This is a genomic window from Paenibacillus alvei DSM 29 (assembly GCF_000293805.1).
In the GTDB taxonomy this organism is placed as follows: domain Bacteria; phylum Bacillota; class Bacilli; order Paenibacillales; family Paenibacillaceae; genus Paenibacillus_B; species Paenibacillus_B alvei.
Window position 1 is genome coordinate 52,540 of record NZ_AMBZ01000013.1, and the last position, 56,245, is coordinate 108,784.

Sequence of the window (56,245 nt, forward strand, 5' to 3'; positions counted from 1 at the left end):
ACGGCGTCAAATGGCGTCGTGCTCCACTCGTTGAAGTGTAGTCCCAACGATGTGCAGTTACGGCCATGCCGGACAAGTATATGCAACCAGAAAATGACCGCCGTAAATGGCGGTTTTTTCGATTTTGCAAGCGGAGCATTGTTGTCGATAGCAGTCCAAAACGACAAGCCAGTAAAAGGGAATCGTGGGGCATACGGCTCCGGTTGGTTCAATGCAAAGTATGCCCGAGGCACATTGGTGTGGGACGCTGCTGCACGCCGTTATAGCATCCAGGTTGTTCGTTCTGCTGGCGAACTGCAGGTGTCCGATCGCAATCGGTATTGGGCACAGGGCGGGATCTCGATGTCGCTACAGGACGATAGGGGCTGGAAGCAGAGATCTAGCGAACAGAACATGCCGAATATGAGCGGGAAAGCGTTCCGGACTGCACTCGTATATGGATCCAGCTTGAGCCTTTGGATGGTCGTCACGAATTCACCCTGTACGGTAGATTCTTTTAGGACGGCCATCAAGCAGAAGATCGGCAGTGGCGCGCTCACAGATGGCATCTTCCTGGATGGAAGTGGGTCATCACAACTCCGCTACGACTCAGTTAGTCTCCGAGGTGATGGTCGAACGGTTCATTCCATTATCTCAATTATGTGATATACTGGAAATGTGTTGGGCTTGCCCACACAAAAACACGAGCTGTATGGGAGGGCATCCCTGCGGCTCGTGTTTGTATATCAATCCTCTATTCTTATCAAACGTCCTTGATCCGCCATATCCTTCAATTCACCAAGCGACCGACTCATTCGATTCGCTTGACGATTCAAGATCGTAAAATGATTAAGAATCTGCCTAGCTTCATCAAGCGGAATTTCTACAGTTTCAGACCCTTTGCTTTTGGAGACTTCAATTAATGCTTTTAATTTCTCGATAGATCCATCAGGATTAAACATTATGTTCCCCTCCTTTTTATAAATTAAGATTAGTATACAATGTTGTTCGTATATAAACCAATAGATGGGCAAAAGCCCCTCATGTCACTTGCTGAGAAGTACCAGGAGAATGACCACACTAAGCAGTGTATCTACGAACTGATAAATAACTTTGATATCACTTACTTCCTTCTTGTCCACGGTAAAACCTCCTTCAGGATATTTACCTACGGTTACGTTGGGCCCTAATCAGCCCGGCGATACTAAGAACCAATGCCCCAATGATGAGTACCCAGACGATGAAATTCATAGCTTGTCCATCCTCCTGCACATATTGATCTGGGGCGAGGACGATGTTAAGATTGGGAGGAAGGAGGCCGTTCGCTACAACGACCTCCCAAGGTACTAACGTTTGCGCTGGCCGCGCCGTTTAGTGCCTTTTTTCTTTTTACGGCTTTGCTTCAAAATTAGATACGCAGTAATGCTCTGGATGATTGCCGTAATAAGCTGCACCCAATCTTTCACCTATCCTCACCCCTCCACGATAAACATATTTCGTTAAACGTTTATCGTTAATACTAGTATATAACGAATTTCGTTAATAGTCAATGGGTTTATCTTGATTCGTTAAACTTTATTTGTTAATGTTGTTATAGAGGTGGCGAACATGATAAGACTAATAATTGATAAAAAGTTAAAAGAATTAGGGTGGTCTAATTATAAACTTCATCAGCTTACAGGTATTAGACCCAATACAATAAACGATCTTGTGGATAATAAAGCGAAAGCTTGGTCACCCGAAAACCTTACAAAGATATACAAGGCATTAAACTTGGAATCTATAGATGATTTATTGGAATACGTTGAAGAAGAGCCAAAGGAATAGTTCCTTGGCTCTTTATTGTTTTGATATTTACAAACGCTCCCGTTGTTCGTCAATGTAGTTGGCTATGCTTTTGCAACCGTTCTACAATAATGCATTGTTTTTTGCAACCGCGCTATCTTGTCAAAATCGATGTAAATTATTCTAAAATTATTCCTGTGTTGAACAAAAGATGATTATTAATTTATAATAAGAACAAATGTTCTGCGTGGGGTGATGTTATGAAGGATTGGCGGGAAGAAATGCAATGGACTCTGCCAACTCAAAAGACAATTGAACCAGTGCAGCCCTATTTGTGCAACTGCAAAGCTGCTATGAAGGGTAAATGGGTGGATGGAGTGTACATGTGTATACGCTGCCAAAAACCAGTCTATGACACAATGCGATCGTCATCGAAGAAGTAAAGCCCCGGATTTTAGTCCGAGGCTTTTTTTCATTCAACCTAATAGTATAATGGGATAGTATGAATGTCACATTTTAATGAACGAGGTGTAGTAATTTGGACTCAACATCAACATCAATTTATATATTCCTAGGAGGGATGGACGCGTTTGCAGCTTTCGTATTAATTTTAAAGCTCTACAGGCTTCCACTAAGGGAATATATAAAAGAACTAGGCATCATGTCCGTCTTTATTGCTATAGTTTCATATTTTATGAGAATTGTTTTAGACGTGCCGGTCATGGATTTACCGCTGCAACTATTACTTTTTACGTTATTTATTCGGTACGTGATGATGGTAAAACTTTTTTATAGTGGAATAATTACAGCATTAGGTCTAGGCGGTTATCTGTTAATCCAACTTCTTATTTACATAGCATTTACTTCTATTGGTGTAAATCAACAATTTGCATTGCAAAGTACAGGGATGACCGTCAATATTTTTCAGATTACGGCAATCGTATCAGCCTACTTGATAGGATATATCTTAAAGAAATTTAATCTCGGATTTTCTTTTATAATTCGCCCTCCACATGATTTTAGTGTGAAGGAAGACTATTCGACGTCCAGAAATAAAGCACTATTGTTCTGGTCGTTAGCCACTATGGTTGTGCTGTCGATCTCATTAACTGCACTATTTCACATGAAGATTGAATATGTTATTCCGCTGTTATTGATCACATTCGGTGCGCTCTATATGCAGTCACGCAGAAGGGATATTGAAGATTAATGATAGAAAGATGGGCGAATTATATGGCTCTCAGGATCAAGGCAGCAGATCCAGAAGGTCAAACGAGTGTAGAAGTAATGGAATATGGATTAGGTGTATATCTGAATTTTTTCGTTACTGTAATACTTAGTTGTTTGGGTGGATGGGTAACAGGAGAAATAATTAATACGCTGATCGCTGCTGCAGCATTCGGAATTCTTAGGTATTTTTCTGGCGGAGTACACATGAAATCACTAACGGCCTGTGCTATTGTATCAGCATTAATTTTTACATTGATACCGCACATTGAACTATCTGCGTCAATAGTGCTAATATTAAACACTGTGGCAGTCGGTATTTTTCTGATATGTGCCCCGAATACGTACGAAGAATTAGCAAGGCCATTATTGTCAAATACGGTTTCGAAGATACTAGCCGTAATAATTGTCTTGTTTAATTTCATTATCGTATCCCCTGTACTTGCATTAGTGTTCATGGTCCAGGGAATACTTATACTACCTTGGAAAGGGGGACGCAAACTATGAAACAACAGACAGCTCGACGTATAGCCGACTTTTTACTCGCGAGTGCTAAGTTGTCCGCGCGTAATAAGAAGACATTTATCGGTGCAAAAGAATTGCCTGCCGAACTAAAAGACAGCAAGAAGTAGGTAACGCAGGTATGGAGGATAATGTAGAAATTTTGGGGATGCGCGTCATTGATGACAAAGTTACTACTGAATATGGCTTCTTTAAACCAAAAGAAATATTCTTCATTGATGTGTTCCAACCGAAATCAAATTATTTTGTTCCCCGATTTCATACAAAAAAAGGGGAGTTTACGGTTTTTTTGACACTTGAATCATGTAAAGTGACTTTTAAACATTTAACAAAACTTGATAGCGGCAACTTAGTGGATATTGATCAAATTACATATGTGACTGAATCTCCATTTGCGATCACAGCTTACTTTCCAACAGGTACTAAAACCGCTAACGTTTCAAGGGTAAAGAGAAAATATATAGAGCACTTAATTAAGAAGACCTGAGGGTCTTCTTTTTTTGTGTAAATAAACATCATACACCGGGTGTTGAAGTAATGTAAAGATAAATTGATACTAGTATCAATTTATGAATGAGGTTCGACTAGATTCGACAGTGAGAAAAATAACCATGTGCTATCATTTTTTTCACAAGGTGTACACCCTGTAACAAAATAAGATGATACAGAAGATGAGGGAGGACACAGAAATGTCGAAACGCTCCGAAACTAAAAACAATGAACGAACCTCAAATATTCAATACAGAGATGAAGTCAAACAACAAGAAAGAGAAAGAGAAAAGTTTTATGCGTTGTTCAATATTTTTGTCCACGAAATTAAACATGTAAATCCAGAACTTTTTCCATCATGTCTTGAAATTGAAGCAATGATGAATGAAGCATTCGAAGACATCGAAAAACATAACTGCATTTGAAAGTTAGTCCCCATTTAGTCCCCAATCATTGCTTTTAGAGGAAATCACCATTCTGAGAATAATGGATTAATTCTTTATATATAAGGTATTAAGGCAAATTAAAACGGGCGCCCTATTGCTAGGACGCCCTCATGGGAGAGGAGAAACCGGACGAAGAGCTTATGGGGAAACGTAAGTCTTCTCCGCGGTTGTCTACGACATTCGATGATGTCGATACTTTAATGATTGCCCGATTGGTCAGAAATATACATGCCATAAAAATATTTGTGGAGCTCGATAAATGATGCCGCTTTCTCACATCCTATATTAAAACAGATTTGTCCAGTTGTGTTAGCGCAACTTTGGTGAACAAGTAGGAGGAGATCTAAATGAGGCATCTGATTATATACGCGCATCCCAATCCGAACAGCTTCAATCATGCGATTATGGAAATCGTCCAAGCTGAGCTTGAAGATCAAGGGCATGCGGCATTAGTTCGCAATTTGTATGAAATGGAGTTCAATCCAGTGCTGTCTGCCAAGGATTTCGAACTGTTCGGGCAGCATAAGCTGCCTTCAGATATTGAGGAGGAGCAGGGACATGTTGCGTGGGCGGATCATATGATCATGGTTTACCCAATCTGGTGGGCAAGCATGCCTGCCATTATGAAGGGGTACATTGACCGTGTATTTTCTTATGGATTCGCTTATCGATATGGCGCGGACGGCATCGAGAAGCTGTTGAAAGGAAAGTCTGCACTGCTGCTGTCCACGCATGGAAATTCGCATGAGCAGTATGAGCAGAGCGGGATGTATGAGTCGATGCAGCAAACGACGGATAATGGAATATTTGAATTTGTGGGAATGAAGGTGCTCGCTCATCGTTTTTTTGCCTCAGTAACGACTATTGATGAAGAAGCTCGCAGGCAAATGCTAATAAGCGTGAGGGAGCTGCTGCAAAAGCTGCACAAATAAGGGAAGCTGCAAATAAGGACGGAGAGTTCTGCTCATTTGAGTGAAAGAATTTAGAAAGAAAAGAAACAGAAAGACATAATTAGGAAGAAGACACTCCTTATCGGACGCGGCCCCCCTGGTAAGGAGTTTTTACATTCGATGCTTTTTCTTAGAAAAGTGAGACCGGATGACTGATGTTAGGACACGTTTTCCTTTTTCAAATTATATAGAAATGTGGTACGATAAACGTCGAAATACAATAAGTTATTTGTTACATACCATCATGATCATACGTGATAAGCTGCGCTGCGGCGCAAAAGAATGGGTGGAGTGCATTGAGAGTTATATCAGGAACAGCAAGAGGCCGCTCACTAAAGCCGGTTCCCGGCATGGGGACGCGACCGACCACAGATAAAGTCAAGGAAGCATTGTTCAGCATGATCGGGCCGTATTTTGACGGCGGCTATGTGCTGGATTTATTCGCTGGCACAGGCGGCCTAGGGATTGAGGCGTTAAGCCGTGGCGCGGGACAAGGAATATTCGTAGACAAGGATCCCAAGGCTGTTGAAGTCGTCAAGCATAATGTTCAAACGGCTGGGGTTGCGAATCGAAGTGAAGTATATCGCAATGATGCGAAACGGGCGTTAAAGGCGCTGGCGAAGCGTGACATTGCGTTTGAGCTTATTTTTCTTGATCCGCCATATCGGCTGAAGGATGCGGACGAACTGCTGGAAGGCATGTGGAATGATGGGTTAATCTCAGAGAGCGCAATCATTGTTGTAGAACATGATTCGAAACATGTTTACCCGAATGAGATTGGCCCCCTTTATGTGTGGAAGAAGGCGGAGTATGGAGAGATCGGTGTAACCGTATACCGAGTCTACGGACAGACAGAGAAGGAAGCGGCGCAAGAACAAGACGCATAAGCTTCAAACCATATGAGGAAATGAAACGGCAGATCTATCTGCTGCAGGGAATAAGGAGGATTTATTTCATGACGGAACATACAGAACGAGTGCATGAGCCGCGCATTGCGGTGTATCCGGGAAGCTTCGATCCGGTTACGCTTGGACATCTTGATATCATACAGCGGGCTGCCAAACAGTTCGACAAGCTTATCGTTGCAGTGCTGAACAATTTGTCCAAGCAGCCTACGTTCAGTGTAGAAGAGCGAAAGGAGCTTCTGCGGCAAATTACTAGACATATCCCGAATGTGGAAATCGACAGCTTTCGCGATTTGCTGGTCAATTATATGGAGCAGAAGCAGGGCCATGTGATCGTACGCGGCATTCGCTCTGTAACAGACTTTGAATATGAGCTGCAAATGGCGTCAACGAACCAAAAGCTCAATCCAAGGGTAGAGACCATCTTTATGATGACGAATCCGAAATATTCCTATTTAAGCTCCAGTATGGTGAAGGAAATTGCGAAATTTAATGGTGACGTTAGTGAATTAGTTGCACCAGAAGTTGAATTGGCACTGCGTGATAAATTCAAAGATACGAACTAAGCAGCAGGTCCATGTCGCCAGTAGGATGATCCGGTCGATATGGACTTTTTTGTTTAGCGATGGGTAAAAAGTCTGCCTATCGTTTGTGCCAGAACGAATAATGCGAACAGAAATAGACAGGCTACGGGAATGAGTATAGATGCTTGGGCCCAAATCGGCAGCTGACTCATATAGGTTATAAAGGGCAGTGACCCGCTGGAGTCAAGAATGGAAGATACATGTTCGACATCGGTATGGCTGGCTGCAAACGGACTTAATGTTGACATTGCCGAATTCGGAGTGGAAAGCCAAGCGTGTAATGGCGACCACAGCACATAGGTAAGCAGAAATGCACATAATGCATGAAGCAGGCGCGAAATCAGAAAATGGCTGAAACGCAGATCGGTTTCCTTAATGATGCTATGAACCTGAAGAAGGGCACTAATCCCGCTCCAGGCAATAACAGCACTGAGCAAAGCTGCCTGAAAAACGGGGGAGAAAAGCTGTAGAACCAAGTGTGTAGGCTGCCAGGTTTACTTCGAATAATCCGTTCAGGATATGCTTGCCGAACTCCTGTGGGATTGCGATGCGCAGAACTTGAATGATGACGGAAAAAATCATCATATATCCGCCGACCATCATTAAGGTTTGAACAGCAGAGCTGACCGACTCGCCGAGCATTCTCCCGAAGGGACGGCCATCTTGTCGATGGGCGTCCTCCATTTCGCTAATCAATCGGCGATAGAAATTGCGGTGCGCTTTAGTGATGTTATGGTTGGGACGTACAGCTTGCAGCTCAGGATGCATACGATGTAACGTTCGCCAAATCAGTGTCGTAAGGATAGCGGACAGCCAGTGGACGATCGCGATGACAAGCCCAAGATGGGGCTGCTGCATGAACCCTACTCCAACAACAGCAATCATGAATATGGGACTGTTCGCATGGGAAAGACAGAGAAGACGCTCGGCTTCCTGACGTGATAAAGTCTGCTGCTTGCGCAGTTGAGCAACAGCCTTTGCACCTGCTGGATAGCCGGCTGTCCAGCCAACTGACCATGCCCAGCCGCCAACCCCGGGAAGGCGGAACAGCAAACGCATAATTGGATCCAGCATGACGCCTAGGCCATGTACGAATCCGTAAGCATACAGCATTTCGGACAATACTAAGAACGGAAGCAACGCCGGGAATATAATGGTCCACCATATTTTCAGGCCTTGAAGCGAGGCTTGGAAAGCTTGATCGGGATAGGATACAATGCAAATAACGAAAAGAACCGCCGTGCTTCCCATTAGCAATGTCATGAACGGATGCTGGGATAGTGGCGTTCGAAAAGAAAACATAGATGTTCACCTCTTGCATTAAAATGGAAGTTCGTACTTCCACATATGTACGTCCCAAAGACAGGCTTTAGACCAGTTTGTACATGGATGCAAAGGCGAGTGAATGTAGCAGGAGGGATGCAGCAATGAAAGAAGACGAATTACTAGGCACCCAGAAGACGAAGCGTTGGCGATTAGGCAACTGGAAGTGGTTCTTTGCAGCACTTCTGTTTTTGTACATCATGGTATATATGCCAACGCCCTATGTAATATATACACCGGGAAGTGCTGAGCAGGTCAAGCCGATGGTAAGCGTGCAAGCAGGTGATGAGACGGAAGACGGAACTTTTATGCTCACCACGGTACGTCGTACTTATGCCAATCTGGCCTTACTTATATGGAAATCATTCGATCCGCATGCCGAGTTCGGGAAAAAGGCGGATTCATTGCAAGGTAGAAGCGAACAGGAGTATGTTACGGAGCAATTGTTCAATATGAGCGACTCCCAGCTTGGAGCTGTACTCGCTGCCTATAATCAATTACATATTCCATACCAATTAAAATCTGAAGGCGTGTTTGTAATTTATAATTATCCGAACCTTGCGCATAATGAATTTGAGACAAATGATCGAATTGTGGAAGTGGACGGACAGCCCGTTGTCGATTTCGATTCCTTGCAGGCTGTTATGAAGGGGCGCAAGGCAGGGGAGACGGTTCAAGTTAAAGTTGAGCGGAATAAGCAACAGAAGGTCGTTAAGGCAACGCTAGTTGAGCTTAGTGATCCGAACAAGAAAGAAGAGAAGCGCGTTGGCTTCGGCCTTCGATACGGTCAACGCAAGGAAGCGGCACCTGATGATAAAGGCAAAACTGTAACATTCAAGGACAGTGAAATTGGCGGACCATCTGCAGGTCTGATGTTCACATTGGAGCTTATTAATCGGCTGACACCAGGAGACTTGACGCAAGGGCATCGAATAGCAGGTACGGGAACAATTGATCCTGACGGTAAAGTAGGCATCATTGGCGGAGTACAGTTCAAGGTGGTTGCTGCGGATCGTGAGCAGGCAGAGCTATTCCTTGTCCCCGAAGGCAATTATGCGGAAGCGAAAGCGAAGCTTGAGTCGATGGATACCAAGATGAAGCTGGTTCCAGTTCGAACCGTGGGAGAAGCGCTTCAAGCGATCAAGCAATTCAGTAGTAAGCAGAATGCTGGGAAGTAATCGTTAGGTGCAACGTAATAAAGATCGAGCCTAGACGGAAGACTTCTAAGCTCGATCTTTATTTTCGATCCATGACTTGCTGTATACTAGGAGTTCCGGCGGGGTGGCTCATAGTAATCCCGGAGGGCATCCCGCGCGTTCCATTGTTGAAAGGCATTCGCATATAGCGATGTTGACCGAATATCTGCCTCCAGGCCGCAGACGCCGCCAAGGCCGATATTGTTACGGTTTGCTGTTGATACAATCGGCAGCTCTGCGCTTTTCTTCATGCGTTTGAGCAGTGCTCTCCCTTTATCTGTAAAACCAAGAACTCGTATGTACCAGGGTCCTTTTTCCAGACTGTCAGGTCCGAAATGGAACTTATCATGATGAAGTATAATATGTGTGAGCATACGCTGCAGTTTCGTTCGCGTATAGCGCTTGGTCTTAAGCTGCTCAAGCAGCGATTCTACCCGATAATCCGCCATCCTGCCAAGTGCTTGCTTGACACGATGCTCGAGGCCTTCTGTAACCTCAAGGTGTCGCGCTAGAGATTTAGCAGACAGCTGATGAAGACGGTATATCAACTCGCGAGTGTAGGAATCCCAACTGATTGGCGCCCTGCCAAGACGATGCTCTCGCTCAAGGATTTGGAGCGTACTTGTCGGCAAATATTGTGCGCATGCGCCAAGGCTCCCATTTTTATTTTCCACCCACAGCTTTCTGACGGCAGTTGCACTTGCGATTGAGCCTTCCGGAGCGTTTGTATCATGGTAACCCGCTTGCGTGCGTGCGATTGTGTAGGCCTCGATTGTGCTATTTAAGCGCCGCAGTGCCATCACATAGTGCAAGCCGAGCGAATTGTTCGGCTGAATCATCCAACCATCGGCCTGGCCCGTTGAAGGGAGAGTGGCGCTGTTTTTTATCGCATGTCCCGCCGCCGCCGCATAAGCAGCAGGGTAGGTTAAGCCAGCTTTTAAATGCTCCTGCAGTTGATCTGTGAAACCGGAAGGTTCGTTGACAAGTACATCTGCAGCTTGTATGAACGGTTCTGCATCTCCCAGCTCGCTGCCGAAGCAGAGGGCGTCAATAACTCCTGTGGCCTGTAATGTAGCGACAGCACCGTAGGCAAACCATTCGGCAGGCTGCACAGCGTAGGCGACGGGCAGTTCAAGCACTAGGTCGACACCGTTCGCCAATGCCATATCCGTCCGCGACCATTTATCAGAAAGTGCGGGCTCGCCGCGCTGTAGAAAGTGGCCGCTCATAACAGCAACAACTGCGTCGCAATTTGAAATTTTTTTCGATTGCTGGAGATGATATACATGACCGTTATGCATCGGATTGTATTCAACGACGATTCCGAGCGTTCTCATTCGCATCTCTTCCTTTCAGGCGCCGAATGCGGTAATATTGTATCTCAATGGTATCTTTTTATAGGTACATTGAATGCTTGTTAACGGATCTCTTTCCCAGACAATCCGCGGGCAATGATAATCAAATCATACCATGAAAGAGTGGTTTTCCATAGGAAGGGGAATCGTGCTCCGGCTCTGGCAAACTGTCAAACGAATTTGGTTGACAAAGCATGACGTTAATCGCTATAATTAATTTTGTTTGTTTGGAGTGATAGTATGGAATTTCGATTTCGAGACATAGTTGCTGGTAGAGGGGAAACGCAGATTGATACGGCATTTCGTGCCGATGAGGTAGCGCGTGAGCGCTCTGATGTTACCATTTCTGAACCGGTTCATGTCGAACTGTCGGTAAAGGCGGAAAGTGATGGACTCGCACGAGCACATGGCAAGCTGACCGCTAAGATGGAACTGCAATGCTCGCGTTGTTTGACATCGTTTACCGAAACGTACGTTATTCCGTTTGAAGAGCAGTTCAAGCTGAAGGACTCTACTGATCTTCCCGCAGAAGAAGAGGAGGAGGACGTCATTTTGGTGGCGGACGACCTTGTCGACTTGAAGCCTTATGTGGAAGAGACGCTCTTGATGAACTTGCCGTATGCGCCGCTTTGCGACGAGGCGTGCAAGGGGTTGTGCCCGACTTGCGGCACGAACCGCAACGAACATCCATGCGGATGCTCGAAAGAGCGAATCGACCCGAGACTGGCGGGGTTACAAGATTTCTTTAAGAAATAGAAAGCTGACAGTAGAAATAACACGTAACTTGGGTAAGGAGGTGTAAACATGGCAGTACCTCAAAGAAGAACGTCGAAAACACGTCGTGACAAGCGCCGTACGCACTTCAAATTGTCCGTACCCGGCATGGTAAAGTGCGCACAATGCGGTGAGTTGAAATTGGCGCACCATGTATGCAAAGTGTGCGGAACATACAAAGCTAGAGAGATTATCAAACAATAATCGTATACCAATACGAGGAAAAGTAGTACTTCGCGATCTCGCGGAGTGCTACTTTTTTGTTTAGACTATTTGGATGAAATTAGGAAAATTAGAAAAGGTATAAAACTGGTGCTTTTCTTTGAGGAGATTTTTATATATACTACTCTTAGTACCAGGTTCTAAATGAGTTTTCCAAAACGGTTCAAAATGATCTATGATATACATAAAGGCCAGCACGATTCGCAGTTGAGCAGCGTGCCAAGCCTCTAGCATATGGGCAACGAGCAAAGGTGGTGCGGGACATCGAGCGTTTACCTAAAAGACAGCGTCAGCAGAAGCTAGCTGCAATCATTGAAGAGAATCCATTCGTGACCGATCAGGAATTGACCCGCAAGCTAAAGGTGAGCATCCAGACGATCCGGCTTGACCGGATGGAGCTTGGGATTCCTGAACTAAGGGAACGACTGAAGTTGATGGCAGAGCTCTCCTATGATCAAGTAAAATCCTTGCCACTGCATGAAGTCATTGGTGATATTGTAGATTTGCAGCTGGATCGCAGCGGGATATCGATATTTGAAATCCGTGAAGAGCATGTATTCTCCAGAACGCATATTGCACGCGGACATCATCTGTTCGCTCAGGCGAACTCGCTAGCAGTTGCGGTCATTAATGATGAGATTGCATTAACGGCATCAGCAGATATTCGATTCCTTCGTTCCGTGAAACTGGGCGAGAAGTGCATCGCGAAGGCGTATGTGCGATCCATCTCAGGCGAACGAAGCAAGGCGAAGGTAGAAGTGTTCAGTTATGTGGGAGAAGAAATGGTGTTCCAAGGGAACTTTGTCATCTATCGTTCGGCAGGAACGGTGATTAGCAGCGAAGGAGGAGAACTGCATGAGAATCGCCATTGATGCAATGGGAGGAGATAATGCGCCGCAAAGCAATGTAGAGGGTGCATTGGCCGCAGCTAAGGAATGGTCAGACGTTGAGCTGCTGCTAATAGGAGATGAAGCGAAGCTTGCTCCGTACATGACCTCTTCCACGTCTAATGTGCGCATCGTTCATGCACCAGATACGATTGAGGCTGATGATGAGCCAGTTAAAGCGGTTCGTCGTAAGAAAGAAGCCTCAATGGTTGTTGCGGGCCGCATGGTTCGTGAAGGTGATGCGGACTGTATGATATCTGCAGGCAATACAGGGGCGTTGATGACAACAGGTCTGCTGATCGTAGGACGAATGAATGGGGTTGAGCGACCTGCATTGGCCCCTATGATCCCGACGATGGACGGAAGAGGCGTGCTAGCACTGGACTTGGGCGCCAATATGGATGCAAAGCCGGAGCATCTTGCTCAATATGCTTTAATGGGCAGCATCTATCGGGAAAAGGTGCACGGCATGTCGAGACCTCGCGTCGGTCTGCTGAACGTGGGGACGGAAGCAATGAAGGGGAATGAATTGACGAAGCAGGTATATCCGCTCCTCGCGGAACTGCCGATTCAATTCGTAGGCAATGTCGAAGCCAGAGACGTATTGGAAAGCGCCTGTGACGTACTCGTGTGCGACGGATTCGCAGGCAATGTCATGCTGAAATCGTTAGAAGGAACGGCCAGCTCATTATTTGGTGTGCTGAAGCGGGAATTCACGCGTACATGGTATACGAAGCTGGCGGCGGCCATGTTGATGCCAGCACTTAAGGGTCTGCGCAAGACGATGGACTACAAGGAACATGGCGGAGCTCCGCTGCTAGGATTGAATGGACTTGTAATTAAGGCCCATGGCTCTTCGGATGCGCGGGCTGTTCATAATGCGGTTCGACAAGCACGTATAGCGCTGCAAAATGATCTGATCGAGACGATTTCTATAGGAGTCGGCGGAACTAACAGTGGGAAGTGAGTGATGCGTGATGAGTTTGCGTTCAGTAGGCATTATCGGTACAGGCAAATATGTGCCTGAACGTGTGTTGACCAATGCCGATTTGGAGAAAATGGTCGATACGAGTGATGAATGGATTGTAACACGTACTGGAATTAAGGAGCGCCGGATTGCGGCGGAGCATGAGGCTACTTCAGACTTGGCATTTCATGCGGCAGAGAAGGCGTTGCAAGCGGCGGGCATTACAGCAGAAGAACTGGATTTGATTGTCGTAACGACGGTTACACCTGACATGGCATTCCCATCCACTGCTTGTCTGGTGCAGAAGCGTCTCGGGGCAACGAAGGCGGCGGCATTTGATTTGTCGGCAGCTTGCTCAGGATTTATATATGGACTTGCCAATGTCAGAAACTTTATCGCGATGGGAACCTACAAATACGCACTTGTAATTGGTGCGGAGTGCCTGTCGCGCATTACGGACTACACGGATCGCAACACATGCATCTTGTTCGGCGACGGAGCAGGTGCAGCGGTACTTGGTCCAGTACCGGAAGGCCGTGGATTCCAATCTTTCGTGCTTGGCGCAGACGGCAACGGAGGAGAGCTGCTGAAAATCGAAGCTGGAGGCTCAAGAATGCCGGCGTCGATCGAGACGGTTGAAGGCAAGCGTCATTTTCTCTATATGAATGGCCGTGAAGTATTCAAGTTCGCTGTGCGCATTATGGGGAATGCGGCTGAGGAAGCGCTTGAGAAGGCTGGAAAGAAGAAGGAAGATATCAGCTTGATGATTCCGCATCAGGCGAATACGCGGATTATACATGCAGCTTTGGAACGGTTGAACTTGTCGGAGGACAAATGCATTATTAATTTGCCATACTATGCAAATACATCGGCAGCCTCCATTCCGCTTGCACTTGCAGAGGCAGCAGAGCAAGGGCGCATTCGAGAGGGAGACACGATTCTGCTCGTTGGATTTGGCGGCGGTTTAACATGGGGAGCTTCGGTTATCGTTTGGTAATGAATGTTCTCTTCGTGAAAATATGAGACAGTTCTGATTCGCACTCATATACGGATATGATTAAGGAGTGGACAAACTTGGGTAAAATTGCATTCGTCTTTCCTGGACAAGGTGCACAAGCGGTCGGGATGGGCAAGGATGTCTATGAAGCGGTTCCTGCTGCGCGCGAAGCGTTCGATACAGCGGAACAAGTGCTTGGATTTCCGCTGAAGGAGCTCATTTTTAATGGGCCGGATGAAGAATTGAAGCAGACAGCGAATACACAGCCTGCACTTCTAACGACAAGCTGTGCGCTGTATCGCGCATTTGAAGCGTCCGGAATTCGTCCAGATTATGTAGCAGGACACAGCTTAGGCGAATATAGCGCGCTTGTCGTTGCGGGCGTACTTTCCTTTGAGGATGCAGTCGCCATCGTTCGCCAGCGCGGGCAATTCATGGAGCAGGCTGTTCCGAATGGACAAGGCGCCATGGCTGCTGTGCTTGGAGCAGAGCGTGAACAGTTAGGCGCATTATGTGATGATATTAGCCGCACAACGGGCTCTGTTGAGATGGCTAATATCAACTGCCCTGGACAAATCGTTGTGTCAGGAACAGTGGAAGGCGTTGCAGCTGTCATTGAGCGAGGGAAGGAAGCTGGCGCGAAGCGCGTGAAGCAATTAGAGGTTAGCGGTCCATTCCATTCCTTGCTAATGAAGCCAGCCGCTGAAAGACTGGGAGAAGCGCTTCAAAAGATAGACTTCCATGATGCAGCAGTGCCCGTCGTTGCCAATGTATCTGCCCGTCCTGAGCAAGGAGGAGAGCGCATTCGTGAACTGCTCGTTGAGCAGGTGTTCTCGCCAGTATTATGGGAGGAAAGTGTACGCTACATGATCGAGCAAGGTGTAGGCACTTTTATTGAGCTGGGTTCCGGATCCGTGCTTGCTGGATTGATTAAGAAGATCGACCGTTCGGTTAAAGTAGTATCGCTCAACAGCCTTGAGGCAATTAAAGCGTTCCATGCAGCTGAATAGCGGTTTTTTATAGAAAAGAGTTTTTTAATTAACTAGCACTTGTACTGATAAATCTAATGAAGCTGGGCGCAACCCGCTGCGGTATGCGCCCGGAAAATATAAGGGAGGAACATGACCATGTCGAGCTTTGAAGGCAAAGTGGCGGTTGTCACAGGCGCTTCTCGCGGCATAGGCCGAGCGATTGCGTTATGCTTGGCAGAGGCTGGTGCTGATGTAGTTGTGAACTATGCAGGCAGTGAGGCTGCTGCGAAGGACACAGCTGCAGCCATTGAGGCGCTGGGACGCAAAGCCATCACCGTTCAAGCAAATGTGGGCAAGACAGAAGAGGCTGAGCTTCTTGTGAAAGCAGCGCTGGATCAATTTGGCCGTATTGACATATTGGTGAATAATGCCGGAATTACAAGAGATAATTTAATTATGCGGATGAAAGAGGAAGAATTTGATCAAGTCATCGAAACGAATTTGAAAGGCGTATTCAACTGCGTTAAGGCAGTAACACGTCCGATGATGAAGCAGCGTTCCGGCCGCATTATTAATATCTCGTCCGTTGTCGGCGTACTCGGCAATCCAGGCCAAGCCAACTATGTCGCTGCTAAGGCAGGCGTTATTGGCCTCACGAAGGCATCTGCCCGCGAGCTTGCATCGCGCGGCATTACGGTGAACTGCGTTGCGCCAGGCTTTATTGAGACGGATATGACGGATGCGTTGTCCGATGAGATGAAGGCGCAGCTTCTCAGTCAGATTCCGCTTAACAGACTTGGTCAGCCAGAGCATATTGCGAAGGCGGTTCGCTTCCTGGCATCTGATGATGCGGAATATATGACAGGCCAAACCATTCATGTAGATGGCGGCATGTACATGTAAGAGGCTTCTTCTAGGCTTCTCCGTTCATGGCAGCATGGACGTTAAGCGATATATAGGGTGGAAGTGCAAAATTGCTGATAGATTGGCAATTAGCAACTTTGCCCTAATAATTGGAAATGGCCGTGAGAGATCAGGTCGTTTCTACCAGCAAGCCGTTTTGATATGGCAATTTACAATGTTTTTCGTATAATACCAAAGAGGAGGTGAACCGGATGTCAGCAGAAGTGTTGGAGCGTGTAAAGCGCATCATCGTTGAACGCCTTGGCGTTGATGAAGCAGAAGTTACGCTTGAAGCATCTTTCAAAGAGGATCTTGGCGCTGATTCCCTCGATGTTGTGGAATTGGTGATGGAATTGGAAGATGAGTTTGATATGGAAATCTCTGATGAAGACGCGGAGAAAATTACTTCGGTTGGAGAAGTAGTGAATTACATACAATCTCATACCTAAGTTACCGAGTCCCGTTCTTCGTTAACGGGACTTCTCCTCATTATCGCAATATCTGAGTGCGGCGGGGCCGCATTCTCCATCATATAGAAGCTTGAACTGCAGAAGTAGAGGTGATTCTGATTGAAGCACAGGGTTGTAGTGACCGGCATGGGTGTCGTAACCGCTCTCGGCTCGGAAATTGAGACATTCTGGAACAACTTGTTGGAAGGGAAATCCGGAGTATCTCGTATTGAGGCGTTCGATGTTACAGATTATCCGACGCAAATTGCCGCTTCCGTGAAGGATTTCAATCCGGAAGATTTCATGGATAAAAAAGAAACAAGACGAATGGATCGATTCGTTCAATTCGCGGTAGCAGCGAGTAAGAATGCTTTGGAAGATGCGAAGCTGGATGTCAGAGAACAGACGAATCCAGATCGTGTCGGCGTCATTGTCGGTTCCGGTATTGGCGGTCTTGGTACTTGGGAAGATCAACATACGGTACTGATGGAAAAAGGCGTTAAGCGTGTTAGTCCATTCTTCATTCCGATGATGATTGCGAACATGGCGTCTGGACAGGTATCCATCACAGTCGGAGCCCGTGGACCGAATACAGCGGCTGTATCTGCTTGCGCAACAGGTACACATTCCATCGGTGACGCTTACAAGATTATTCAGCGCGGCGATGCGGATGTAATGATCTGCGGCGGGGCAGAGGCGACGATTCGTCCGATCGGTATGGCAGGTTTCTGTGCGATGCGTGCGATGTCAACGCGCAACGATGAGCCGGAACGCGCAAGCCGTCCGTTCGATGTAGACCGTGACGGATTCGTTATGGGCGAGGGCGCAGGCGTGCTTGTTCTGGAATCGCTGGAGCATGCGCTGGCTCGTGGTGCTCATATCTATGCAGAAGTAGCCGGTTATGGCATGAGCGGAGACGCTCATCATATGACAGAGCCAGATCCGACAGGCGCTGCATTGTGCATGACACGTGCGCTGGCTGATGGCGAATTGTCACCGGAACAAATTGATTACATCAACGCGCATGGCACCTCGACTCCTGTCGGAGACCGTTCGGAAACGAAAGCGATCAAGTCCGCGTTAGGTGACCATGCATATAAGACAGCAGTGAGTTCTACAAAATCCATGACAGGGCACTTGCTCGGTGCAGCAGGCGGCGTGGAGGCGGTTATTTGCAGCTTGGTGCTGCAGAACGGCATGATTCCGCCAACGATCAACCTGGACAATCAGGATCCGGAATGTGATCTCGATTATGTTCCGAATGTAGCTCGCAAAGCCGATGTTCAAGTAGCAATGTCCAATTCATTTGGCTTCGGCGGACATAATGCTACCATTGTCTTGAAGAAATACGAAGCATAAGGAGTCAGACAGTTGAGTGTAGAATTGAAGCAGTTACAACAGAAACTGAACATTCATTTTCGGAACAGACAGCTGTTGAAACAGGCGTTCACCCATGCTTCCTATGTGAACGAACATCGCTTCGGCCAGCACCAAGACAACGAACGCCTTGAATTTTTGGGCGATGCTGTGTTGGAGCTGACAGTGTCAGAATTTTTGTATCACCGATGTCCGACACGGCCCGAAGGGGAGTTGACCAAGATGCGTGCTTCCATCGTATGTGAGCCATCTCTCGTGAAATTTGCCAATCAGCTTAATTTTGGCAAATACGTTCTGCTAGGCAAGGGAGAAGAGCTAACGGGAGGACGCACTCGTCCCGCTTTATTGGCGGATGTTTTTGAGTCGTTCATCGGCGCGCTCTATTTGGATCAAGGCTTAGAGGTGGTGCGGGATTTTCTGCGCGAGCATATATTCCCGCAAATCTCGCTTGACGGTAAGCTGCAGACGAATGATTACAAGACACAGCTGCAGGAGTTAACGCAGCATCACAATTTGGGTTCGCTTGAATATCGAATTATCGAGGAACGCGGCCCGGCACATGAACGTGAATTCGTATCTGAAGTATGTATGGGTGACGAATGCTTAGGCCGCGGAGTTGGCCGTTCGAAAAAGGAAGCGGAGCAGCAGGCAGCGGCACAGGCACTCGAGCAATTAGTCATTCCGAAATCATAACGTACTGTAAGGCCGGCGCGCGTCGTCGGCCAGTTTCGCAGAAAGAGCAAAGAACAGCGCGCGAAGCGAGCGGAATTGGAGCTGCTTACAGGCTGGTTTTTGCTCTTTCTTTGTCCGAAGCTACGTTACCGCGCGGAAAATTGACAGGATGTCCATGCGACGATTCGGATTCGCGATATGGTACAATAATCGTTGAGGTGATCGAAGAACGATGTTCTTAAAAAGGTTGGAACTGGCGGGCTTCAAATCGTTCGCGGATCGGACGGAATTAGAGTTCGTCCAGGGGATTACCGGCGTTGTCGGCCCAAACGGCAGCGGGAAGAGCAACATCTCTGACGCAATCCGTTGGGTGCTCGGAGAACAGAGCGCCAAGTCACTTCGCGGCGGGAAAATGGAAGATATTATCTTCGCGGGCAGTGATGCGCGCAAGGCTGTGAACTACGGAGAAGTGTCATTAACGCTGGAAAATAGCGATAATACGCTTCCACTTGATTTCAATGAAGTGACAGTGACGCGCCGTGTACATCGAAGCGGCGATAGTGAGTATTTTATTAATAAGCAGGCTTGCCGATTGAAGGATATTACCGAGCTGTTTATGGATACAGGAATCGGTAAAGAAGCATACTCCATAATTGGACAAGGCCGAATTGAAGAAATTTTAAGTACTCGTTCTGAAGATCGACGCGGTATATTCGAAGAAGCGTCTGGAATTGTTAAGTACAAATCCCGCAAACGAGACGCGAAAAAGAAGCTGGACGAAACCGAGCAGAACTTGCTGCGCATTCATGATCTGGTCGTAGAACTGGAGGATCAGATTGGACCGCTCAAGGAGCAGTCTGAAAAGGCACGGCATTATAAGCAGCTACGGGAATGGCTGAAAAACAAAGAAATAGCAGTCTATGTTCATCAAATAGAAGAACTTCATGTCTCTTGGCAGCAGGCGAATGAGAAGCTTGCTCAGTTGAAGGAACGTGAATTGTCCTTATCAACTGTAGTAAGTGAGCATGATGCAAAGCTGGAAGTGCATCGGATTGAGTTGCGGAAGCTGGAAGAAGAGCTTGAGAAGCTGCAGGCTACTCTTCTTCACTACAGTGAAGAGTATGAGAAGTGTGAGGGACAAGGCGAGGTTCTGAGAGAGCGCAAGCGGAATCTGACGTCGAATGAACAGCAGATGAAGGCAACCTTGACGACGACATCGGAGCGGATGCGTGCGAAGCAGTTGGAAGTACAGTCTGTACGTGAGAAGCTGCTGGCATTGCAGACCGAAATGGCTGAGATTCGTGGCTTAATCGTGGCGGAAGAAACACGGCTAGCTGGTGTAGCTGGAGGGACAAGCTCGGATGCGGAAGAGAGTCTGAAGGGGCAACTGCTCGAGGTTATGAACCAGATGGCCCAGCAGCGCAACGATATTCGGTACTATGACCAGCAAAAAGAAGCGCTGCAAAAACGTCTCGATAAAATGAATACAGCTCGAAACAAGCGCGAGCAGGAGAAAAAGGATCTTCAAAAGAAGGTAGAAGATGCGAAACGCCGCAGTGAAACCCTCATGGAAGACCTTGCTTATATTCGAAACCGTTATATGACTGAGAGTGAACAGCTGAAGCAGGATGAGGCGCTTCTCGGCGAAACGGAGCAGGCCGTTCGCAAATGGCAGCAAAAAGCGGATGCAATGGTGTCCCGTCGTGATACGATGCAGGAGCTTCAAAATGATTTTGACGGCTTCATGCTCGGTGTAAGGGAAGTGCTTAAGGCCTCCCGCCGTCCAAACGGACTGCAGGGCGTGCACGGCGCTGTTGCCGAACTGATTCGCGTACCGGAACAGCTGGAGACGGCGATTGAGACGGCACTCGGTGCAGCCTTGCAGCACATCGTTATGGAGAATGAGGCAGTATCTCGGAACGCGATCATGTTCCTAAAGCAGCGCCAATTAGGCCGAGCGACTTTCCTGCCACTGGATGTTATCCGTCCGCGTTCGCTGCATGATACAGATCGCCGAATCGTGAATGGAGCGGAAGGGTTCGTCGGTGTAGCAGCAGATCTGGTTAAGTCAGACGCTGCCTATGCCAGCATTGTTGGGAGCTTGCTCGGGAATGTCGTGATCGCGGAATCGCTGGAGGACGCAAACCGAATTGCAGCGAAGCTCCAATATCGCTATCGTGTTGTGACGCTAGAAGGCGATGTCGTCAATGCCGGCGGCTCTATGACAGGCGGAAGCTTGAATAAGAAGAGTGCGAACCTGCTCGGACGTCAGCGTCAATTGGAGCAGCTGGAAGCAGATATTAAGGAAGCTGAAAAGCAGTTGGCCAAGTTGACGGAAACGTATACGGAACTGAAGCAGCGCACAACGACTGGTTTGAAGCGGCTGGATGATCTTCGAGAGCAAGGAGAAACGAAGCGCATTAATGAACAGCAGCTGACAAGCGAGATTGCACAGCTGGAGAAGGAAGAACGCCAGCTGTCAGAAACGCTTGAGATGGAGCAGCAAGAGCTGGCGCACGCGGCAGAGGAGATGTCCATGCTGGATGCTGGCCGTCGTACTGCGGAGGCGCGGCTTGCCGAGCTGAAAATTGATGAAGATCGGCTGCATGTCTCGATTGAGACAGCGGAATCCGCACGCAAAGCGAACGAGTCAGAGAAGGAAGTGCTGCAATCGCAGCTTACGGATTTGAAGGTTCGTCAAGGCAAGCTGGATCAGGAATCGTTCTCCCTGCAGGAGCAGTTGACGCGATCCGAGCAGGAAGCGAAGGCGTATGAACAAGAGTATACGCAGTTGACACAAGGGTTGATACAGGTTCAGATTGATCTGGAAACGGCAGAGCGCGAGACGATGAAGCAGACGGAAGACTTAAATCATTTCAGCGTGAAGAAGCAGGAAACGGGTAAACAGATCGAGTTCAAGCGTGCGGATCGTGCGCAATGTGTTGCTCGATTGGAGCTTGCCGAGAGTGATACAAAGGAACAGCGCACAGAGTTGAAACAGGTGGAAGAGTCCATGCGCCAAACCGAAATTCAAGCGAATCGGCTTGATGTTGAGCTGGATAACCTGCTGCGCAAGCTGAGTGAAGAGTATGAAATTAGCTTTGAACTCGCAAAGCATCGGTACGTTATGCCGGAAAATATTGAGGAAGCAAAGCAGGAAGTGCGTGATTTGAAGAAGCAGATCGCTGCGCTTGGAGAAGTGAACCTTGGTGCAATCGACGAATTTGAACGAGTAAATGAGCGCTATCAGTTCCTCAGTGAGCAAAAAAATGATCTAATCGAAGCGAAGACGACATTATATCAGGTCATTCGAGAGATGGATGATGAAATGTCAAAGCGGTTCAAGTCTACATTTGATGCGATTCGCAAGCAGTTCGTCGTCGTGTTCTCGAAGTTGTTCGGCGGAGGGCGGGCCGATCTCGTATTGATTGATCCGGATCATATTTTGGAAACGGGAATTGACATTGTGGCACAGCCACCAGGCAAAAAGCTGCAGAACCTGCAACTGCTGTCCGGTGGGGAGCGCGCACTGACAGCAATGGCGCTTCTGTTCGCGATTCTGCATGTTAAGCCGGTTCCATTCTGTGTACTTGATGAAGTAGAAGCAGCGCTTGACGAAGCGAACGTTACGCGATTTGCTCAATATTTGCGTGAATTTTCCGAGCAGACTCAGTTCATTGTTGTCACTCATCGCAAAGGGACGATGGAAGAGGCTGATGTGCTGTATGGAGTTACGATGGAAGAGGGCGGCGTATCGAAGCTCGTATCCGTAAAGTTGGAAGATGATGAAGCAATCATTGCATAAGGGGCGGAGAGGACATGAGTTTTTTTAAGAAGCTGAAGGATAGCATCGCAGCGAAGACGGAGTCCGTAACGAATATATTCAAGGAAGGCTTGGAGAAAACTCGCAAAGGGCTCGTGGAGAAGGTAACGGAGCTCATTACGCGACGCAAGAAAATCGATGAAGCCTTCTATGAAGAATTGGAAGAAATCTTAATTGGTGCCGATGTCGGCGTGACGACCGTTATGAACTTGATTGACGATCTTCGCGATGAGGTGAAGAAGCGAAAAATCGAGGACGCTGCTGATCTGCAGCCGGTATTGTCCGAGAAGCTTATCGGGCTTCTGCGTGGCGATGATTCCAACAAACTGAACATAAATCCGAATGGAATGACCGTCATTCTGTTCGTCGGTGTTAATGGCGTCGGGAAGACGACTACGATCGGAAAGCTGGCGCATCGTTTCAAGCAAGAAGGCAAATCCGTTTTACTTGCGGCGGGAGACACGTTCCGCGCTGGTGCAATTGAACAGCTGGAGGTATGGGGACAACGTGCTGGGGTTGACGTCATTAAGCAGCAGGCAGGCTCTGACCCAGCGGCAGTGATGTACGATGCAGTGCAGGCAGCGAAACAGCGCAATGTAGATGTGTTATTGTGCGATACAGCAGGACGCTTGCAGAACAAAACAAATCTGATGGAAGAGTTGAATAAGATCTTCCGCGTCATTCAGCGTGAAGTGCCAGATGCTCCACATGAAGTATTGATGGTGTTGGATGCAACAACGGGTCAAAATGCACTGAATCAAGCGAAGCTGTTTGGTGAGAAAAGCGGCGTTACCGGTTTAGTGCTCACGAAGCTGGACGGTACGGCGAAGGGCGGCATAGTCATTGCGATCCGTCAAGAACTGAACCTGCCAGTAAAGCTGGTTGGTCTCGGCGAGAAAATGGGAGATTTGCAGGAATTCGATTCCGAGCAGTTCGTTCATGCTTTGTTCGCAGGACTGATTGCAGAAGCGGAGCAGGAAGAAGAACAGCAAGCATAAGACCATTCAGGTAGAAAAAGGCGTCCCAGTCAGGGACGCCTTTTTATGAAATGATATTGGTTAGAATATCGTGCACTCATCAAATTTGCAAAGTACTTCGCTGTGATAACGGCTGTTTGGATAGCTCCGGCAGTGACTGAGCACAGCATAATTGCTTGCACTCCCGAAAGGCAAAATGTGTACAGCCTTGGCATTGGGATAGCGCAATCCGAGATAGAGCGTAATCAATGGCTGTGCCTGTTCTTCTGAAAAAATGCTCTGTCCCGATTAAGGCTTGCAGTCCCGTTTTGTGCATCATTTGCGCTGGCTGAGGAGCAATCCCAGTAATAAGCACGATCCCGCCTTGCTGCTGGATACGGCTCACGAATGCGGATAGATGCGCAGCTGCTGTTGTGTCCAAATACGGTACACGCCCCAGCCGTAAAATTAGCACATGCGGTGTATCCTCGCATTGTGAGGATAGTGCTTGCTCCAACGTGTGGGCAGCGCCAAAAAACAGCGTCCCCTCAACACTGACCATACTAATTTGCGGACATTTCCGACCGTCCTTTACGACGCTTGCAGATACTTTGGCTTTCTGATCCTGCGGATCAGGCAGAACCTTATCGACCTTTACTTCTTCACTCATTCGCTTGATAAACAATATGATGGCGATCGCAAGCCCAGCCTGAACGGCGACCGTCAGATTCATGAACACAGTCAGCAAAAAGGTAACAACTAAAATAAGCGAGTCTGCTGTTTTCGTTCGTGCAATCTTGGCAAATGTTTTTCGCTCGCTCATATTCCAGGCTACCAGCATCAATATCGGGGCCATTGCAGCCAAGGGAATAGCTGAAGCAAAGGGAGCAAGGAAGAGCAGCACGAGCAGTACGACGATGGCATGTACCATACCGGATATAGGAGAAGCAGCTCCACTGCGAATATTGGTAGCTGTGCGTGCAATTGCCCCGGTTGCCGGTATTCCCCCGAACAACGGTGCGATCATATTTGCAATGCCTTGCCCGATCAACTCTCGATTGCTGTTATGTTTTTCACCAGTCATACTGTCGGCAACAAGTGCAGACAACAGAGACTCCACTCCGCCGAGCAGTGCAATGACAAAAGCAGGCTGGAGCAGTAAAAGGATACGATCCCAACTTAATGCTGGCCAATGGAAGTCAGGAATACCGCTAGGTATCGCGCCGAATGTCGTACCAATCGTAGCAACCTGGTTCGGATACAGCCAAGCAGCAATAAGGCTTGATAAAAGAAGTCCTACCAGGGAAGCTGGAACCTTGGGCATGTACTTGGGTACGAGAAGAAGGGCAACAAGACAAATACAGGATGTCAGTACACTGTACAAGTTGGCCGCTGGGATATGAATGATCAGCTCACGCATATTGGCAATGAAGCTGTCTTGCTTCTCAAGGTGAAGCCCTAAAAAGTCAGCAATTTGACCTGTAAAAATAATGACGGCAATCCCTGAAGTAAAACCGATGGTTACAGGCCGCGGGATGAAGCGGATGACTGCCCCTAAGCGCAGCAGTCCCATTAAGACAAGCATTACTCCCGCAAGAAAGCCAGCGATCAGCAGGTTTTCAAACCCATATTGCATGACAATTGCGAATAATATCGGAATAAATGCACCGGTAGGGCCTCCGATTTGAAACTTGGATCCACCAAGCAGCGAAATAATAAATCCGGCGATTATGGTTGTATATAAGCCGTATTCAGGCTTAACGCCGGAGGCTATGGCGAATGCCATGCCTAACGGGATGGCAACGACACCGACGATCATGCCTGCAATCATGTCTTTTCTAAAAGATTGCCAGCTGTATTCGGCATAGCGACCGCGCCACAACGGTTTCATGTATGACTCCCCACCATTTCTAAATATTTGATTATTTGAATATTTAAAATGATAACGGTGATTCGCATACCTGTCAAAGCGTATAGGAAGGGATGTGGTGTGCTTTTATACAAGAAAGAGAGGAAACAGGAGTCGGGGACTCATATTCCTCTCTTTTTTAGGACGATTCTTGGTTTTTCATGTTTTTCAACATAGATATGGAATTGACTAAGTGGTTATTGAAGATTTGCTTCGCGACTTGAAGTAAATCCTTGATCATCGGGTCACGCAAGGAATAAATAACAGAGGTTCCATCCTTAACGCCATACACGACGTTTTTGCCGCGCAGAACGGCCAACTGCTGAGAAACAGAAGATCCTTCCGTTCCGAGTATGGATTGAATTTCGTTAACTGTTTTATCTCCTTCGCATAGGATCTCCAGAATCTTTATCCGCAAAGGATGCGCTAATGCTTTGAAAAACTCCGCCTTAAAATGCTGAATATCCGGATACATGTTGGCTTTCTCCCTTATTCACAATAAAAGAATCCAATACAGGTTAGTGTTAGTTTACCACAAAACGAATGCTAGCGAAAAAGGGATTGCAAAATCAAGTTCAAATCAGTCTTCTCATAGAAAGAAATGTAAACAAAATTTATAATACCATAAAATACTATAATTTATATTTAAAGATTACATTGACAGTTAGATCAAATCACAATATGATGAACAAGTGATAATGATTCTCAATGTTGATGTAAAGTGTATACGGCATCATGTTGGACACCAGGGGGTAGTAACTTTGAAAAAGAAATATCAAGCGGTACTGGCGATATTATTCACAGTGCTTCTCGTCGTGGGATGCGGCTCTCAAGCAAATGGGGGCAGCCAAGCCGACGATAGTCAACCAGCCGCTAAGAAAACAGAAGCCGCGCGAGAAATTAAGCACGAGCTAGGTATGACAGAGGTGAAAGGATCGCCGAAGCGGGTCGTAGTGCTCGAATTTTCCTTTGTCGATGCGCTTGCATCACTTGATTTGAAGCCTGTCGGCATTGCCGATGACGGAAATAAAGATCGAATTTTGAAGACGCTAGCAGATAAGATTGGAGATTATACGTCAGTTGGAACGCGCAAGCAGCCAAGCTTGGAGGTAATAAGCTCCCTGCAGCCGGATTTGATTATCGCGGATTGGAAACGTCATAAAGCAATTTATGAAGACTTGAAACAAATTGCTCCTACAATCGTGCTGAAGAGTCTGGAAGCAAGTTATGAAGACAATTTGGCGTCCTTCCAGACGATAGCAGACGCCCTGAACATGAGTGAGGAAGGAAAGCAGCGGTTGGAACAGCATAAGGATAAAATCAATGCTTTGAAGGCTCAAGTGCCGCCATCAGACGAGAAACAGACCGTCATGTCGGCTGCTTTGCGCAAAGAAAGCTTCAAAGCGCATACATCATCCTCCTATGACGGCGCCGTATTGGAAAAGGTCAGTCTGATGAATGCGATACAGGATCCGAAGGAACCCTATGCGGAGCTAACATTGGAGCAATTGCTGAATATCAATCCCGATATTTTGTTCCTGATGAAGACAGACGGAGAGCAAACGATCGTGGACGAATGGTCCGTCAATCCGTTGTGGCAGGAGCTGAAGGCCGTGAAGAATAAAAAGGTCATTGAAGTGGATCGCAATTTATGGACACGCTGGCGCGGCATTGTTGCCGGGGAATTAATGATGGAAGAGGCAATTTCGAAACTGTACGGAAGCGGGAAAGTGGAGAAATAATTTGTAAGACAGGAAACGGGCGAGGTAGGCGTTACTTGTTAACGTCTACTTTTTGTCTGCCCAGGAACGAAAAAAGAAAGGGGCATTGTAACGCATGACGGGATTACGTCACGGCGGTAGGCGCAAGGCGTTCGGCCTGTCGCTGCTGCTTGGCTTCGCATTATTATCGGCAGGGGTCATGATCAATGTGTCGCTGGGCTCCTCCTCGATTTCATTTCCTACTTTGCTGAAGGCTCTGTTCTTCGCGGACAGAACGAAGGAGATGCTTATCGTTCAGGAGATCCGATTGCCCCGTGCGTTAATCGCAATTCTGATCGGTGCCAGCTTGGCGGTCGCAGGTACGATCATGCAGGCGATGACGCGCAACCCGCTAGCTAATCCGCAGGTGTTCGGCGTCAATGCTGGCGCTTCGCTCATAGTGGTAACGTCAACGGTGTTCCTGCCGGAGTTGACGCAGCAGCAGCTTGTTTATTCCGCATTTGCGGGAGCGGCTTTGGGCGGCTTTATCGTGTATTTTATCAGCGCAGGGGGAGATTTAAAGCCGGCCCGACTCGCCATTGCCGGAATGACCGTCCATTTTTTCTTTCGTCCATCACACAAGGATTGATCTTATTTCATGAGAACACAACGGACAGCATTCTCTATTGGCTGGTCGGCGCGATAGGCAATCGGAATTGGCATCATGTTGGTGTGCTTCTTCCATGGGCAAGCATTGGCTTGTTGGGCGCTTTGGCTCTGTCGAAGCCGTTAACGATGCTGAGCATGGGGGATGATGTGGCGAGGGGGCTCGGAGCAAGAATCGAGGCAACGCGATTCGCCGGCGGTCTGCTCGTCATTATTTTGGCGGGAGGCTCGGTGTCCGTTGCCGGCCCGATTGGCTTCGTAGGTTTGCTGGTACCGCACATCGTCCGGCTGATGGTCGGCGTGGATCTGCGTTATGTGCTGCCTTGCTCCGCCCTGTATGGATCGGTGCTGCTGGTGTATGCGGATATTGCTTCACGCTATATCTCGTATCCGTATGAGGCGCCAATTGGGATTGTCACCGCCATGCTGGGAACACCATTCTTCTTGTACTTGGCATATGCAGGAGGGAAGCACAATGAATAGATCTGTAAATATGGCGCGCCGTCATCGGCTCGTCGTGCTCGCGTTAGTTGCGCTGCTTCTCATCATGGGCCTGATCAGCCTTGGAGTGGGGGCGGTCTATATAACGCCGAACCAAGTGATCGAGACGATGTTGGGGCAAAGCACAGACCATGCGTTCATCCTTGGCAAATACCGTTCGCCTCGAATCGTCTTGTCCGTTCTTGTGGGCGCCGGGCTTGCTATATCGGGAACTGTGCTGCAGGGCGTACTGCGGAACCCGCTTGCTTCTCCGGACGTTATCGGAATTACGAAAGGGGCAGGCTTAGCGGCTTGTGCAACCATTATTTTATTTCCTGGGTCATCGGCAATCGCACTGCCTTTATCCGCATTTGCCGGAGCGGCTCTGGTAGCCCTGCTTCTATTTGCATTCGTATATAGGCGCGGAGCTCGTCCCACGACGCTGGCACTGACGGGCATAGCGCTTGGCGCGATGTGCGATGCAGGAATCCAGTACTTCATGTTCAAATACCCGGTCAGCGTCAATGCAGCACTGATTTGGCTTACCGGAAGCATATGGGGCAGAGGCTGGGATGAAGTGATGGGCGTACTGCCGTGGATGCTGGCACTCATCCCGCTTGCGCTGCTGCTGTCTTCGAGGCTGGATGTTCTGAGCTTGGGCGATGATGTAGCGACAGGCCTGGGGGAACGGGTGAAGCGGCTGCGTCTTGCGCTGGTAGCTGTTTCAGTAGCCTTGGCAGGCGCATCGGTGGCCGTTGTCGGCGCAATTGGCTTCGTGGGCTTGATCGCTCCACATATGGCGCGCCGGCTTGTGGGCGCCAAACATGGCATTCTTCTGCCCGTATCGGGCTTGTTAGGCGCCATCTTGGTGTTGACGGCCGATACGCTTGGACGCGCCATCGTTCCGCCAATCGAGTTCCCGGCAGGGTTAGTGACTGCCGTAATCGGGGCTCCGTATTTCCTTTACTTATTGCGCAGAGAACGCAAGATTCGCTCCTAGCCCTCGCCGGCTTTCATAGGTGAAATATGGAGCCGTATGTCAGAGGGTACACTGTTCTATCACGGTGATCATACGATTTGGTTAGCTGACTATATTTCTTCCCAATATATAAATAAATAAGACGAAGAAAGACGGAGAGACCAAACTGGCTACTCCGTCTTGTTACTTGTTAGAAGGCGCAAACCAATGCCAGGTCAGGTAGAATAAGGTGCATGGTTTTCCGAATGTGCTACTTCCTGCTTGCGGCGAAGCAAAAATCCTCCTGCGGAGGACAATAGATACATCGTGCCGCCAACAACATAGACGGCTTGGGGTCCCCAAATATCAGAGATTGTTCCAGCGAACAGTACGGATACTCCGAACAATATGTATGAGATGGTGCTCTGCGCGGCAAAAACATGCGGCTGTTCTTCAATTGGGGTGACCTGCTGTACATATGTACGCTGAGCAATATCACGAAGCTGATAGAATGGCCCAATTAGAACTACTATAGCTAGTGCGACAAATGCTTGCGTGTTCCAAGCATACCCGTATACGAGCAAACTGACACCAAACGATCCGATCAGGATCGTGCCGACCAAATGGTTATGAATGCGTGCAGACAGCTTCAATGTAATGAGTCCGCCAATAATTGTTCCCGCATAATAGGCTGCATTAATATATCCCCACCACGCTTCATCTTTATGGAGCACCTCCTGTGCAAAGACGAGCGTAACACCGCCAATCCATATTCCACCCGCTACTCCTTCAAGAATGTCCATCCATGTAATGACGCGCAGCTTAGGATGCGTGAACAGGTATGTCCAGCCTGCCAGGATAGAGTGCGATTTCTTATTTGATTTCACACTCTCTTCTTGATGGTAAGATAATTTGAAAATGCAGAGGCAGCCAAGAAAAAGAAGACCTGCGGACAATTGCAAAACCAGGGAATGTCCAAGCTTGGCAACCAGTATTCCGCCCATGGTCCATCCGAGTAAAGATAGCATTTGCATACTGGTTGATACCAGACTGTTCGCGTAAACCCGCTTCTCTTCCTCCACCAAGCGCGGATAGAGGGCATTTGCCGCTGCAGAAGCACAGCCCTCTGCGTACCCAATGCCAATAATGGCAGAAAATGAATAGGCGAGAAATAGAGTTGTCGATAACATCGATGCGAGCGGCAATATAGAGAAGGCGACAATCGCCGACAGCGCAAACTGTAATATCAAAAATAAACGTGTAACGTACGCGAGGCTCATGCGGCGATACCAGATCGGTAGCATGAAGCTGCTCGCCAATATCGCCATCGATCGTACGAAGGAGACTGCTCCGGCAAAAGCGGCCGAATCCGTCATTTGATAAACAGCTGCTATCAACGTCATCATATATAACGATCCGGCAAGATTGGCGAAGGATCTGCTGGATAGAAGCGAGTAGAAAGAGCGATTCAAAACCTATCACATCCTCATGTTGTTTCTAATTTTACACATTATAGCATGGATGATTTTGGTTTTTAAGAACTATTTTAAATAAATAATAATAATAAACTGATGTTGGGAATGGAGCAGCTACGAAATTTTTATACCGCCTTCAAGCAGGGCTTCAATTTTGCTCAAATGCTCCAGCATGAGAGTTGTTCATTCTGAGCTGCAATCGCGTTATAGATTTCCCGGTGCTCCTCCAGCAACTGAGCCGTGGATGAGCGTCCTCTGACAACCAAAATGCGCCGAGTCTCCCCCATATGCTCAGCACATTTTTGATGTCATGTGCAGCATTGGGATAAGAATTTCATTGTGGCTCGCTTCAGCCAGCCCATCGCTTTAAGCATACTAAGCGCTTCTCGTATAGTAGAACGGCCTACCGCATATGTTGAGAAAAATACTTCGACAGAAGCAGTTTGTCGCCAGGGGTATAAATTTCACCGCGAAGCTGTTCAAACAGATGCTCTTGAATAAGCTTAGAGCCCTTTTTTTATTTAATTTTCTGCCATGTAACGATATCTTCCTTTTACTGAAATATAAAATCAAAAAATATAAATATTATAAAATTAATTTTAAAATTGAGTGACATTAGTTTCAATCATACGTTATAATATGCCAAAAGTCATCAGATGACCTGAACAATTCAGCAGGTGGAAGATTAGGTTGAATCGTTCACTTCAGATGTTGACTTGGAACCAAGACATCAAGGAGGAGTTCATTCATGATAGCCAATGAAGCACGTGAGCGGCTGCTTAAACTGCTCGGGCCTGAGCGGTATCGCGATGATAAAGAAAGCCTGGTCACACACTCGTATGATGCTACGCCAATGATGCAGTCTTTGCCCGATGCTGTTGTATATCCGGAATCGACAGCGGATGTTCAGGAAATATTGCGCACAGCGAATGAATACCGTATTCCCATTGTGCCGAGAGGCGCTGCAAGCAATTTGTGCGGCGGTACTGTTCCTGTAGCAGGGGGAATTGTCGTAGCGATGACACGAATGAATAAGCTTATTGAAATGGATACGGAGAATCTTACAGCAACGTTCCAGCCGGGATTGAACACGAAGACATTCCATCGTGAGGTCGAGAAGCGGGGATTGTTCTATCCGCCAGACCCAAGCAGCATGTCCATATCGACATTGGGCGGCAACATTATGGAGGGCGCCGGGGGACTGCGCGGCTTGAAATATGGAACGACGAAGGATTATGTGATTGCGCTTGAGGCGGTGCTGCCGTCCGGTGAAGTGATTCGTACGGGAGGAAAATTGTACAAGGACGTTGCCGGCTATGATTTAACGAAGCTGCTGGTCGGCTCGGAGGGAACTTTGGCACTTATTACGGAAGCTACGGTCAAGATGCTTCCAGCGCCGGGCATCCGCAAGACGATGCTCGTATCCTATAAGGATATTTATGCAGCTGCACGCAGTGTATCTCGGATCGTGGGCGCGGGCATTATTCCAGCTACGCTTGAATTTATGGATCAGCCAACGATTCGCGTAGTTGAGGAGTACAATCACATCGGCCTTCCAACGGATATGCAGGCTGTGCTGCTTATTGAGCAGGATGGACAAGACGAGAACGTTGTCATGCGCGATATGGAAGCGATTGCAAAGATATGCAATGAGGACGGTGCAGACAGCGTCCAGACTGCGAAGGATGAAATGGAGGCAGAGCAACTGATGAAGGCTCGTCGCAGTGCATTGTCTACATTGGCGCGTATTCGTCCAACGACGATTTTGGAGGATGCAACCGTTCCTCGTTCGAAGATCGCTGAAATGGTGCTTGCGATTAATCGCATCGCCGAACAATATGGAGTGAACATCTGTACTTTCGGTCACGCCGGAGACGGAAATCTTCACCCAACCTGTCCAACGGATGCTCGCAACGAAGATGAAATTCATCGTGTTGAGCAAGCATTTGCGGATATTTTCGAGGAAGCGATTCGTCTAGGCGGCACCATTACAGGCGAGCATGGTGTAGGAACGGTAAAGGCTCCGTATCTGGAATGGAAGGTGGGATCTGCAGGCATCGATATCATGAAAGGGATCAAGCAAGTTTTCGATCCGAATGGCATTATGAATCCAGGCAAAATATTTGCCAAAGCTGCTCGTAAAAGGCTGGTGGTCTCCCGATGAGTCAACAACAATCAGAGGCGAACAATCTACTGCAGAAGGAGCTCGTTAAGACGCTCGACTACGAGCAGCTGATGAACTGCATGCGATGTGGATTTTGTCAGCCGACCTGTCCGACTTATCAAGAGACTGGCTTGGAGGCAGCATCTCCACGCGGACGCATTGCCCTCATGAAAGCAGTAGCCGATGGCATTATGGAGCTGGATGAATCGTTCCAGAAGCAGATGAACTTGTGCTTGGGATGCAGAGCTTGTGAGCCGGTATGTCCTTCAGACGTCAAGTACGGACGGCTGCTTGAGCAGACGAAAGAGGCGATGCATGCGCATCATAATCCGCCGATGGCGGTTAAGGGACTGAAACGAATTGCACGCCCCGTATTTATGAAGCACAATCGTCTGCTGCGAATAAGCAAGCTGTTGCAAACCTATCAGCGTTCTGGCTTGCAAAGCTTTGCTCGCAAGAAGAACCTGCTTCGGTGGCTTCCTCCGCAAATGCAAATGATGGAGCGCATTTTGCCGGAAGCGGACAGTCAAGGTGTTGTGAAGCGGGCGGGTGGACGCCATTTCTTGGCGAAGGGCGAGAAGCTGGGTACAGTAGGGCTGTTCCGCGGTTGTATTATGGACGTTTTGTTCACCGAAACGAACGTGAATACGATCCGCTTGCTGACGGAATCCGGCTATGATGTCATTATTCCGGAAGCACAGGGCTGCTGTGGCGCGTTGTTTGCTCATGGCGGAGGCGATACGGCTACGGCTGTGGATTTAGCAAAGCAAAATATTGCGGCATTCCGAGATGCTGGCGTTGATTACATTGCTTCCAATGCTGGCGGATGTGGAGCGTTGCTCGTTGAGTACGATCATTTGCTGAAGGATGAGTCGGAGTGGGTGGAGCCGGCCCAAAAATTTGCGAAGCAAGTGAAGGATATCAGTGATCTCATTATGCGTTCACAGCGTTGGAGCAATCTCCCGGTTATGCCGTTAGGCAAAAGTGGAACGAGAGCAGAAGAAGCTGCTGAAACCGTTACTTATCAAGATTCCTGCCATTTGCGAAATGTAATGCGATCATCCAATGGCCCTCGTCAATTGATCCGCCGTATTTCGGGCATACAGTACAAGGAATTGGAAGGCGCAGATGTATGCTGCGGATCCGCAGGTATTTATAACATTGTACAGCCAGACATGGCGAATTCAATCGTAGATCGGAAGATGGATGCCGTTCGCGATACGCAGGCCTCGATTATCTTGACGAGCAATCCCGGATGCCTGATGCAGATGAAGGTTGGCGTAGAACGGGACGGTGTAGCTGAAAAAGTGAAGGTCATGCACGTCGTAGATTATTTTGCGGAAAAAATGTTGAAGTAATATTTCACATTACCTATAATTATATTGTAATAATATTTCATAAAATAGTAACAGACATCAATGCAGTCAATTTGCGGGGAAGATTGACTTCATCGTAGGAGGGGTTGAATGTGAACGTCATTCCACTTAATGAAGCATGGGCGGATCCAATGTGCGAGCTGTGGAACCGTGAACTGGGCGATCTGTTCCCAATGAGACAACAGCTGTTTTTGCAAAATAGCTTTCGAGATGTAAACGTTTACTTTCCTGGCTCCTGGATCGTCCAAAATTCAGACGGCTCCATTCTTGGTTTCATCATTGCAAAGAAATGGAAGGAAACAGAACGTGAGATGAAGCTTGGAGAAGGAGGAGGCTGGATTCAAGCTCTTGTCGTTCGTTCCGAAGCAAGGGGGCAGGGGATAGGCTCCGAATTGCTCGCACGGGCCGAACAGGCATTGCGTGAAGCGGGCGCTTCTCAAGTGTTTATTGGACGCGATCCGTGGCATTATGTACCGGGACTGCCGAAGGCGCTGTCCATGCATCGCCCATGGCTGGAGAAGAGAGGATTTAAGCAGCTCTACGAGGTTATCGATATGCTGTCTTCCGAAAAGACAGAGCTGTTGGCAACCCCTGACTTTGCAGATGGAGCGGTCATTAAGCTGCTCGAACCAGAGGACAAGGAAGAAATGCTGAAATTTTTCCGCCGCTGCTTCCCGGGAAGATGGCTGTATGAAGCACAATGCTATTGGGAGCGCGGAGGACAGGGAAGAGAGTTCATTGGATTGTTTCAGGGCAGTGAAATGATAGGCTTCTGTCGCGTCAATGATGAGCACTCTCCGCTTATTGCACAAAATACGTATTGGGCACCGCTTTTCGAAGAACCGTTAGGCGGCATTGGGCCGCTCGGCGTAGATGATCAGTACCGCGGCAAAGGATACGGTCTCGGCTTAGTTAAGGCGGGCATTGCAGAATTACAGCAACGCGGCATGCGCCAGTTAGTTATTGACTGGACAGAACTGGTTGACTTTTATGCGAAGCTTGGATTCCATACGTGGAAGAGCTACGACCTAATGAGCAAGGCCCTGTAAGCAAATTGAAAAGGAGAGTTCAAAAAGGCCGTGCTGATATTGCCTTCATATATCATCGTGATCATAAGCGTGCTTTTTGAACATTTCTAAAGTATAGAAACGATGCTGGAAATATGGAGTTAACTGCGGCAAAGTCTAGTTGCGACTATCGGGCAGAACGGGAATCTCTACCTATTTTGACTAAGCTGATAGGTAGATGGCAACATCTGATTCGATTTCTCGTTGGAGGGATATTTCCATCGTTTTCGGCACAGCTATAACAGCTATAAGAAGCCCTGGCAGATCCATACGTGCTGGGGTTTTATCTATAATGGGGGAATAAATATAATTGCACGTTATTGACGTATTGTTTAAGTGTTTGCGTCCTATTAATAGGATGCGGCTGTGCAGTCTTTGGATGATGCAAGAGAAAGCCATCCGATTTATGAAGAGCCTGTACAAGTTAAACAACGAACCGACTCGTCTCCCTGTTCTCACCGACGATGTCTGCTCCGCATATAATGTGATCCGTCGTGAATATGGGCGTATGCACAGCAGGCAGCTAGAGTGCCGCGGGGAGGAGCGACTTATGAAGTGGGGACGCAATATATCTGGGGAGGAACGGGCGAACGTGATTACCCATGCTGCCGGATTATTGTTCAGTCTATGGGCGCTTGGAGTATTGATTGGCGCTGCATGGGAGCGTGGAACGATAGCGCATGTCATCGGGGCTTCTGTGTATGGAATTACCTTGACTATTATGTTTACAACCTCGACGATGATGCACAGTATGCCGGAGGGCAGGACTAAGTTCCGATTTACCATCCTCGATCATATGGCGATCTATTTGTTTATTGCTGGAACCTACACGCCTTTTATGTTGATTGTATTACAGGATGAGTTCAGCCAGCAGTTGTTTGGCCTAATATGGGGAACTGCGATTGTCGGCATGATTTATAAAGCTTTTTATACAGGCCGCCATATGTGGTTTTCGACAATTGGTTACGCAGTAATGGGATGGCTCATGGTAACGGTATGGGACAGCTTAATGCAGGCGATACCGTTTGAAGGGGTTATGCTGCTAGTCATGGGAGGGGGATGTTATACAGCGGGCATTCCGTTCTTTGTATGGCGCCGCTTGCCCTATCATCACGCCATTTGGCATTTGGTCGTTTTGGCTGGTTCAATCTTGCATTTTATATGTATTTACCGTTATGTGATATAGGAGTAATAGTCGTCTCCGATCACCGAATGAAAGGCTTCAAAAATATTTTTCTCCTTGTTAAGGTTCAACCCTTGACATGATGCTGTGATTTCGGTATGATAAGAAACGTCGATGGGCTGTAAAGTGTTTTTCCTTTACGAAAGGGGTGGCCCGTATGAACGAGGAACAGATACTTGCTAAGACGAACCGCATTAATATGCTGTTCGACTTCTATGAACCACTGCTTACTGAGAAGCAGCAGACGTTCCTAAAATGTTACTTTCAAGATGACTTTTCATTAGGCGAGATTGCAGCCGACTTCGGCATTAGCCGCCAAGCGGTATATGAACATATTAAGCGGGCGGAGCAGACGCTTGAATCTTATGAAAGCAAGCTCGGCTTATTGTCGAAGTTCGAGCGTCGGACAGAGATCGTGATGACGCTGCAACATAAATTGAACGATATGGATACCATACCCGACCCGCAGCGCGCGGAACTGCAGACGATTGTCCGTGAACTGCAGGCGTTGGATTAAGGGAACGGGGTGAGATAATATGGCATTTGAAGGATTAACGAGCCGATTACAGAATGTATTCAGCAAGTTAAGAGGCAAAGGTAAAGTTAGTGAGGACGACGTCAACGAAGCCATGCGCGAGGTGCGCCTTGCGCTGCTTGAAGCCGACGTTAACTTTAAAGTCGTCAAGGAATTCATTGGCAAGGTGAAAGAGAAGGCCGTAGGTCAGGAAGTGATGCAGAGCTTCACACCGGGCATGGTCATTATCGACATCGTTAATAAGGAATTGACGGAATTGATGGGTGGCACAGCTGCGAAGCTGGCTAAGGCCAACAAGCCGCCAACTGTCATTATGATGGTCGGTCTCCAAGGTGCTGGTAAGACGACGACATCTGGTAAGCTGGCTAAGATGCTGCAGAAGCAGAATCATAAGCCGCTTCTTGTCGCTGCCGATATTTATCGACCAGCTGCGATTAAGCAGCTTCAGGTTGTAGGCGAGCAGATTAAGGTTCCGGTATTTGCACTTGGTGATCAAGTAAGTCCGGTTGAGATCGCTCGTCGTGGACTGGAGCATGCCAAGGAGAACCATCTTGACTATGTCATTATCGATACCGCAGGCCGCCTGCACATCGATGAAGCATTGATGGAGGAGCTGAAGCAGGTTCATGCTACAGCGAAGCCGGATGAAGTGCTGCTCGTCGTCGACGCGATGACAGGTCAAGACGCGGTGAACGTAGCGGATAGCTTCAACCAACAGCTAGAGCTTACGGGTGTCGTGCTGACGAAGCTCGATGGCGATACGCGCGGTGGTGCAGCCTTGTCTGTCAAGGCAGTAACTGGCTGTCCAATCAAATTCGCTACACTTGGCGAGAAAATGGATGCGCTGGAGCCGTTCCATCCAGAGCGGATGGCATCGCGGATTCTCGGCATGGGGGACATGCTCTCCTTGATCGAGAAGGCACAAGCGAATATCGATACAGAGAAAGCCAAGGAAATGGAAATGAAGATGCGCAATGCTGCCTTCACATTCGATGATTTCCTTGAGCAGATGCAGCAAGTGAAGAAGCTCGGTCCAATCGATCAGATCCTAGATATGATTCCAGGGATGAATAAGATGAAGCAAAATGCAAATCTAAAGGTGGATGAGCGTCAAATGGGTCGAATCGAAGCGATTGTCCGTTCAATGACGAACGAAGAACGCCAAGATCCAGACTTAATCAATCACAGTCGTCGCAAACGGATTGCAGCAGGCAGCGGAACTGCGCTGGCTGATGTGAACCGTCTTATCAAGCAATTTGATGAGATGCGACGGATGATGAAGCAGTTCTCCGACATGATGGGCCCGAAAGGGCCGAAGATGATGAAGAACTTGAAGAGCAAAGCAGGCAAGGCTGGCAAAGGAATGAGGTTTCCTTTCCGTTAAGAAATAAAGAAGTGGAGCTGCAACAAGCTCGCTTGTTGATTCGAATTCTGTTTAGGAGGTGAATTTCGTGGCAGTACGTATCCGTTTGAAACGCATGGGTGCTCATAAAGCACCATTCTATCGTGTCGTTGTATCCGATTCCCGTTCCCCGCGTGACGGTCGTTTTATCGAGGAAATCGGTCATTACAATCCGGTAGCTCAACCAGCAGTCGTTAACATCGACGAGGAAAAGGCGCTGAAATGGTTGCAAACTGGTGCTCAAGCATCTGACACGGTTCGCAACTTGCTTAGCCAAGCTGGCGTAATGAAGAAGTTCCATGAGCTGAAAAACCAGAAATAATCTAGCCGTTCGGAGGGTCGCGAATGGAAGAGTTAGTGTCAGTAATTGCACGCGCTTTGGTCGATCATCCGGAGGAGGTCCGTGTGGACGTCGTGGAGAAAGACCATGTCATCGTGTATGAACTTCACGTTCATCCCGACGATGTCGGTATGGTTATCGGCAAGCAAGGTCGTATCGCTAAGGCGCTTCGTACGGTCGTCACATCGGCAGCAGTCAAAGTTCCAAAACGAGTTGCCGTGGACATTATTTCATAACAGTACGCAAGAGGGTTAGGATGAAGTCCTAGCCCTTTTTCGTATGCATAGGGCAGTTTGTGTTACACTAGAGAGAAGGCTGTTCGGAAGCTTCTGCTTCCGGGCACTAACGATAGATAGAGATAAATGGTAAATACATGGCAGGAGGATACGATATGTCTCAAAGAATGTTCAATGTCGGCAAGCTAGTCAATACGCACGGCATTCGTGGAGAAGTAAAAATTATCCCGACAACTGATTTTCCGGAGACGCGCTTTGCACAAAAGAGCGAGCTAATTTTGCAGCAGCCTGATTCGAACATTAACGTACCGGTTACGATTGAACGGTCGCGTTTACATAAAAATATGTACATCGTGAAATTCACGCAGTTCGACAACATTAATGATGTCGAGAAGTATAAAGGCTGGGTACTGAAAGTAAGTGAAGAACAGCTGGACGAGCTCGATGATGACGAATATTACTATCATGAGATCATCGGATGTAAAGTCGTCACAGATGAAGGAGAAGAGCTTGGGGTTATTGAGGAGATATTGTCCCCAGGTGCGAATGATGTCTGGGTTGTTAAGCCAGCGAAAGGGAAATCCATTCTGCTGCCGGTAATTGACGATGTTGTACTAGAGGTTAATGTGCAGGAGAAGATTGTGAAGGTTCATATTATGGAAGGACTAATATAGGATGCGTATCGATGTGTTGACCCTTTTTCCGGAAATGTGTGAAGGGGTATTTGGTTCCAGTATATTAGGCAAAGCGCGCGAGAATGGTCATGTTACGATTAACACGGTCAATTTCCGCGACTATTCTGATAATAAGCACCAAACCGTTGACGATTATCCGTATGGCGGTGGAGGCGGTATGGTGCTTAAGCCGCAGCCGATTTTTGCGGCGGTTGAGGATCTGGTCGCAAAAGCGGCAGCAGAGCGGTTGGCCGATAAGAAGGATGAGAGCGAAGAAAGCTTGCAGGAGGCTGTCAAACCAAGAGTTATTTTAATGTGTCCGCAAGGGGAACGCTTCTCACAGAAGAAAGCGGAGGAACTGGCACAGGAGTCGCATTTAATCTTCGTGTGTGGTCATTATGAAGGGTATGATGAGCGCATTCGCGAGCATTTAGTAACAGATGAATTGTCCATTGGGGACTATGTGCTGACAGGTGGGGAACTTCCTGCAATGACGGTAGTCGACTCGGTAGTTCGTTTGTTGCCAGGCGTTCTAGGCAATGAGATGTCGGCAGTAACCGATTCATTTAGTACAGGTTTGCTGGAGTATCCGCATTATACCCGTCCGGCGCAGTTCCGTGACTGGAAGGTGCCCGATGTGCTCATTAGCGGTCATCATGCGAATATCGAGGTGTGGCGGCGAGAACAAGCGTTGAAGCGGACGCTTGAACGACGTCCTGACCTACTTGAGCATGTGGAACTTAGCAAGGAAGATAAAAAAATGATAGAACGATTGAAAAATGAAACCAATGGGACTCATGCATAATGCTGTGGTCTGTCGGTTAAATGATCAGGGTGAGTAGTTGTACGCATGGTCAACAATAGAAGGCTGTGAATCTATGTAGTTAAGTCATAGATTCGCAGCCTTTTTGGAATTTTATTCTGATAGAAACCGCAAAGAATTTTGTTATTTTGACCATAATAACCGTATTTGGAGGACAATGTTGATCTAAGGTGGCATTACATCGTGTTGAATCTGGAGGAAATGAGGAGACGTTATGAGTAAAAGTGAGAACCGTCAATTGCGATTGTTTATTGCAATGCCGCTGCCTGAGTCAGCTGTTCATGTGCTTGATGCATGGTGCAAAGCAGGACAACGCCATTGGCATTTTGCCAAATGGGTACATCCGCAGGATTTACATATAACCTTGCAATTCCTTGGTGCAGCAGACGAGGAGGCTACTCCTCGGATTGTTCAGGCTTTGGAGCAGGTATCGAGAAAAACAGATCCTTTTGAGCTTCAATTCGAGGGCATAGGGAGCTTTGGGACAAAAGAAGCGCCTCGTGTGCTGTGGGTTGGTCTCGGAGGTGCAATCGACAGGCTGCGACAATTGAACCATAGTGTAGGTGCTGCGGTATCACCGCTAGGATTCGAGCCAGAGGATCGTCCTTATCGTCCCCATATTACGCTAGCGCGCAAGTATCGAGGTGGAGAGGTGCATCCATTCTCTATGATCAGCGAACCACTCCCTTCGCATCAATGGATGGGGGAAGAGATAGTGCTCTTCCGGACTCATATGAATCAAAGTCCTATGTACGAACGATTGCATACCTTCACGTTAGGTCAACGATAGTCTATTGTACATGCAATAAAATAGTTGGATGCGCATTACACAGGTTGTCTAAAACAGGTCCATCTTCACGTATATTTTCCAATCTTGCACATTTGTAATGAAATAACCATTTTAAGAATGTCGAAAATGGTAGAAATAAATCGTGAATGGAGGGATATCGTGGAGAGAAATGCTTCGCGTATCGGATTGCTTCTGCTTGTGATGACCGCACTGTTTATGGTCGGTTTTTCAAAGCCGGGCGATACGCGAAAGGCGACTTGGATATGGCAGGCGGAGAGGATAGAGGACGAACCGGAAAAACTGATTGATTTTGCAAAAAAGAATCACATTAACGTTATGTATTTGCATGTGGATAGGAGGGTTCCAGAAGCGGCATACCGTCAGTTTTTGAGGCAGGCGGGACAAGCTGGAATTGAAGTACACGGATTAGCAGGACACCCCTTATGGGCTTTGCGTGAGTATCGGGATCGGATAATGAAGCTAGTGGATTGGGTAAGTGCTTATAATCAAAGCTCTGCTGCTGCGGAGCGATTTAAGGGTATTCATTTGGATGTGGAGCCTTATGTTCTCCCTGAATGGGAAGTTGATCCACAGCCGGTATTGCGCTCTTGGACGGAAAATATGGAGCATGTGATCGATGCTGTCAAAGGCCGCGGCAGCCTCGAAATCAGTGTTGATATGCCGGTGTGGTTCGATAACATAATGGTGCCGAATACACAAAGTACCTCCCTGTCGGAGTGGATTATTAGCCGATTTGATCATGTGACGTTAATGGCCTATCGCCAACAGCTTGATGGCGGTAATGGGATTATCGAGCTTGTGCAGAATGAGATGGAAATCGCAGATCGCTTCGGGAAGTCTATCTTCATCGGGGTTAACACAAAGCCTATGACCGAAACGCACACTACGTTTTATGATGCAGGTATACAGGCAATGGATGCAGCGCTTAAGCAGGTGTCAGAGCGTTTAGAGCATCATGCTTCCTTCACAGGTGTTGCCATTCATGATTATCAGTATTGGAACCGTATGCTGGAGCGGGATGGAGATGCCGGCGGACTTCCTGATCCGAAGCCAGATCCCGAACCGCTGCCAAAGCCTGACCCCGATCCAGGTCAGATTTCGGTGCCTATGCCGCCACCGATGGAGCGTAATAGCACGGTTGTTGGTACCTATGTATGGCAGGCGGAGTTAGCGATAAACCAGCCTGATGACATTATTGCGTTTGCGAAGGAAAAGGGGATTAACTATTTATATGTTCGATTGGATCTGCAACAGCCGTTCGACGCATATCGCTCATTCGTGAAGAAGGCGCAAGATGCCGGCATTGAGATGCATGCTATGGGAGGGCATCCGGCTTGGGCGCTAACAGAGAACAGACAGCGAATTATGAAGCTTGTCGATTATGTGAAGCGTTACAATCAGGCTGTTGCACCAGAAGAACGCTTTTATGGCATACATTTGGACGTGGAACCGTATGTTTTACCGGAATGGAGCAGCAGCAGGGACGATGTGGTTGCGCAATGGAGAGAAAATATGAACGTTTTCGCCCAGTCAGTCAAGGCGGATTCTAAATTAGAGATAAGCGTGGATCTTGCTGTATGGCTGGATCGAACCTTCCTGCCGGATAAGCCGGAATTGTCGATAAGTGAATGGATGATAGGACATATGGATCATGTAACGCTAATGGCGTTTCGCAATATGGCAGAAGGAAGTAATGGCATCGTCGCTGTGGTGAAGCAGGAGATGCAAATGGCAGATCGTTTAGGCAAGCGGATTGTTGTTGCTGTCGAGATGAAGGAGAGTTTTGAGGGCGAGCATATTTCCTTTTACGATAAAGGGGCAGAAGAGATGATCAAGCAGCTTGACAAGCTTCCTGAAATGCTTGCGGAACACTCTTCTTATACAGGATTTATGATTCACGCCTATGATTATTGGAAAGAGGCCAGGCCCTAAAAATGCGCTTGTGTTCTATTCATTCGTATGCTACAATTAATTTCGTTGTTTGGAATACGGTGGTCCTCTGCATACGATGAGGCGAACGTGCAATGCGTGCTGAGATGTAAGAACACCTGTGTGGAAGGAGGGAGTCCTAGATGAATATCGTACAAGCGATTACGCAAGAACAGCTTCGCAAGGATATTCCAAGCTTTCGTCCCGGTGATACTTTGAAGGTTTATGTTAAAGTTATCGAGGGATCTCGCGAGCGTATCCAGTTGTTCGAAGGTGTTGTTATTAAGCGTCGTGGTGGCGGAATCAGTGAAACGTTTACTGTTCGTAAAATTTCCTACGGTGTAGGTGTTGAGCGTACGTTCCCGCTTCACACTCCGAAAATCGATAAAATCGAAGTGGCTCGCCGTGGTAAAGTGCGTCGTGCGAAGCTGTACTATCTTCGCAACCTTCGCGGTAAAGCAGCGAGAATCAAAGAAATCCGTTAAGGAACAACCGGGGGGCTTGCTTGACTGCAAGCTCCCTTTTGCTATTTGTATGGATTGGACTGCGCATTGCGCATGACGTGAACTTCAAATACGCATCCTAGGAGAAAGCGGGGCACAGCGAATGGATCAAAACGACCAATTGATGCAACCGAATACGGAAGAAACGGCTGAAAAGCCAGCTAGCCCGAAGAAAAACGAATTGTTGGAATGGATAAAAGCGATTGCGATAGCCGTTGTCCTTGTCGTTGTCGTACGATGGTTGCTGTTCGCTCCGTTTATAGTTGATGGTCCTTCTATGGAACCTAACTTCTGGACGGGTGAAAGGCTTATCGTAAACAAGATCTTGTATGAGTTCAGACAACCTAAGACAGGAGAAGTCGTTGTATTCCATGTTCCACAGGAGAACCGCGATTTAATTAAGCGTGTTATCGGCGTTGCAGGCGATACGATTGATTATCGTGGTGACGATTTGTACGTGAACGGCAAAAAGGTAGAAGAGCCGTACATACAGGAAGCAATAGATAAAGCTCATAAGAACGATATGTTATATAATGACCGTAATTTCCCAAGTGATTCGACTCAGCCGAACAAAGTTCCAGAAGGACATATCTTCGTCATGGGTGACCATCGGAGCAACAGTACCGATAGCCGCATGCTTGGATTCATTCCGTTAACAGACGTCATTGGACGTGCGGATGTTATTTTCTGGCCGATCTCGCATGTTAAGTTGATTCAGCATCATTAATTGAGTTACGGCTGCTAAGGAGGTGGATAGCGATGTCAATCCAATGGTTTCCGGGTCATATGACGCGAGCGCGACGTCAGATCCAGGAGAAGTTAAAACTGATAGATGTAGCGATCGAACTGTTGGATGCGCGCCTGCCTATGTCAAGCCGCAATCCGATGATTAACGATATACTCGGCAATAAGCCGCGTCTGATTATTATGAACAAATGCGATCTAGCAGATCCAGACGTGACGGCGAAATGGATGAAATACTTTCGCAATGAAGGCCACGCTGTAATTGCCGTCGATGCGTCAACAGGCAGTAATGTATCGCAGATTCCTGGGGAAGCGCGCAAACTACTCGAAGAGAAGTTCCAGAAGCAAATAGCAAAAGGAATGAAACCGCGTCCAGTACGTGCGTTGATTGTTGGGATTCCTAACGTGGGGAAATCTACACTCATTAACAAACTGGCTGGAAGAACGGTAGCTGCAACTGGGGATCGCCCTGGCGTTACCAAGGGGCAGCAGTGGATTCGTGTAGGTTCCGAAATGGAACTGCTCGATACTCCGGGGATTTTGTGGCCTAAGTTTGAGGATCAGGAAGTAGGTTACCGGTTGGCGACAACCGGAGCAATTCGCGAAGAAATATTAAATGTGGAAGATATCGCGTTCTACGCGCTGAAATATGTTGCATCCCATTATTGGGGGCGGTTGTCTGAACGATTCGGCATTACTGGCGATGCCATTGATGTGGAGGATTCAGATGAAGTGGTACGTGTGATGGAAGACATTGGACGTAAGCGCGGATGCTTGATGGGCGGCGGGAGAGTCGACCTAGAGAAGGCATCCGGCATTATTTTGCGAGAGCTGCGTTCCGGCAAGCTGGGACGTCTTACATTCGAAGAGCCATACTCTTTTATGGTGAATTAGCTGTTCGATAGACGCAGTGAGTAAGAGCATGGGATAGCGCCGTTAACGCCGAAGGGTGTACGGCGCTATTTCTTTAGGCAGGGCAGTGTTGCTTGGACAGGCAGGAGAGGAGCTTATTCAAATGGGGAAAAAAAAGCAGGAAACGGCGGCGGAGCCGATTGACTTATTAGCTTGGGAACGGCAGTATTGGGCACGCAGCATTCGACATATCGCAGGGATTGATGAGGTCGGTCGTGGCTGTCTGTTCGGTGATGTCGTCGCAGCAGCCGTCATTTTGCCTGAGGGTCTTATTATAGAGGGCATAAATGACTCGAAGAAGCTGTCAGAGAAGAAACGTGATGAACTGTATGATATCATCATCGCGGAAGCAGTTGCGTGGTCAGTCGCCCATGTGGATGCTGCAACCATTGATCAGATTAATATTAAGCAGGCAGCCCGCCGTGCCATGAAAGAGGCGGTTGAAACTTTGGACATACAGCCTGAGGTACTGCTTGTGGATGCAGAGAAGATCGATTTGCCTTTTACGCAGGAGGCTATTATTAAAGGAGATGCCAACAGCCAATCGATAGCAGCCGCATCAATCATAGCTAAAGTAACGCGTGATCGTCTATGCAGTGGGGAATGGAATGACCGATATCCAGAGTATGGGATTGCTGTACATAAGGGATATGGAACAAAAATGCATCGTGAACAACTGCTCATCCATGGCCCTACCCCCATGCATCGGAAGAGCTTTTTATCCTCTTTATTTCCTAAAGAGGAGCAGCTGACGTTATTCTAGTTGCTTGAGCGTATTGCCTAATGCTTATTGGTTCATGTGAAAGGTATGAAGAGAGCTGCGGATAATGCTCATCATCCGCCCACTCTATGCCGATATATAAGTTAGCTATTTGCAGAGGACGGGGGATGAATATGAATATATCACAATTGGTACGAGGCTTGGCTGGGGAGGCGAGACCCGGCGAGCAGCGTTCATTGGAGTTAAAGACAGGTCAAGTCGTGCGCGCGACAGTAACAGAAGTATCCGAAAATGGCCGTGAGGCAGTCGTATCGGTGAATGGTGTTCCCGTGCGTGCTGCATTGGATGCGCCAATGCAGCCTGGTCAGACGACATGGATGCGAGTGCAGGGACAGCAGTCAGATGGATTGGTTATATTGAAGCCAACAGACGGGCCTTCTGTTGCTGCGCTGCCGTCCATGGAGGAAGCACTTAAGCAATCGGGTCTGCCAGATGAACCGTGGGCTCGCCGCCTGCTGCAGGATTTGCAGAAGGCCGGCTTGCCGTTGACGAAGGAACTTGCCTCGAAGCTAAGCCAAGCGATGGCCGCGAAACCTCCAGGTGTTGCGGCATCGGAGTGGATGCAGGCAGCTGGACTTGCCCTGCGGCGTCAATTGCCGCTTACAGCGGATACGTTAAACGGGCTTCGACAGGCGCTTTTCGGTAAGCCGCTTACAGATATGCTTGCAGTATTTATGCGGGCAGGAGATGATTCACTTGCCTTAGAAAGCGGGTTAATGGGCAAGACGACGGACACTGGCTCGCAGTCAGGCAGTATGTGGACGCAGCCGCTGCGCGAGGCGCAAGCACTTGTAAGGGCGCTGCTCGCAGAGGGATTACAGACTGGAGGTCAGCAGCAAGGCAGTGGAAGCGGAATGAGCGCTGCTGTGAATGGGAATGGGCATAGTAATGCCGCAGGCAGTGCAGCAGGTCAGTTTGGCACTTCGCCTGTTAATGAGCAGCAGAACAAAAATACGAGCGGAGCCATGCTGAATGCGACACCGGCATCAGGCGGGGCAGCGAAGAGCGGGGAAGGAGCACATGCTGAACTCGCTCAAGGTGGCAGCGGAGCTGCAGGAACCGCTGGAGCTCCTTCGACTTCTCAGCCGTCTATTCAAGCTGGTGCATGGATTGGAAGAATGCTTCAATTGCTGGGCGTATCGCATGAACAGCAGGCTCATCGAGCTGCGGTGATGGAACTCACATCACAGCCTCAGCAGGCGGTGGGGGACAGCGCGCAGTCTACAACTGGCGGAGGCAATGCCGCAGCTTCTTCCGCTAACACGAGTGCCTCTGCAAATAGCGGGCTTACGGGTGGAGGACGGCCAGATCTGCACTCAGGTATTGCAGCACCATCTACGGCATCGGCTTCGAATGCTCCAACCGGAGCATCAAATACGAATGGTACTCCATCAGACAAGTCGGGAGCAGTGAACGGTGGAACAGGACGTAATATCGCGCCACAAGAAGCGGCTGCAGGAGCGACCGCAGCAAAAACTGCCATTCATCCGCCTATTTCCGCGGCATCTACTGCTCCGGGTGCTGCTCAGTTGGACATCTCCCAATTGGCAACTGGGTCAACGCAGCAGGGAGCTGCAGTGGGCGAATCGCTGAAAAGCGCCCTGCTTCATTTGCTGCAAGCTGAAGGTGTCCCTCACGCACTTCGTGAGGCAGCACAGCAGCTTGTACAGCATGTCACAGGCCAGCAGTTGCTGCTTGCTTCTGATCGGCAAGCGCCATTTTCGCATATTACGTTGTTTGTTCCACTTGTTACACCAGATGGCAAGCAAACGGCAGCTGTTCATATTCAGTCCCGTCAGAGCAAGCGTGGAGAGCTTGATGCAGGAAATTGCCGTCTCTGGTTCGACTTGAACATGAAGACGCTAGGACGTACACTGGTTGACGTTCAGGTCGTGGACAATGCGGTTGCCCTGCATATCCATCATGATGATGAACGGGTTGGAGAATGGATAAAGGGATTACGAGGCGAGGCGGAAGAAGCATTGGAGCGTATCGGCTATCAGATGTCCGCCTTCCGAACACTGCCGCTTCCAGAACGAAGCTCCGATACGGTGCCGGCGCCAACATCGGAAATAAGCATGGATGATTATGCGGCTAAGCCATATAAAGGGGTGGATATGAAAATATGAAGAATAAATCATCTATCCCTCGGCCAGCTTCTGTTGAGCCCGTACAGCCATCACCGAACTCGGGAACGAGTTATTGGAATCAGCAGGAGGCGCGTCAAGGCGTTCGCGAGGCAATGAATGCGTCAGCGAATGAGGGCGCCGCTCCTCGTAAAAAGGCGGTTGCCCTTACCTATAATCCCGAGCAGGGGGATGCGCCTGTTGTTGTTGCGAAGGGACATGGCCAAATCGCTGAGCGGATTCTCGATAAAGCGAAGGAGAGCGGAGTGCCTATTCAAGAGGATGCTTCCTTAGTTGAGGTGTTGTCCAAGCTCGACATCGATCAACAAATTCCGCCTGCTCTGTATCAATTGGTTGCGGAAGTGCTCTCCTTCGTCTATAAAGCTGATCAACGTGCGGATAAGGGGGGGATCAATCGTGGATCGTAACCGTCTGATGAAGTTGCCGCATACTCATAGGACGAGTTCTTTGGCGTCTTCAATGGACATAGCGACTTCTTCCATCGTGGAGAATGCAAGGAGGAGAGAGCCATGTCGAAAAAGCTCAACCGCCGCGCTCGGGGAGCAGAGGCCGAGCAGCTTGCAATTGCCTACTTGGAACGGCTGAATTACCTTATTGTTGATGTGAATTGGCGCTGCAAATCAGGCGAAATTGACATCGTAGCTAAAGATGGCGATATCTGGGTGTTTGTAGAGGTAAGAAGCCGCACCGAGGGGCTGCGTTATGGCGGTGCGGCTGAGGCCATTGATTGGCGCAAGCAGCGCAAGGTGCGAGCAGTTGCTACCGCTTATATGCATCGATATCGTCTGGATGAGGTTCATGTGCGCTTCGATGCCGTGGCCGTTACCTATTCGTCTTCGTCTCAATCAGGGGCTATACCTAAGATAGAACTTTTTCAAGGGGCATTTTAAGCCGCATGAGTCAAAGATTGTGCCGTCTATCCAACGTACGGTATTGGATCGCTTCCGCCACGTGCGGAACTTCAATAACTTCACTGCCCTCGATGTCCGCAATCGTCCGAGACATCTTTAAAAGGCGATCATGAGCCCGTGCACTCATGCCAAGCTGATCATATGCCTGCTGCAGCATTCGCCTTGCGTTATCAGACATGCTGCAAAATTTCTTCAAATAAGACCCTGACAGCTCGCTGTTGAACTGGATACCTATGTCTTGATATCGCTTTGCTTGCACAAGCTGGGCATGCATAACCTGTCTGCGCATTTCCTCCGAGCTAAGATTGTTGCTGCTCCAATCGGATATTGGTGATCGAGGCACATCCACCTGTACATCTATGCGATCGAGTAGCGGGCCTGACAATTTGCTTTTGTATTGCTCGAGCCTCCCTTGTGAGCATCTGCATTCGTCAGTGGCGGAGCCTGCATATCCACAAGGACAAGGGTTCCGTCACTAACCTTGACATTGAATGAGAATTCAGTATTAACAGAAGCGCTGTGGTTTCTCTTTTTCCCGTCGTCGAAATGGGTATGGACGACAATTTTTTGACTAGCAATTTCACGATTGCCCTCTTTGCTTCATATGTGAGATCGTTTTTCAGTATCTTACGCAAGTCACTGAGAATGCTATCGATGTCATTAGTTTGTTTTTCTTTTAATGCATTGCGTTCTATCAAATCTGTTAAATCTTTTGCACGATTTTCGAGTTCCTTTTTTCACCAGCAATTTTTAGTAATTGTATTTCAACATCACTGGAGGTGATAAGGTTTTTGCGGTAGAGCTCCAAAATGTTTTGCTTTTCATTATCTTTAGTCATTAGTGATTTTATGACCAGTTCTTTTTCGTCAGTATAATTGTCAATTGAAGGAAAAGTGTTGTTGTCGGTTTCTGCTAATTCTTGTATGGTTTCGCCTGGATTGTTTATAAAATCAACACACTGTTGCCATACCATTTCTTCAATCCATGCTGCTGGAATATTTCGCGATCTGCACTTTCCTTGTAACGGCCCTCTATAAGATGTTTTTCCGTTACAGACGTAAAACGCACTAGGTTTTCTACCTTCACTGGTATAGCTTGTGCCGTGGTAAGTTAGACCGCAACATCCACACTTTACAATCCCCCTAAGAAGGTACTGCCTCTTGGAATTTTTTAGGGATTCTATTTGGTTTTCCTCAATTACTTTTTGAGCCAGATTCCATATCTCATCACTTACGATTGCAGGTACCTCTCTTTCGATCAATTCCCGATCCTTAGTTGATCTCTTGCCATAGACGTGCAAACCGCGATATGTGCTGTTCTTTAACATATTACCTATCCGGCTTGGTCTCCATATTCCTGCTGTTTTTTCTTTTCTTTTTCCTCTTTTTGCAGATCTGTTATCTTTGATGTAAGACGGTGGAATAGCCAGAGAATTAAAATAGTCAGCTATTTTTACAGTAGTCATCTTTCTAATTGAACATAAGTGATACATTAATTCAATAACAGATGATTCAGACATTTCTTCCTTTCCAGGCAATGGATCGGAGTTTATCTCAAGATATCCGTCAAGATTTTTCTTATATCCGTAAGGGACAATACCACCGAGCCACTTCCCTTTTCGCGCTGCTCTATTTGCGCCATGCCACATTGTCTCCAGAGTGGTGTCTCTATCTAGTTCTGCTTGTCCTGCCAGAACAGTAATTATAAAGCGACCTGTGGGAGTGCTTGTGTCAAACAGTTCAGTCATACTTTTAATCATAACCCCGTGCTTCTCTAATTCATAAATGGCATCCAAGGTTATTCGTGCAACTCTGCCGAGCCGTTTCATGTTATATATTAAAACCGTTTTAATCTTTCCAGAGCGAGCATCTTCAATGAGTCTTTGACCTTCTGGGCGGTCGCGTAGATGGATTGTTCCAGTAATTCCATCATCGGTATACCAATCTTTAATAGTAAGTTTGTTTAACTTACAATAATTTGTTCCATATTCAATTTGATTTTCTATTGTTTCGCGTTCTTGCTGATCTTCGGAAGATACTCTGCAATAAACAACCACTTCTGACCCGATCAAACTTTCGAAGGAGTCCGAAAACATGTTATCTACCACCTTTAGTTAGTAATGCATCAAGATACCCCTTAATTCTTGCTATATCTTCTTCTGTAAGAGGTACTCCATCAAACAAAATTTGATGTTGATTTAGAAAATTCTTTAAATCATGAACATCAGATTGCGTAGAAATTGAGTTTCCTAGGAGGTAATCAGTACTCACCTCTAATTCATTAGCAATTGCCTGCAAGAATTCGTGTTTGATCTCTACCCTGTTATTTTCCATGTGGGCGTAGTTCGCTCTGCCTGTTCCAATTTTTTTTGCCATTTCACTTTGCGTCAGTTTCTTTTTCATTCGAAGTTCCTTGATCCGATCCCCAACATCCATAAGTAAAAGCCTCCTTCAAAAAAAGATAGTGGAAATATATTGACGATATTTGTAATATCATTTATAATCAGACGCATAGGAGGTGATTGCATGAAGAGGACTTATCTAAGGGCTTGCAGAGAGTTTCGTGGTATGCCAAGATCTGCGGCAGCCCAAGAAGCGGGTATTTCGGAAATCCATCTTCGAAAATTAGAGGATGGACAAGTTAATCCAAGTGTGAACGTCATGCGGGAATTATGCATTATTTATGAAGAGACTCCACAGAAGTTATTTCCCGACCTTTTTGAAGGTATACTTTATTCCGACAAAGATAGTATACCTTGCAACGTGTGATATTGTCAATATCACATTGCTAAGGGGAATATTTTTTTAAACAAAAATGATATTTTAAATATCACATTGATATTATACATTTCGAAAGCGGGAGGCGCTAATGGAGCAACATAGAATCGAATGTGCTGTGAAAGTCCCCGAAACACTTGTACAAGCTATTTCAGCAGTTAAATTAGGAGAGCGTTCTGGAAACATCACTGTATCCACGCCAAGGGGGATTGAGTTCGTTGCGACATATTCTCCTGACCGTGCAAAAATGGTCGAAGCCTTAAAATTCGTAAGGAACCTAGGAATTACCGCGGGAGATGAAAAGAACGATATTCAAAAAAGAAAGGAGATAAACCAGCATGAACAAGTCGGAGATTATCACCGGTCAAATCGTAGTTGAGGGCGGCAAGGTATCACTGCAACGTGAAGACGGCAGCCTGGTTGAATTAAGCAAGTCGGATCGCATTGAAATATTCAAAGACGGGAAATTTGAACCGGCACCATATTCACGAGTCGTTGAAAAGGTGGATTCGGCAGGGTGGCCGCTATACGCCGGGCTGTATGCTTCGGTAGAAAGGGGGATATGAGCATGGATGCTCTCGGGAAACCAGCACGTCGAATGTTTTACGTAGTGATAGCTGGTCTGACACTATCCTTAACTTTTAATGTTTGGGACGGTATCGAAAAAAAAGCTCAACCAGCGATATGAACACCTGATTGAGCAAAGGGAAGAACTGAACAAAAAGTATGATGAATTGAACAAACGCTACAAGGGACGGCTTGATCAAGATGAACGAATTAACCAAGAAAAAGATATTAATGTGAAACGGGCACGAGATCTTTTAAACAGTCTCAGTGATCTTCGGAATGACTTGTATTTCCAGAATGCAAAAGAGAACGCAACTCAGTGATGATCGAAGAGATAAGGTCTTCGAGTACTTTATCTGATTCCTTATGGAGTGAAGAATTGGAACCACTATCCTGCATCGTTTCACGATGATGACGTTCTGCCTGCTCCATACGTTCGATATGATGTCTCTCTGCTTGTTCAATTTGAACCTGGTGGAATCTTTGAGCTTCTATACTGCTTTCATCGGCGATTCGCTGATTCTGTAACATGCTAACAACAGTAAGGATAATGCCAAGAACAGTTAAGAATTGCCCGATATCCATTTTCTTATTAGATGATGAATTGATGTCGAGTGCAGTTGTTTGGATAATTTCTTCTTTAATATCTGGTAGTTCTACTTCCACTGATTCAATTAAGCTATTCAGTTTTGAAGATAAAGAATCAGTTATGAAAAGATGACTATAATCTTGTTCACGAATGAAGTCGGTAACAGCTTCCCATTCCTTTGCTACAGGAAGAAGAGCATCTGAGACTTTAGATAGTGCCAAAAAATTTTTTTCCATAGCAGTAGCCAAGGCCGAAGCGACAGGGCTATAAGCTTCATTGATTCTGTTTAGTTGGTCTATAACTCTTGTCAAATTAGACGTGTAACCTTGAGTTAATCTATCGATTCTATTAATTATTTCAAATATATCGTGATTCAGAATAAAGATTCCTCCTTTCAATGGTAATTTGGACAATTCCCAACATTCGACAAAGAAAGGTGGTTATCCTTCAAATTCTAACAAGGAGGTGAGGGAGAATGTCAAGAAAGCAATGGCTCCGTGTATGCTGTAATCTTTTACAGATGGCAGATACCACACAATCGCCAAGTGCCCGTAATATGTTCCGCTGGCAGTACGAACAACTGAAAAGGAGGCTGCAGCGCCGTGAACAAACAAGAGGCTAGGAAAAAACATGATGAAGTAATGCATGAATATAAAAAGAGAGTGGATCTCTTCTGGAAATATAGAAAAGCTCGTTCATCGGGCGAGATGAGCGAGCAAGAGTACAACGAAAAAGTTGAGTTGATACTACAGCAACAAGAAGTGATGAAAAAAGAAATCTATGAAACGATGCATGTAGCTATTTTCGGAGATCATACAGAAAATCTTCAAGACGCCTAGTATATTTCCTTAGTGATAACTGTAATGCTTCTTCAGCGGATTGTTCTAAATCAACATAAGTTTCGGCGCTATTTTTATAGAAGCAAAGAACATCATGAAATAAATCAACCTCTTCAAGACTATATTCTTGAACATCAGCGTTTAATCCTTTTTTGAGGGACATAACCAATTCTCTTTGTTTAACCCTTCTCGAAACGTCCTCAACGAATCGGGGAAGGTTCAAGAGATGATTATCGAGGGCAGCAATAAACACCCCTCTATCAAAATCAGTTGCATCGTCAATAATATTGGAAATATTAATCAATTCGGCTCACCTCTCTTTCTAGGCTGATTATACCAATATAGAAGGGAGCTGGACAGTGACAAACGAGGATCTGAAGGAAGCCATGACCAATGGTGAGCCTATAGAGCATCGAGGAATTACATATAACCACATCTCAGCAATCATTTATAGAAAAAGCGAAACGGGCATGTTTATGCAAGTGGAGTTGTTTGACAAAACCAGAAACAGCGTAGTGATAGCACGCCCAAACGAAATTAAGAGAGCGAATGAGAAATGAATATAGAAATAAAATCGCCCCGATGGACGCTTCTGAGAAAAGCGACCGCGGGGCGAAGTCAAAGCGAAATGCGATAATTCAGCTCCTAGTAATTATAGCAAACTTCGCGGCGACAAGGCAACGCGCTTGTAGCGTATGCGAGCTCGTAATGGGTATTAACATTCCCACGATGCACAAATGTAGGGGAGTACAGCCGGAGGAAGAGCCATGAAGAATGTCGTACGTGAGAAGAAAATATACTGCGGGAATTACATGGAAGTAGATATATATAATCACACGATGTTAACCACAATGCGAAAGGGGAGGGCAAAGAAGGAAAAGGTGTCTGCACCTAAACAACGGAATCTGAATGATAAGAATGCACGGAGATATTTCATACAGTTGGTGAATACGAACTTCGGGAAAGAAGATCTACACGTATCCCTGACATATGCCGAAGCACCAGAGACAGTGGAAGCAGCCGAGAAAGAGGTAAGCAATTACCTCAGAAGGGTAGCGCACAGAAGGAAGCGGGAAGGACTCCCACCATTGAAATATGTACTCGTCACAGAGGGCGGGAATGAGAAGAGTCAAGAGAAGAAAAAGAGGATTCATCACCACATCATAATGAATGGCGGGTTGGAGCGGGATGTGGTGGAGAATCTGTGGAGAAGACCAAAGAAGAAAGGGCAGCAAAAGGGTGACTGGATTGGCTTCGTAAATGCGGACAGGCTCAAACCGAATGATTACGGGCTAGAGGCTGTCGCCAGATATCTGATGAAAAGCCCGAACGGGAAAAAGCGTTGGAGTTCATCGCAGAATTTAGAGAAGCCAGAATATAGATTCAACGATTTCAAGTATTCAAAGCGGCAAGTGGAGAAGATTGTCAGAGATGAAATAGACAATCAACACTACTGGAAGAAGAAGTATCCAGAGTGGGACGTTACAGAAGTGAAGCCTGTATACACCGAAATCAATGGATGGTCGATTTACCTAAAGCTGCGTAGATCGAGGGAATGATCACAATACAATGCCAACTATACACATTCGAAAAGAGGGTAAAGGCATGAAGATCGAAATTGAGGGCGAACTTCCTTCACTCAACGAAATCATAGATGCTGCGAAATCACACTGGTCAGCATATCGCGAGATGAAAGAAGTGAACACAAGTCTCGTAGCATGGACAGCGAAGAAGCTTCCTCCAGTTGGTAGGGCTGATTACACCATTACTTGGTGGTGCAAGGATAAGCGCAAGGATAAAGACAACATCATGGCGGGGCAAAAGTTCATATTCGACGGCCTAAAGGAAGCGGGAGTAATCGGCAACGATGGTTGGGCGCAGATCGGGGATGTAACCCATCGCTTTGAGGTAGATGCTCGTAATCCACGGATCGAAATCGAAATAGACGAGGTGCTTACATGAAAACGATATCTGTAATCAATCTAAAG

Annotated in this window: 65 protein-coding genes and 2 pseudogenes (2 of these 67 running past the window's edge); 55 read left to right on the forward strand and 12 right to left on the reverse strand. The window is 47.3% G+C overall.

Annotated features, from left to right (window positions below; all coding sequences use genetic code 11):
• Positions 1-645 carry the 3' portion of a phosphodiester glycosidase family protein gene (locus PAV_RS28665; protein WP_005551859.1) on the forward strand. The gene continues 27 nt to the left of window position 1, outside the view, so 645 of the gene's 672 nt are visible here — the last part of the coding sequence; its start codon lies off the left edge, out of view; the stop codon is at positions 643-645.
• A gap of 80 nt (positions 646-725) precedes the next feature.
• Here the strand turns inward: PAV_RS28665 and PAV_RS28670 are convergent, their stop codons facing one another.
• Entirely contained in the window at positions 726-941 is a 216-nt protein-coding gene (locus PAV_RS28670; RefSeq protein WP_005542655.1) for a hypothetical protein, read from the reverse strand.
• Positions 942-1,587: 646 nt separating this feature from the next.
• Here PAV_RS28670 and PAV_RS28675 point away from each other — a divergent pair.
• The 10 genes from PAV_RS28675 (at position 1,588) to coaD (ending at position 6,869) form a co-directional block, all read left to right on the forward strand.
• Positions 1,588-1,806, forward strand: a complete 219-nt coding sequence (locus tag PAV_RS28675; protein WP_005542654.1) for a helix-turn-helix domain-containing protein — start codon at positions 1,588-1,590, stop codon at positions 1,804-1,806.
• 538 nt (positions 1,807-2,344) lie between these two features.
• On the forward strand, positions 2,345-2,974 hold the full coding sequence (locus tag PAV_RS28680; RefSeq protein WP_040737181.1) for a hypothetical protein: 630 nt from the start codon (positions 2,345-2,347) through the stop codon (positions 2,972-2,974).
• Between the two features lie 23 nt (positions 2,975-2,997).
• On the forward strand, positions 2,998-3,498 hold the full coding sequence (locus PAV_RS28685; RefSeq protein ID WP_238555947.1) for an accessory gene regulator B family protein: 501 nt from the start codon (positions 2,998-3,000) through the stop codon (positions 3,496-3,498).
• The gene (locus PAV_RS37080) at positions 3,495-3,623 is read left to right on the forward strand and encodes a hypothetical protein (RefSeq protein WP_005551862.1); all 129 of its coding nucleotides are present in this window, start codon (positions 3,495-3,497) and stop codon (positions 3,621-3,623) included. The genes PAV_RS28685 and PAV_RS37080 overlap by 4 nt, the downstream gene beginning before the upstream one ends.
• An 11-nt stretch (positions 3,624-3,634) precedes the next feature.
• Entirely contained in the window at positions 3,635-4,000 is a 366-nt protein-coding gene (locus PAV_RS28690; protein ID WP_005551863.1) for a hypothetical protein, read from the forward strand.
• A gap of 202 nt (positions 4,001-4,202) precedes the next feature.
• The gene (locus PAV_RS28695) at positions 4,203-4,427 is read left to right on the forward strand and encodes a hypothetical protein (RefSeq protein ID WP_005551864.1); all 225 of its coding nucleotides are present in this window, start codon (positions 4,203-4,205) and stop codon (positions 4,425-4,427) included.
• Positions 4,428-4,558: 131 nt separating this feature from the next.
• A complete protein-coding gene (locus PAV_RS35430) occupies positions 4,559-4,711 on the forward strand; it encodes a hypothetical protein (RefSeq protein WP_005551865.1) in 153 nt (50 codons plus the stop codon).
• 84 nt (positions 4,712-4,795) lie between these two features.
• Positions 4,796-5,380 carry an NAD(P)H-dependent oxidoreductase gene (locus tag PAV_RS28700; RefSeq protein WP_005551866.1) on the forward strand — a complete coding sequence of 195 codons (585 nt, stop codon included), beginning with the start codon at positions 4,796-4,798 and terminating at the stop codon, positions 5,378-5,380.
• 314 nt (positions 5,381-5,694) lie between these two features.
• A complete protein-coding gene (rsmD, locus tag PAV_RS28705; protein ID WP_005551867.1) occupies positions 5,695-6,285 on the forward strand; it encodes a 16S rRNA (guanine(966)-N(2))-methyltransferase RsmD in 591 nt (196 codons plus the stop codon).
• A 68-nt stretch (positions 6,286-6,353) separates the two neighbouring features.
• Entirely contained in the window at positions 6,354-6,869 is a 516-nt protein-coding gene (gene coaD / locus PAV_RS28710) for a pantetheine-phosphate adenylyltransferase (RefSeq protein WP_005551868.1), read from the forward strand.
• A 420-nt stretch (positions 6,870-7,289) separates the two neighbouring features.
• Here coaD and PAV_RS28715 read toward each other — a convergent pair whose 3' ends face one another.
• A complete protein-coding gene (locus tag PAV_RS28715; RefSeq protein ID WP_005551869.1) occupies positions 7,290-8,189 on the reverse strand; it encodes a nucleoside recognition domain-containing protein in 900 nt (299 codons plus the stop codon).
• A 125-nt stretch (positions 8,190-8,314) separates the two neighbouring features.
• Between PAV_RS28715 and PAV_RS28720 the strand changes: the two genes are divergently transcribed.
• A complete protein-coding gene (locus PAV_RS28720) occupies positions 8,315-9,388 on the forward strand; it encodes a YlbL family protein (RefSeq protein ID WP_005551871.1) in 1,074 nt (357 codons plus the stop codon).
• An 86-nt stretch (positions 9,389-9,474) separates the two neighbouring features.
• On the opposite strand, the gene PAV_RS28725 is transcribed toward PAV_RS28720, so the two are convergent.
• Positions 9,475-10,743, reverse strand: a complete 1,269-nt coding sequence (locus tag PAV_RS28725; protein ID WP_005551873.1) for a nucleotidyltransferase — start codon at positions 10,741-10,743, stop codon at positions 9,475-9,477.
• A gap of 258 nt (positions 10,744-11,001) precedes the next feature.
• Between PAV_RS28725 and PAV_RS28730 the strand changes: the two genes are divergently transcribed.
• The 12 genes from PAV_RS28730 to ftsY all read left to right on the forward strand — a co-directional run bounded on the left by PAV_RS28730 (position 11,002) and on the right by ftsY (position 23,801).
• Positions 11,002-11,517, forward strand: coding sequence for a YceD family protein (locus PAV_RS28730; protein WP_005551874.1), 516 nt, complete (start codon positions 11,002-11,004; stop codon positions 11,515-11,517).
• A 48-nt stretch (positions 11,518-11,565) separates the two neighbouring features.
• Complete coding sequence (gene rpmF / locus PAV_RS28735; RefSeq protein ID WP_005551879.1) at positions 11,566-11,739, forward strand: 50S ribosomal protein L32; 174 nt, start codon at positions 11,566-11,568, stop codon at positions 11,737-11,739.
• A 269-nt stretch (positions 11,740-12,008) separates the two neighbouring features.
• Positions 12,009-12,629 carry a transcription factor FapR gene (gene fapR / locus PAV_RS28740; protein ID WP_005551881.1) on the forward strand — a complete coding sequence of 207 codons (621 nt, stop codon included), beginning with the start codon at positions 12,009-12,011 and terminating at the stop codon, positions 12,627-12,629.
• Entirely contained in the window at positions 12,613-13,611 is a 999-nt protein-coding gene (plsX, locus tag PAV_RS28745) for a phosphate acyltransferase PlsX (protein ID WP_005551882.1), read from the forward strand. Before fapR ends, plsX begins: the two co-directional genes overlap by 17 nt.
• A gap of 10 nt (positions 13,612-13,621) precedes the next feature.
• The gene (locus tag PAV_RS28750) at positions 13,622-14,608 is read left to right on the forward strand and encodes a beta-ketoacyl-ACP synthase III (protein WP_005551883.1); all 987 of its coding nucleotides are present in this window, start codon (positions 13,622-13,624) and stop codon (positions 14,606-14,608) included.
• 77 nt (positions 14,609-14,685) lie between these two features.
• Positions 14,686-15,618: an ACP S-malonyltransferase gene (gene fabD, locus PAV_RS28755; protein WP_005551884.1), complete on the forward strand. Its 933-nt coding sequence runs from the start codon at positions 14,686-14,688 to the stop codon at positions 15,616-15,618.
• Between the two features lie 117 nt (positions 15,619-15,735).
• Positions 15,736-16,482 carry a 3-oxoacyl-[acyl-carrier-protein] reductase gene (gene fabG, locus PAV_RS28760; protein WP_005551885.1) on the forward strand — a complete coding sequence of 249 codons (747 nt, stop codon included), beginning with the start codon at positions 15,736-15,738 and terminating at the stop codon, positions 16,480-16,482.
• A gap of 212 nt (positions 16,483-16,694) precedes the next feature.
• Positions 16,695-16,931: an acyl carrier protein gene (acpP, locus tag PAV_RS28765; protein ID WP_005551886.1), complete on the forward strand. Its 237-nt coding sequence runs from the start codon at positions 16,695-16,697 to the stop codon at positions 16,929-16,931.
• Positions 16,932-17,051: 120 nt separating this feature from the next.
• Positions 17,052-18,290, forward strand: coding sequence for a beta-ketoacyl-ACP synthase II (gene fabF / locus PAV_RS28770; RefSeq protein ID WP_005551887.1), 1,239 nt, complete (start codon positions 17,052-17,054; stop codon positions 18,288-18,290).
• 12 nt (positions 18,291-18,302) lie between these two features.
• Positions 18,303-19,001 carry a ribonuclease III gene (rnc, locus tag PAV_RS28775; RefSeq protein ID WP_005551889.1) on the forward strand — a complete coding sequence of 233 codons (699 nt, stop codon included), beginning with the start codon at positions 18,303-18,305 and terminating at the stop codon, positions 18,999-19,001.
• A gap of 211 nt (positions 19,002-19,212) precedes the next feature.
• Positions 19,213-22,785 carry a chromosome segregation protein SMC gene (smc, locus tag PAV_RS28780; protein WP_005551891.1) on the forward strand — a complete coding sequence of 1,191 codons (3,573 nt, stop codon included), beginning with the start codon at positions 19,213-19,215 and terminating at the stop codon, positions 22,783-22,785.
• A gap of 14 nt (positions 22,786-22,799) precedes the next feature.
• Entirely contained in the window at positions 22,800-23,801 is a 1,002-nt protein-coding gene (gene ftsY / locus PAV_RS28785; RefSeq protein WP_005551894.1) for a signal recognition particle-docking protein FtsY, read from the forward strand.
• A gap of 79 nt (positions 23,802-23,880) precedes the next feature.
• Here the strand turns inward: ftsY and PAV_RS28790 are convergent, their stop codons facing one another.
• Positions 23,881-25,650, reverse strand: coding sequence for a SulP family inorganic anion transporter (locus PAV_RS28790; protein ID WP_005551895.1), 1,770 nt, complete (start codon positions 25,648-25,650; stop codon positions 23,881-23,883).
• Positions 25,651-25,807: 157 nt separating this feature from the next.
• The gene (locus tag PAV_RS28795; protein ID WP_005551896.1) at positions 25,808-26,143 is read right to left on the reverse strand and encodes an ArsR/SmtB family transcription factor; all 336 of its coding nucleotides are present in this window, start codon (positions 26,141-26,143) and stop codon (positions 25,808-25,810) included.
• 223 nt (positions 26,144-26,366) lie between these two features.
• Here PAV_RS28795 and PAV_RS28800 point away from each other — a divergent pair, with 223 nt between their 5' ends.
• From PAV_RS28800 to PAV_RS28810, 3 genes and pseudogenes are all read left to right on the forward strand, one after another.
• Entirely contained in the window at positions 26,367-27,410 is a 1,044-nt protein-coding gene (locus tag PAV_RS28800) for an ABC transporter substrate-binding protein (protein ID WP_005551897.1), read from the forward strand.
• A 94-nt stretch (positions 27,411-27,504) separates the two neighbouring features.
• A pseudogene (locus PAV_RS35030) lies at positions 27,505-28,517 on the forward strand (FecCD family ABC transporter permease).
• On the forward strand, positions 28,510-29,514 hold the full coding sequence (locus PAV_RS28810; protein WP_005551900.1) for a FecCD family ABC transporter permease: 1,005 nt from the start codon (positions 28,510-28,512) through the stop codon (positions 29,512-29,514). Before PAV_RS35030 ends, PAV_RS28810 begins: the two are co-directional and overlap by 8 nt.
• 194 nt (positions 29,515-29,708) lie before the next feature.
• On the opposite strand, the gene PAV_RS28815 is transcribed toward PAV_RS28810, so the two are convergent.
• Positions 29,709-30,944, reverse strand: coding sequence for an MFS transporter (locus PAV_RS28815; protein ID WP_005551901.1), 1,236 nt, complete (start codon positions 30,942-30,944; stop codon positions 29,709-29,711).
• Between the two features lie 311 nt (positions 30,945-31,255).
• Positions 31,256-31,354 (reverse strand): annotated as a pseudogene (locus tag PAV_RS37810) (hypothetical protein); the annotation flags it as partial.
• A 341-nt stretch (positions 31,355-31,695) separates the two neighbouring features.
• Here PAV_RS37810 and PAV_RS28825 point away from each other — a divergent pair.
• The 19 genes from PAV_RS28825 (at position 31,696) to PAV_RS28915 (ending at position 49,464) form a co-directional block, all read left to right on the forward strand.
• The gene (locus PAV_RS28825) at positions 31,696-33,111 is read left to right on the forward strand and encodes an FAD-binding oxidoreductase (protein ID WP_005551903.1); all 1,416 of its coding nucleotides are present in this window, start codon (positions 31,696-31,698) and stop codon (positions 33,109-33,111) included.
• On the forward strand, positions 33,108-34,469 hold the full coding sequence (locus tag PAV_RS28830) for a (Fe-S)-binding protein (RefSeq protein ID WP_005551906.1): 1,362 nt from the start codon (positions 33,108-33,110) through the stop codon (positions 34,467-34,469). Before PAV_RS28825 ends, PAV_RS28830 begins: the two co-directional genes overlap by 4 nt.
• Before the next feature lie 110 nt (positions 34,470-34,579).
• Positions 34,580-35,536, forward strand: a complete 957-nt coding sequence (locus tag PAV_RS28835; RefSeq protein WP_005551907.1) for a GNAT family N-acetyltransferase — start codon at positions 34,580-34,582, stop codon at positions 35,534-35,536.
• A 397-nt stretch (positions 35,537-35,933) separates the two neighbouring features.
• Complete coding sequence (gene trhA, locus PAV_RS28840; protein WP_306416504.1) at positions 35,934-36,740, forward strand: PAQR family membrane homeostasis protein TrhA; 807 nt, start codon at positions 35,934-35,936, stop codon at positions 36,738-36,740.
• A gap of 154 nt (positions 36,741-36,894) precedes the next feature.
• Positions 36,895-37,254 carry a putative DNA-binding protein gene (locus tag PAV_RS28845; protein ID WP_005551909.1) on the forward strand — a complete coding sequence of 120 codons (360 nt, stop codon included), beginning with the start codon at positions 36,895-36,897 and terminating at the stop codon, positions 37,252-37,254.
• A 19-nt stretch (positions 37,255-37,273) separates the two neighbouring features.
• Positions 37,274-38,656 (forward strand): signal recognition particle protein, encoded by a 1,383-nt coding sequence (ffh, locus tag PAV_RS28850; RefSeq protein ID WP_005551910.1) that lies wholly within the window; start codon positions 37,274-37,276, stop codon positions 38,654-38,656.
• 67 nt (positions 38,657-38,723) lie between these two features.
• Positions 38,724-38,996 carry a 30S ribosomal protein S16 gene (gene rpsP, locus PAV_RS28855; RefSeq protein WP_005551911.1) on the forward strand — a complete coding sequence of 91 codons (273 nt, stop codon included), beginning with the start codon at positions 38,724-38,726 and terminating at the stop codon, positions 38,994-38,996.
• Positions 38,997-39,019: 23 nt separating this feature from the next.
• Complete coding sequence (locus PAV_RS28860) at positions 39,020-39,250, forward strand: KH domain-containing protein (protein ID WP_005551913.1); 231 nt, start codon at positions 39,020-39,022, stop codon at positions 39,248-39,250.
• 155 nt (positions 39,251-39,405) lie between these two features.
• On the forward strand, positions 39,406-39,924 hold the full coding sequence (gene rimM / locus PAV_RS28865) for a ribosome maturation factor RimM (RefSeq protein ID WP_005551914.1): 519 nt from the start codon (positions 39,406-39,408) through the stop codon (positions 39,922-39,924).
• A gap of 1 nt (position 39,925) precedes the next feature.
• Positions 39,926-40,729: a tRNA (guanosine(37)-N1)-methyltransferase TrmD gene (gene trmD, locus PAV_RS28870; protein WP_005551916.1), complete on the forward strand. Its 804-nt coding sequence runs from the start codon at positions 39,926-39,928 to the stop codon at positions 40,727-40,729.
• Between the two features lie 232 nt (positions 40,730-40,961).
• A complete protein-coding gene (gene thpR / locus PAV_RS28875) occupies positions 40,962-41,537 on the forward strand; it encodes an RNA 2',3'-cyclic phosphodiesterase (RefSeq protein WP_005551917.1) in 576 nt (191 codons plus the stop codon).
• Positions 41,538-41,696: 159 nt separating this feature from the next.
• Positions 41,697-43,490 carry a hypothetical protein gene (locus PAV_RS28880; RefSeq protein ID WP_005551918.1) on the forward strand — a complete coding sequence of 598 codons (1,794 nt, stop codon included), beginning with the start codon at positions 41,697-41,699 and terminating at the stop codon, positions 43,488-43,490.
• Positions 43,491-43,630: 140 nt separating this feature from the next.
• Positions 43,631-43,972: a 50S ribosomal protein L19 gene (rplS, locus tag PAV_RS28885; RefSeq protein ID WP_005551919.1), complete on the forward strand. Its 342-nt coding sequence runs from the start codon at positions 43,631-43,633 to the stop codon at positions 43,970-43,972.
• A 121-nt stretch (positions 43,973-44,093) separates the two neighbouring features.
• On the forward strand, positions 44,094-44,717 hold the full coding sequence (gene lepB / locus PAV_RS28890) for a signal peptidase I (protein WP_005551920.1): 624 nt from the start codon (positions 44,094-44,096) through the stop codon (positions 44,715-44,717).
• A 32-nt stretch (positions 44,718-44,749) separates the two neighbouring features.
• Complete coding sequence (ylqF, locus tag PAV_RS28895) at positions 44,750-45,628, forward strand: ribosome biogenesis GTPase YlqF (RefSeq protein ID WP_005551922.1); 879 nt, start codon at positions 44,750-44,752, stop codon at positions 45,626-45,628.
• Between the two features lie 121 nt (positions 45,629-45,749).
• Positions 45,750-46,409 carry a ribonuclease HII gene (locus PAV_RS28900; RefSeq protein WP_005551923.1) on the forward strand — a complete coding sequence of 220 codons (660 nt, stop codon included), beginning with the start codon at positions 45,750-45,752 and terminating at the stop codon, positions 46,407-46,409.
• 131 nt (positions 46,410-46,540) lie between these two features.
• On the forward strand, positions 46,541-48,556 hold the full coding sequence (locus tag PAV_RS28905; RefSeq protein ID WP_157267353.1) for a DNA ligase: 2,016 nt from the start codon (positions 46,541-46,543) through the stop codon (positions 48,554-48,556).
• A gap of 113 nt (positions 48,557-48,669) precedes the next feature.
• The gene (locus PAV_RS28910) at positions 48,670-48,981 is read left to right on the forward strand and encodes an EscU/YscU/HrcU family type III secretion system export apparatus switch protein (RefSeq protein WP_040737230.1); all 312 of its coding nucleotides are present in this window, start codon (positions 48,670-48,672) and stop codon (positions 48,979-48,981) included.
• Between the two features lie 102 nt (positions 48,982-49,083).
• The gene (locus tag PAV_RS28915) at positions 49,084-49,464 is read left to right on the forward strand and encodes a YraN family protein (RefSeq protein WP_005551928.1); all 381 of its coding nucleotides are present in this window, start codon (positions 49,084-49,086) and stop codon (positions 49,462-49,464) included.
• Positions 49,465-49,474: 10 nt separating this feature from the next.
• On the opposite strand, the gene PAV_RS28920 is transcribed toward PAV_RS28915, so the two are convergent.
• The 3 genes from PAV_RS28920 to PAV_RS28930 all read right to left on the reverse strand — a co-directional run bounded on the left by PAV_RS28920 (position 49,475) and on the right by PAV_RS28930 (position 51,920).
• Positions 49,475-49,828 carry a magnesium chelatase subunit ChlI family protein gene (locus tag PAV_RS28920; RefSeq protein WP_238555945.1) on the reverse strand — a complete coding sequence of 118 codons (354 nt, stop codon included), beginning with the start codon at positions 49,826-49,828 and terminating at the stop codon, positions 49,475-49,477.
• 360 nt (positions 49,829-50,188) lie between these two features.
• Positions 50,189-51,580 (reverse strand): recombinase family protein, encoded by a 1,392-nt coding sequence (locus tag PAV_RS28925; protein ID WP_005551932.1) that lies wholly within the window; start codon positions 51,578-51,580, stop codon positions 50,189-50,191.
• A gap of 1 nt (position 51,581) precedes the next feature.
• Positions 51,582-51,920 (reverse strand): helix-turn-helix domain-containing protein, encoded by a 339-nt coding sequence (locus tag PAV_RS28930; RefSeq protein ID WP_005551934.1) that lies wholly within the window; start codon positions 51,918-51,920, stop codon positions 51,582-51,584.
• A 90-nt stretch (positions 51,921-52,010) separates the two neighbouring features.
• Between PAV_RS28930 and PAV_RS28935 the strand changes: the two genes are divergently transcribed.
• The 3 genes from PAV_RS28935 to PAV_RS28945 all read left to right on the forward strand — a co-directional run bounded on the left by PAV_RS28935 (position 52,011) and on the right by PAV_RS28945 (position 52,828).
• The gene (locus PAV_RS28935) at positions 52,011-52,253 is read left to right on the forward strand and encodes a helix-turn-helix domain-containing protein (RefSeq protein WP_005551936.1); all 243 of its coding nucleotides are present in this window, start codon (positions 52,011-52,013) and stop codon (positions 52,251-52,253) included.
• A 100-nt stretch (positions 52,254-52,353) separates the two neighbouring features.
• Positions 52,354-52,641 (forward strand): hypothetical protein, encoded by a 288-nt coding sequence (locus PAV_RS28940; protein ID WP_005551938.1) that lies wholly within the window; start codon positions 52,354-52,356, stop codon positions 52,639-52,641.
• A complete protein-coding gene (locus PAV_RS28945; protein WP_005551939.1) occupies positions 52,601-52,828 on the forward strand; it encodes a hypothetical protein in 228 nt (75 codons plus the stop codon). Before PAV_RS28940 ends, PAV_RS28945 begins: the two co-directional genes overlap by 41 nt.
• A 265-nt stretch (positions 52,829-53,093) precedes the next feature.
• Here PAV_RS28945 and PAV_RS28950 read toward each other — a convergent pair whose 3' ends face one another.
• A complete protein-coding gene (locus tag PAV_RS28950) occupies positions 53,094-53,816 on the reverse strand; it encodes a hypothetical protein (protein WP_005551944.1) in 723 nt (240 codons plus the stop codon).
• Between the two features lie 77 nt (positions 53,817-53,893).
• Here PAV_RS28950 and PAV_RS35435 point away from each other — a divergent pair, with 77 nt between their 5' ends.
• Entirely contained in the window at positions 53,894-54,040 is a 147-nt protein-coding gene (locus PAV_RS35435; RefSeq protein WP_005551945.1) for a hypothetical protein, read from the forward strand.
• Complete coding sequence (locus PAV_RS28955) at positions 54,021-54,257, forward strand: hypothetical protein (RefSeq protein WP_005551946.1); 237 nt, start codon at positions 54,021-54,023, stop codon at positions 54,255-54,257. The genes PAV_RS35435 and PAV_RS28955 overlap by 20 nt, the downstream gene beginning before the upstream one ends.
• Here the strand turns inward: PAV_RS28955 and PAV_RS28960 are convergent.
• Positions 54,217-54,561 (reverse strand): hypothetical protein, encoded by a 345-nt coding sequence (locus PAV_RS28960; RefSeq protein WP_005551947.1) that lies wholly within the window; start codon positions 54,559-54,561, stop codon positions 54,217-54,219. The genes PAV_RS28955 and PAV_RS28960 overlap by 41 nt on opposite strands.
• A gap of 55 nt (positions 54,562-54,616) precedes the next feature.
• Between PAV_RS28960 and PAV_RS28965 the strand changes: the two genes are divergently transcribed.
• The 4 genes from PAV_RS28965 to PAV_RS28985 form a co-directional block, all read left to right on the forward strand.
• Complete coding sequence (locus PAV_RS28965) at positions 54,617-54,817, forward strand: hypothetical protein (protein WP_005551948.1); 201 nt, start codon at positions 54,617-54,619, stop codon at positions 54,815-54,817.
• Between the two features lie 207 nt (positions 54,818-55,024).
• The gene (locus PAV_RS28975) at positions 55,025-55,816 is read left to right on the forward strand and encodes a rolling circle replication-associated protein (RefSeq protein ID WP_005551951.1); all 792 of its coding nucleotides are present in this window, start codon (positions 55,025-55,027) and stop codon (positions 55,814-55,816) included.
• Between the two features lie 46 nt (positions 55,817-55,862).
• Positions 55,863-56,219 (forward strand): RusA family crossover junction endodeoxyribonuclease, encoded by a 357-nt coding sequence (locus tag PAV_RS28980; protein ID WP_005551953.1) that lies wholly within the window; start codon positions 55,863-55,865, stop codon positions 56,217-56,219.
• Positions 56,216-56,245 carry the beginning of a ParA family protein gene (locus tag PAV_RS28985; protein WP_005551955.1) on the forward strand. Its footprint extends 756 nt past the window's final position, so 30 of the gene's 786 nt are visible here — the first part of the coding sequence; it begins with the start codon at positions 56,216-56,218; the stop codon falls past the right edge of the window. Before PAV_RS28980 ends, PAV_RS28985 begins: the two co-directional genes overlap by 4 nt.

What these genes read in the sequence shown, in the direction of transcription:
- PAV_RS28900 (WP_005551923.1), top strand. Translation starts at nt 45,750, where the DNA reads ATGGGGAAAAAAAAGCAGGAAACGGCGGCGGAGCCGATTGACTTATTA.
- PAV_RS28690 (WP_005551863.1), top strand. Translation starts at nt 3,635, where the DNA reads ATGGAGGATAATGTAGAAATTTTGGGGATGCGCGTCATTGATGACAAA.
- PAV_RS28675 (WP_005542654.1), top strand. Translation starts at nt 1,588, where the DNA reads ATGATAAGACTAATAATTGATAAAAAGTTAAAAGAATTAGGGTGGTCT.
- rpmF (WP_005551879.1), top strand. Translation starts at nt 11,566, where the DNA reads ATGGCAGTACCTCAAAGAAGAACGTCGAAAACACGTCGTGACAAGCGC.
- PAV_RS37080 (WP_005551862.1), top strand. Translation starts at nt 3,495, where the DNA reads ATGAAACAACAGACAGCTCGACGTATAGCCGACTTTTTACTCGCGAGT.
- PAV_RS28790 (WP_005551895.1), bottom strand. Translation starts at nt 25,650, where the DNA reads ATGAAACCGTTGTGGCGCGGTCGCTATGCCGAATACAGCTGGCAATCT.
- PAV_RS28915 (WP_005551928.1), top strand. Translation starts at nt 49,084, where the DNA reads ATGTCGAAAAAGCTCAACCGCCGCGCTCGGGGAGCAGAGGCCGAGCAG.
- PAV_RS28725 (WP_005551873.1), bottom strand. Translation starts at nt 10,743, where the DNA reads ATGAGAACGCTCGGAATCGTCGTTGAATACAATCCGATGCATAACGGT.
- coaD (WP_005551868.1), top strand. Translation starts at nt 6,354, where the DNA reads ATGACGGAACATACAGAACGAGTGCATGAGCCGCGCATTGCGGTGTAT.
- ylqF (WP_005551922.1), top strand. Translation starts at nt 44,750, where the DNA reads ATGTCAATCCAATGGTTTCCGGGTCATATGACGCGAGCGCGACGTCAG.
- rplS (WP_005551919.1), top strand. Translation starts at nt 43,631, where the DNA reads ATGAATATCGTACAAGCGATTACGCAAGAACAGCTTCGCAAGGATATT.
- PAV_RS28810 (WP_005551900.1), top strand. Translation starts at nt 28,510, where the DNA reads ATGAATAGATCTGTAAATATGGCGCGCCGTCATCGGCTCGTCGTGCTC.
- ffh (WP_005551910.1), top strand. Translation starts at nt 37,274, where the DNA reads ATGGCATTTGAAGGATTAACGAGCCGATTACAGAATGTATTCAGCAAG.
- PAV_RS28715 (WP_005551869.1), bottom strand. Translation starts at nt 8,189, where the DNA reads ATGTTTTCTTTTCGAACGCCACTATCCCAGCATCCGTTCATGACATTG.
- PAV_RS28825 (WP_005551903.1), top strand. Translation starts at nt 31,696, where the DNA reads ATGATAGCCAATGAAGCACGTGAGCGGCTGCTTAAACTGCTCGGGCCT.
- lepB (WP_005551920.1), top strand. Translation starts at nt 44,094, where the DNA reads ATGGATCAAAACGACCAATTGATGCAACCGAATACGGAAGAAACGGCT.
- PAV_RS28910 (WP_040737230.1), top strand. Translation starts at nt 48,670, where the DNA reads ATGAATGCGTCAGCGAATGAGGGCGCCGCTCCTCGTAAAAAGGCGGTT.
- PAV_RS28680 (WP_040737181.1), top strand. Translation starts at nt 2,345, where the DNA reads ATGGACGCGTTTGCAGCTTTCGTATTAATTTTAAAGCTCTACAGGCTT.
- PAV_RS28750 (WP_005551883.1), top strand. Translation starts at nt 13,622, where the DNA reads ATGAGTTTGCGTTCAGTAGGCATTATCGGTACAGGCAAATATGTGCCT.
- PAV_RS28845 (WP_005551909.1), top strand. Translation starts at nt 36,895, where the DNA reads ATGAACGAGGAACAGATACTTGCTAAGACGAACCGCATTAATATGCTG.
- PAV_RS28930 (WP_005551934.1), bottom strand. Translation starts at nt 51,920, where the DNA reads ATGGATGTTGGGGATCGGATCAAGGAACTTCGAATGAAAAAGAAACTG.
- PAV_RS28925 (WP_005551932.1), bottom strand. Translation starts at nt 51,580, where the DNA reads ATGTTTTCGGACTCCTTCGAAAGTTTGATCGGGTCAGAAGTGGTTGTT.
- PAV_RS28830 (WP_005551906.1), top strand. Translation starts at nt 33,108, where the DNA reads ATGAGTCAACAACAATCAGAGGCGAACAATCTACTGCAGAAGGAGCTC.
- ftsY (WP_005551894.1), top strand. Translation starts at nt 22,800, where the DNA reads ATGAGTTTTTTTAAGAAGCTGAAGGATAGCATCGCAGCGAAGACGGAG.
- trhA (WP_306416504.1), top strand. Translation starts at nt 35,934, where the DNA reads ATGATGCAAGAGAAAGCCATCCGATTTATGAAGAGCCTGTACAAGTTA.
- PAV_RS28795 (WP_005551896.1), bottom strand. Translation starts at nt 26,143, where the DNA reads ATGTATCCGGATATTCAGCATTTTAAGGCGGAGTTTTTCAAAGCATTA.
- smc (WP_005551891.1), top strand. Translation starts at nt 19,213, where the DNA reads ATGTTCTTAAAAAGGTTGGAACTGGCGGGCTTCAAATCGTTCGCGGAT.
- PAV_RS28685 (WP_238555947.1), top strand. Translation starts at nt 2,998, where the DNA reads ATGGCTCTCAGGATCAAGGCAGCAGATCCAGAAGGTCAAACGAGTGTA.
- PAV_RS28720 (WP_005551871.1), top strand. Translation starts at nt 8,315, where the DNA reads ATGAAAGAAGACGAATTACTAGGCACCCAGAAGACGAAGCGTTGGCGA.
- PAV_RS28945 (WP_005551939.1), top strand. Translation starts at nt 52,601, where the DNA reads ATGAACAAGTCGGAGATTATCACCGGTCAAATCGTAGTTGAGGGCGGC.
- PAV_RS28975 (WP_005551951.1), top strand. Translation starts at nt 55,025, where the DNA reads ATGAAGAATGTCGTACGTGAGAAGAAAATATACTGCGGGAATTACATG.
- trmD (WP_005551916.1), top strand. Translation starts at nt 39,926, where the DNA reads ATGCGTATCGATGTGTTGACCCTTTTTCCGGAAATGTGTGAAGGGGTA.
- acpP (WP_005551886.1), top strand. Translation starts at nt 16,695, where the DNA reads ATGTCAGCAGAAGTGTTGGAGCGTGTAAAGCGCATCATCGTTGAACGC.
- PAV_RS28800 (WP_005551897.1), top strand. Translation starts at nt 26,367, where the DNA reads ATGATTCTCAATGTTGATGTAAAGTGTATACGGCATCATGTTGGACAC.
- thpR (WP_005551917.1), top strand. Translation starts at nt 40,962, where the DNA reads ATGAGTAAAAGTGAGAACCGTCAATTGCGATTGTTTATTGCAATGCCG.
- PAV_RS35435 (WP_005551945.1), top strand. Translation starts at nt 53,894, where the DNA reads ATGTCAAGAAAGCAATGGCTCCGTGTATGCTGTAATCTTTTACAGATG.
- PAV_RS28700 (WP_005551866.1), top strand. Translation starts at nt 4,796, where the DNA reads ATGAGGCATCTGATTATATACGCGCATCCCAATCCGAACAGCTTCAAT.
- PAV_RS28860 (WP_005551913.1), top strand. Translation starts at nt 39,020, where the DNA reads ATGGAAGAGTTAGTGTCAGTAATTGCACGCGCTTTGGTCGATCATCCG.
- fabG (WP_005551885.1), top strand. Translation starts at nt 15,736, where the DNA reads ATGTCGAGCTTTGAAGGCAAAGTGGCGGTTGTCACAGGCGCTTCTCGC.
- rimM (WP_005551914.1), top strand. Translation starts at nt 39,406, where the DNA reads ATGTCTCAAAGAATGTTCAATGTCGGCAAGCTAGTCAATACGCACGGC.
- PAV_RS28935 (WP_005551936.1), top strand. Translation starts at nt 52,011, where the DNA reads ATGAAGAGGACTTATCTAAGGGCTTGCAGAGAGTTTCGTGGTATGCCA.
- PAV_RS28980 (WP_005551953.1), top strand. Translation starts at nt 55,863, where the DNA reads ATGAAGATCGAAATTGAGGGCGAACTTCCTTCACTCAACGAAATCATA.
- plsX (WP_005551882.1), top strand. Translation starts at nt 12,613, where the DNA reads ATGAGAATCGCCATTGATGCAATGGGAGGAGATAATGCGCCGCAAAGC.
- PAV_RS28670 (WP_005542655.1), bottom strand. Translation starts at nt 941, where the DNA reads ATGTTTAATCCTGATGGATCTATCGAGAAATTAAAAGCATTAATTGAA.
- PAV_RS28940 (WP_005551938.1), top strand. Translation starts at nt 52,354, where the DNA reads ATGGAGCAACATAGAATCGAATGTGCTGTGAAAGTCCCCGAAACACTT.
- PAV_RS35430 (WP_005551865.1), top strand. Translation starts at nt 4,559, where the DNA reads ATGGGAGAGGAGAAACCGGACGAAGAGCTTATGGGGAAACGTAAGTCT.
- PAV_RS28730 (WP_005551874.1), top strand. Translation starts at nt 11,002, where the DNA reads ATGGAATTTCGATTTCGAGACATAGTTGCTGGTAGAGGGGAAACGCAG.
- PAV_RS28695 (WP_005551864.1), top strand. Translation starts at nt 4,203, where the DNA reads ATGTCGAAACGCTCCGAAACTAAAAACAATGAACGAACCTCAAATATT.
- PAV_RS28905 (WP_157267353.1), top strand. Translation starts at nt 46,541, where the DNA reads ATGAATATATCACAATTGGTACGAGGCTTGGCTGGGGAGGCGAGACCC.